Annotated in this window: 48 protein-coding genes (1 of these 48 only partly in view); 22 read left to right on the top strand and 26 right to left on the bottom strand. The window is 71.4% G+C overall.

The window, feature by feature from the left end; translation table 11 throughout:
• Positions 1 to 387: hypothetical protein (locus tag IT371_10170; GenBank protein ID MCC6748013.1), on the bottom strand; the 387-nt coding region annotated here is incomplete at its 3' end.
• A 411-nt stretch (positions 388 to 798) separates the two neighbouring features.
• Here IT371_10170 and IT371_10175 point away from each other — a divergent pair.
• The 3 genes from IT371_10175 to IT371_10185 all read left to right on the top strand — a co-directional run bounded on the left by IT371_10175 (position 799) and on the right by IT371_10185 (position 2647).
• Complete coding sequence (locus IT371_10175) at positions 799 to 1356, top strand: hypothetical protein (protein MCC6748014.1); 558 nt, start codon at positions 799 to 801, stop codon at positions 1354 to 1356.
• Between the two features lie 92 nt (positions 1357 to 1448).
• Complete coding sequence (locus IT371_10180; protein ID MCC6748015.1) at positions 1449 to 2354, top strand: hypothetical protein; 906 nt, start codon at positions 1449 to 1451, stop codon at positions 2352 to 2354.
• Positions 2355 to 2404: 50 nt separating this feature from the next.
• Positions 2405 to 2647 carry a hypothetical protein gene (locus IT371_10185; GenBank protein ID MCC6748016.1) on the top strand — a complete coding sequence of 81 codons (243 nt, stop codon included), beginning with the start codon at positions 2405 to 2407 and terminating at the stop codon, positions 2645 to 2647.
• A gap of 9 nt (positions 2648 to 2656) precedes the next feature.
• Here IT371_10185 and IT371_10190 read toward each other — a convergent pair whose 3' ends face one another.
• Positions 2657 to 3427: an alpha/beta fold hydrolase gene (locus tag IT371_10190; GenBank protein MCC6748017.1), complete on the bottom strand. Its 771-nt coding sequence runs from the start codon at positions 3425 to 3427 to the stop codon at positions 2657 to 2659.
• Positions 3428 to 3487: 60 nt separating this feature from the next.
• On the opposite strand from IT371_10190, the gene IT371_10195 reads away from it, so the two are divergent.
• Positions 3488 to 5167, top strand: coding sequence for an AarF/ABC1/UbiB kinase family protein (locus IT371_10195; protein MCC6748018.1), 1680 nt, complete (start codon positions 3488 to 3490; stop codon positions 5165 to 5167).
• A 12-nt stretch (positions 5168 to 5179) separates the two neighbouring features.
• On the opposite strand, the gene IT371_10200 is transcribed toward IT371_10195, so the two are convergent.
• Positions 5180 to 5416 (bottom strand): galactosyldiacylglycerol synthase, encoded by a 237-nt coding sequence (locus tag IT371_10200; GenBank protein MCC6748019.1) that lies wholly within the window; start codon positions 5414 to 5416, stop codon positions 5180 to 5182.
• 131 nt (positions 5417 to 5547) lie between these two features.
• Here IT371_10200 and IT371_10205 point away from each other — a divergent pair, with 131 nt between their 5' ends.
• A complete protein-coding gene (locus IT371_10205) occupies positions 5548 to 6849 on the top strand; it encodes a hypothetical protein (protein MCC6748020.1) in 1302 nt (433 codons plus the stop codon).
• On the top strand, positions 6846 to 8033 hold the full coding sequence (locus IT371_10210; protein MCC6748021.1) for a hypothetical protein: 1188 nt from the start codon (positions 6846 to 6848) through the stop codon (positions 8031 to 8033). Before IT371_10205 ends, IT371_10210 begins: the two co-directional genes overlap by 4 nt.
• 50 nt (positions 8034 to 8083) lie before the next feature.
• Here IT371_10210 and IT371_10215 read toward each other — a convergent pair whose 3' ends face one another.
• The gene (locus IT371_10215) at positions 8084 to 10126 is read right to left on the bottom strand and encodes a urocanate hydratase (GenBank protein ID MCC6748022.1); all 2043 of its coding nucleotides are present in this window, start codon (positions 10124 to 10126) and stop codon (positions 8084 to 8086) included.
• Positions 10126 to 12627: a glycogen/starch/alpha-glucan phosphorylase gene (locus IT371_10220; GenBank protein MCC6748023.1), complete on the bottom strand. Its 2502-nt coding sequence runs from the start codon at positions 12625 to 12627 to the stop codon at positions 10126 to 10128. The genes IT371_10215 and IT371_10220 overlap by 1 nt, the downstream gene beginning before the upstream one ends.
• A 128-nt stretch (positions 12628 to 12755) precedes the next feature.
• On the opposite strand from IT371_10220, the gene IT371_10225 reads away from it, so the two are divergent.
• A complete protein-coding gene (locus IT371_10225) occupies positions 12756 to 14363 on the top strand; it encodes a GAF domain-containing protein (GenBank protein ID MCC6748024.1) in 1608 nt (535 codons plus the stop codon).
• 141 nt (positions 14364 to 14504) lie between these two features.
• Positions 14505 to 15305 carry a hypothetical protein gene (locus IT371_10230; GenBank protein ID MCC6748025.1) on the top strand — a complete coding sequence of 267 codons (801 nt, stop codon included), beginning with the start codon at positions 14505 to 14507 and terminating at the stop codon, positions 15303 to 15305.
• 81 nt (positions 15306 to 15386) lie between these two features.
• Here IT371_10230 and IT371_10235 read toward each other — a convergent pair whose 3' ends face one another.
• Positions 15387 to 16022: a hypothetical protein gene (locus IT371_10235; protein ID MCC6748026.1), complete on the bottom strand. Its 636-nt coding sequence runs from the start codon at positions 16020 to 16022 to the stop codon at positions 15387 to 15389.
• Between the two features lie 22 nt (positions 16023 to 16044).
• Positions 16045 to 16674, bottom strand: coding sequence for an adenylate kinase (locus IT371_10240; GenBank protein ID MCC6748027.1), 630 nt, complete (start codon positions 16672 to 16674; stop codon positions 16045 to 16047).
• A gap of 199 nt (positions 16675 to 16873) precedes the next feature.
• On the opposite strand from IT371_10240, the gene IT371_10245 reads away from it, so the two are divergent.
• Complete coding sequence (locus IT371_10245) at positions 16874 to 18109, top strand: formylglycine-generating enzyme family protein (protein MCC6748028.1); 1236 nt, start codon at positions 16874 to 16876, stop codon at positions 18107 to 18109.
• A gap of 19 nt (positions 18110 to 18128) precedes the next feature.
• On the opposite strand, the gene IT371_10250 is transcribed toward IT371_10245, so the two are convergent.
• The 7 genes from IT371_10250 to IT371_10280 form a co-directional block, all read right to left on the bottom strand.
• The gene (locus IT371_10250) at positions 18129 to 19646 is read right to left on the bottom strand and encodes an insulinase family protein (GenBank protein MCC6748029.1); all 1518 of its coding nucleotides are present in this window, start codon (positions 19644 to 19646) and stop codon (positions 18129 to 18131) included.
• A complete protein-coding gene (locus IT371_10255) occupies positions 19643 to 20983 on the bottom strand; it encodes an insulinase family protein (protein MCC6748030.1) in 1341 nt (446 codons plus the stop codon). The genes IT371_10250 and IT371_10255 overlap by 4 nt, the downstream gene beginning before the upstream one ends.
• Positions 20984 to 21082: 99 nt before the next feature.
• Positions 21083 to 21289: a glutathione S-transferase N-terminal domain-containing protein gene (locus IT371_10260; GenBank protein MCC6748031.1), complete on the bottom strand. Its 207-nt coding sequence runs from the start codon at positions 21287 to 21289 to the stop codon at positions 21083 to 21085.
• Positions 21290 to 21334: 45 nt separating this feature from the next.
• Positions 21335 to 21982, bottom strand: coding sequence for a hypothetical protein (locus tag IT371_10265; GenBank protein ID MCC6748032.1), 648 nt, complete (start codon positions 21980 to 21982; stop codon positions 21335 to 21337).
• A 103-nt stretch (positions 21983 to 22085) separates the two neighbouring features.
• Positions 22086 to 24074: a hypothetical protein gene (locus tag IT371_10270; protein MCC6748033.1), complete on the bottom strand. Its 1989-nt coding sequence runs from the start codon at positions 24072 to 24074 to the stop codon at positions 22086 to 22088.
• Between the two features lie 101 nt (positions 24075 to 24175).
• The gene (locus IT371_10275) at positions 24176 to 24667 is read right to left on the bottom strand and encodes a hypothetical protein (protein MCC6748034.1); all 492 of its coding nucleotides are present in this window, start codon (positions 24665 to 24667) and stop codon (positions 24176 to 24178) included.
• A 263-nt stretch (positions 24668 to 24930) separates the two neighbouring features.
• Positions 24931 to 26181 carry a VWA domain-containing protein gene (locus IT371_10280; protein ID MCC6748035.1) on the bottom strand — a complete coding sequence of 417 codons (1251 nt, stop codon included), beginning with the start codon at positions 26179 to 26181 and terminating at the stop codon, positions 24931 to 24933.
• A gap of 139 nt (positions 26182 to 26320) precedes the next feature.
• Between IT371_10280 and IT371_10285 the strand changes: the two genes are divergently transcribed.
• The 10 genes from IT371_10285 (at position 26321) to pssA (ending at position 39597) form a co-directional block, all read left to right on the top strand.
• Positions 26321 to 28369, top strand: coding sequence for a hypothetical protein (locus IT371_10285; GenBank protein ID MCC6748036.1), 2049 nt, complete (start codon positions 26321 to 26323; stop codon positions 28367 to 28369).
• Entirely contained in the window at positions 28366 to 30279 is a 1914-nt protein-coding gene (locus IT371_10290) for a HAMP domain-containing histidine kinase (GenBank protein MCC6748037.1), read from the top strand. The genes IT371_10285 and IT371_10290 overlap by 4 nt, the downstream gene beginning before the upstream one ends.
• Before the next feature lie 83 nt (positions 30280 to 30362).
• A complete protein-coding gene (locus tag IT371_10295) occupies positions 30363 to 31289 on the top strand; it encodes a MoxR family ATPase (GenBank protein MCC6748038.1) in 927 nt (308 codons plus the stop codon).
• Positions 31290 to 31320: 31 nt separating this feature from the next.
• Positions 31321 to 32379, top strand: a complete 1059-nt coding sequence (locus IT371_10300; protein ID MCC6748039.1) for a DUF58 domain-containing protein — start codon at positions 31321 to 31323, stop codon at positions 32377 to 32379.
• A complete protein-coding gene (locus tag IT371_10305; protein ID MCC6748040.1) occupies positions 32379 to 34601 on the top strand; it encodes a DUF3488 domain-containing protein in 2223 nt (740 codons plus the stop codon). Before IT371_10300 ends, IT371_10305 begins: the two co-directional genes overlap by 1 nt.
• A complete protein-coding gene (locus tag IT371_10310) occupies positions 34598 to 35614 on the top strand; it encodes an aspartate-semialdehyde dehydrogenase (protein MCC6748041.1) in 1017 nt (338 codons plus the stop codon). Before IT371_10305 ends, IT371_10310 begins: the two co-directional genes overlap by 4 nt.
• A gap of 172 nt (positions 35615 to 35786) precedes the next feature.
• Complete coding sequence (locus IT371_10315; protein MCC6748042.1) at positions 35787 to 37079, top strand: hypothetical protein; 1293 nt, start codon at positions 35787 to 35789, stop codon at positions 37077 to 37079.
• Positions 37076 to 37828: a hypothetical protein gene (locus tag IT371_10320; protein ID MCC6748043.1), complete on the top strand. Its 753-nt coding sequence runs from the start codon at positions 37076 to 37078 to the stop codon at positions 37826 to 37828. Before IT371_10315 ends, IT371_10320 begins: the two co-directional genes overlap by 4 nt.
• Positions 37829 to 37874: 46 nt before the next feature.
• Complete coding sequence (truA, locus tag IT371_10325; protein ID MCC6748044.1) at positions 37875 to 38690, top strand: tRNA pseudouridine(38-40) synthase TruA; 816 nt, start codon at positions 37875 to 37877, stop codon at positions 38688 to 38690.
• 40 nt (positions 38691 to 38730) lie between these two features.
• Entirely contained in the window at positions 38731 to 39597 is an 867-nt protein-coding gene (gene pssA, locus IT371_10330) for a CDP-diacylglycerol--serine O-phosphatidyltransferase (protein ID MCC6748045.1), read from the top strand.
• 5 nt (positions 39598 to 39602) lie between these two features.
• On the opposite strand, the gene IT371_10335 is transcribed toward pssA, so the two are convergent.
• The 4 genes from IT371_10335 to IT371_10350 are packed head-to-tail and all read right to left on the bottom strand — an operon-like array spanning position 39603 to position 41897.
• Positions 39603 to 40145 (bottom strand): hypothetical protein, encoded by a 543-nt coding sequence (locus tag IT371_10335; protein MCC6748046.1) that lies wholly within the window; start codon positions 40143 to 40145, stop codon positions 39603 to 39605.
• On the bottom strand, positions 40142 to 40738 hold the full coding sequence (locus tag IT371_10340; protein MCC6748047.1) for a hypothetical protein: 597 nt from the start codon (positions 40736 to 40738) through the stop codon (positions 40142 to 40144). The genes IT371_10335 and IT371_10340 overlap by 4 nt, the downstream gene beginning before the upstream one ends.
• Positions 40735 to 41274, bottom strand: coding sequence for a hypothetical protein (locus IT371_10345; protein MCC6748048.1), 540 nt, complete (start codon positions 41272 to 41274; stop codon positions 40735 to 40737). The genes IT371_10340 and IT371_10345 overlap by 4 nt, the downstream gene beginning before the upstream one ends.
• Positions 41271 to 41897, bottom strand: coding sequence for an RNA polymerase sigma factor (locus IT371_10350; protein MCC6748049.1), 627 nt, complete (start codon positions 41895 to 41897; stop codon positions 41271 to 41273). Before IT371_10350 ends, IT371_10345 begins: the two co-directional genes overlap by 4 nt.
• Positions 41898 to 41994: 97 nt before the next feature.
• Here IT371_10350 and IT371_10355 point away from each other — a divergent pair, with 97 nt between their 5' ends.
• From IT371_10355 to IT371_10365, 3 genes are all read left to right on the top strand, one after another.
• Entirely contained in the window at positions 41995 to 42891 is an 897-nt protein-coding gene (locus IT371_10355) for a hypothetical protein (GenBank protein ID MCC6748050.1), read from the top strand.
• 6 nt (positions 42892 to 42897) lie between these two features.
• On the top strand, positions 42898 to 44802 hold the full coding sequence (locus tag IT371_10360) for an RNB domain-containing ribonuclease (protein ID MCC6748051.1): 1905 nt from the start codon (positions 42898 to 42900) through the stop codon (positions 44800 to 44802).
• An 84-nt stretch (positions 44803 to 44886) separates the two neighbouring features.
• On the top strand, positions 44887 to 45789 hold the full coding sequence (locus IT371_10365) for a hypothetical protein (GenBank protein ID MCC6748052.1): 903 nt from the start codon (positions 44887 to 44889) through the stop codon (positions 45787 to 45789).
• A gap of 119 nt (positions 45790 to 45908) precedes the next feature.
• Here IT371_10365 and IT371_10370 read toward each other — a convergent pair whose 3' ends face one another.
• The 8 genes from IT371_10370 to IT371_10405 form a co-directional block, all read right to left on the bottom strand.
• Positions 45909 to 47768 carry a hypothetical protein gene (locus IT371_10370; GenBank protein MCC6748053.1) on the bottom strand — a complete coding sequence of 620 codons (1860 nt, stop codon included), beginning with the start codon at positions 47766 to 47768 and terminating at the stop codon, positions 45909 to 45911.
• 93 nt (positions 47769 to 47861) lie between these two features.
• Complete coding sequence (locus tag IT371_10375; protein ID MCC6748054.1) at positions 47862 to 50510, bottom strand: protein kinase; 2649 nt, start codon at positions 50508 to 50510, stop codon at positions 47862 to 47864.
• A gap of 52 nt (positions 50511 to 50562) precedes the next feature.
• Entirely contained in the window at positions 50563 to 52428 is a 1866-nt protein-coding gene (locus tag IT371_10380) for a hypothetical protein (GenBank protein MCC6748055.1), read from the bottom strand.
• A gap of 32 nt (positions 52429 to 52460) precedes the next feature.
• Positions 52461 to 53744, bottom strand: coding sequence for a TldD/PmbA family protein (locus IT371_10385; protein ID MCC6748056.1), 1284 nt, complete (start codon positions 53742 to 53744; stop codon positions 52461 to 52463).
• Positions 53745 to 53793: 49 nt separating this feature from the next.
• A complete protein-coding gene (locus IT371_10390) occupies positions 53794 to 55212 on the bottom strand; it encodes a TldD/PmbA family protein (protein ID MCC6748057.1) in 1419 nt (472 codons plus the stop codon).
• Positions 55213 to 55291: 79 nt separating this feature from the next.
• Positions 55292 to 56353: a hypothetical protein gene (locus tag IT371_10395; protein ID MCC6748058.1), complete on the bottom strand. Its 1062-nt coding sequence runs from the start codon at positions 56351 to 56353 to the stop codon at positions 55292 to 55294.
• 13 nt (positions 56354 to 56366) lie between these two features.
• Positions 56367 to 56936: a hypothetical protein gene (locus IT371_10400; protein MCC6748059.1), complete on the bottom strand. Its 570-nt coding sequence runs from the start codon at positions 56934 to 56936 to the stop codon at positions 56367 to 56369.
• Positions 56937 to 56953: 17 nt separating this feature from the next.
• Positions 56954 to 57483 carry the end of a GMC family oxidoreductase N-terminal domain-containing protein gene (locus IT371_10405; protein ID MCC6748060.1) on the bottom strand. 1399 nt of this gene lie beyond the right edge of the window, so only the last 530 of its 1929 coding nucleotides appear in the window; its start codon lies off the right edge, out of view — the gene reads right to left on this strand; its stop codon occupies positions 56954 to 56956.

Here is a 57483-nt window from a genome sequence, read left to right on the forward strand (position 1 = left end):
GAGCAGCTGACCCTTACGATTCCGCCCAAATAGCGAGGAGGTGCAGTGTGAAGCGTTCTTCAGTACGTAGGCGAGGGCTGCGCGCACCTCACTCGGTGTGCGCAGGATGTGCTGATGGTAGCGGTCCTGAAAGACGCGCCCCTTGCGGCCCACGGTCTTATTCAGCGTGTGCGCGAGCCGGATCGCCAGCGCGCGCAGGCCTCGCATCAGCACCTCCCGGTCCTTTGCTTCGGTCACGAGGTGCAGGTGGTTCTTCTGGATCGAGTAGTGGGCGAGGTTCAGGCCAAACCGCCCCGCCGACTTGACGAACGCCGTCTCGATCGCGCGAAGCTGCTTTTTGCTCCGCAGGTTCGGTAGCCCCTCCACCACCTTCATCGTGACGTGCACGGGGAATCGGCTGGCCAGGAGTGGCCGTGCGCGATGCGGCAGTCCGCTTCCCGGCTGTTTCTTCCGCCCCGCGCCATTCCGCTTTCCACCCCACCCCGTCGCCTCGCGCATAGGCAGTGGAAGCTGCTTCGCAGAACCCGCCGGCGCACGGGTGCCCGAAGACCGGTCATCGCCCGAGGGGGATTTGCGTTTGCGTGCCAGCATGAATAAGGCTAATATTAGCAGAACGCTGGTTCTACGTCAAGAGAGGCTCTTGCACGAACAGAAGACCTCCCCGCCGCACCGGTCCCCCCCCGCCCTCCGTGTGCGCCCACCGCCGCCCGCGATCACACCCCACGACTGCCACCATCTGGTGGCTTGCGAGCGACCGTGCTATGGAGGGCTCCGCACGACGTATCAGCGGAGGAATCCATGCTCACTTTTCGAAGAGTCACACTTCTCGGCGGCGGGCTCGCCCTCGCGCTCGCAGCCTGCTCGAGCAACAGCAGCACGCCGGACACCGGCACCACGCGGGATGGCGCCGCGGCGGACAGCGCGGCTGCCGACGGCCCGGCGAAGGACGCCAGCGCGCAGCAGGACATCAAGCGCTCGGACCTGCACTTCAAGGACTCCACCTCCGTGGTGGACCTGGGCATCGTGATGCCCGACGGGCTCTCCTCGGGAAAGGACGGCGCGATGCAGGCGATCTGCGACTCGTTCGCCACGGCCTACGAGAAGCAGGTCGAGAACGCAAAGAAGTGCTCTCCCTCGGCTCCCGGCGTGCAGTGCACCGTACGCGTCGAGCTCGACAAGCTCCGCTGCGGCTGTCCGACGTATATCCACGGCGACGCCACGGCGGTGCTCGCCAAGATCAAGGCCCTCTGGGACGGCCACAAGTGCAAGGTGGCCGGCTGCCCCGCGGTGGTCTGCCCGCAGCCGAAGAGCGGGAGCTGCGAGGCCAGCTCCGGTCGCTGCAAGGACCAGACGTAGCGTCCAGCCTGCCCGCGTGCGGCGGATCACCGCCCCGCCCTCCCTTCTGTCGCTATCGTCCGCTTCCTAACTTGGCTTGATGGAGCAGACCCATGTCGCGACGTCGATACTCGCTGTCCACTCTCGCCTTCACCTCGCTGCTCGTGGGGTGCACGAGCTCCACCACCCCCGCGACGACGGACGCGGGTGGCAACGCGCCTGACGGAGCGCGCACCGACGGAGGCGGCGTCACCCCGGACGGCCGCGCGGGCGGCGACGGCGGCGCCTCGGAGGCTGGCGGGGGCGCGATGCTCCGGATCTACGTGAAGGGGGATCTGACGCCCATGCAGCTTAACGACGGGCTGTCGGGGCAGACGCCCAAAACCTACGAGATGGGCCTGACCCGGTTCGAGGTGCTGCGCTCGGCGACCGACCCGAGCCCGGTCCTGGTCTTCGATCACGGGGCGACGCCGCGACGCGTGGACCTGAAGGGCACCACCCTCGCGGGGGAGGCGCCGCTTAAGCAGCTCCCCGCGGGGAGCTACACCCACGGACGCATCGTGCTCGCCTGGGGCAAAGCCACCGTGGACGCCACCGTGCACGCCCAGGGGATGACCATCCCCGGGGAGCTCACCCTGCGAGGAGCGCTCAGCGACACCAGCCTCGACGGCAAGAGCTACAAGCAGGGCGAGGCCGAGTACACCTTCAAGGTGGCCACCGTGGAGCGGAGCCTGAAGGGCTCGCTGCCCGCCCTCCCCTCGACGGGCGGCGGCCAGGTCTCGCAGAGCGGCGGCAAGACCTACCTCACCTTCGCCTTCCCGAAGCCCCTCGTCCTCTCCCCGAGCGCCACCAAGGACCACCGCGCCACGATCGTCTACAAGATCTTCGAGTCCTTCCGGTGGCAGGAGGAGAGCAAGGCCGGCTACGCCACCAAGGTCTTCGACGTGGACGCGGACGGCCCGTCGAGCGAGCCGGTGAAGAACTTCGGCGCGCTTGACTACGCGGTGGAGACGGAGTGACGCCTCCATCTCTACTACCCCTCGGCGCGCAAATCACGTAGCGTCGCCCCATGACCGACGAGCCGGAGCGAACCGCCGCCCCGAAGCGCACGAAGCGCCCCCGCTGGAAACGCGTCGGGCGCCTCGTCGCGCGCAGCGGGAAGGCGGGCACGAAGACGAGCGCCATCGTGGCCGCGCTCGCGCCGCATCTCGCGGGGCTCCTCCTGCACGTGATCCCCCACGTACCGCACCTCTTCATCCCGCTCCTCGGACGGAAGAAGGCACCGGACGACGACGAGGGGAAGGGCCCTTAGCTCCGCGCCCTACGCCGAGAACGACGCCGCGGAAACGACCGCCGCGAGCGCCTCCGGCCGCTCCCAGTAGGCGAAGTGCCCGGTCCGCGCGAGGAGCTCGAGGCGCGCGCGCGGGATCGCCCTCGCGAGCCGCTCCTGCAGCTCGGGCGGCGTGATCCGGTCGTCGGCCCCTCCCACGACGAGCGTCGGGACCTTCACCTCCGGAAGCTGCGCCGTCAGGTCCGCCGCGTCGCAGGCGAGGAAGTCCGCCCGCAACAGCGCCGGCCCGCACTGGACGTGGCGCGCGGCCCAGAGCTCCACCTGCCTGGCGCTCGCCGTCGGGGAATAGCCTCGCGCCGCGAGCCACGCGGTCACCGCCTCGGGCCGCCCTAGCCGGGGGCCGAGCTCGGGATCCAGGCCGAGGCGCGCCGCGCTCGAGAGCAGCACCAGTCCCGCGAGCCGCTCCGGATGCCCGAGCGCCAGCTCCAGCGCCACCGCCCCCCCCATCGAGTGCCCGAGCACGACGTACCGCCCGAGACCGAGCCGCTCGGCCAGCGCGAGCGCCGCGTCCCGATACGCGCCGAGCAAGCTCTCGGGCCTCGGCAGGGGCGTGAGCGCGGGACTCCGCCCGTGTCCCGGTAGGTCGAGCGCCACCACGCGCCGCCCGCGACCGAGCCGGTTCGCCAGCTCGAGGAAGTGCAGCGAAGAGGCCCCCGCCCCGTGGAGCAAGAGCACCGCCGGTCGCCCTTCGCCCCGGACGCGGTAGCACAACCTTCGGCCGTTGATCTCGACGAGCGGCACGGCGCCACTCTACCTACCTTCGTTGACCGGCCACAAGCGGGTCAGTATTCTGCCGGCCGCATGTCCCTCCTCGGCACCGTTCGCGACCTGGACCGCCTGCGGCAGATCACCCAGGTGCTCGCGCGCCACGGCTTCGGCGAGCTCGCGACGCGCCTCGGCCTCGGCAAGGAGGGCAAGGCCGAGGACGGCACGCCGCTCCCCCGCCCGCTTCTCGGCGAGCGGCTGCGCCTCGTCTTTCAGGAGCTCGGACCGACCTTCATCAAGCTCGGCCAGCTCCTCTCCACGCGCTCGGACCTCCTCCCCGAGGACGTCGTCGCCGAGCTCTCGCGGCTGCAGGACGCCGTCCCGCCGATCCCCGAGGCTGCCGTGCGCGAACAGGTGCAAGAGGCCCTCGGCGCGCCGATCGAAGAGCTCTTCGTCACCTTCGACGCGACCCCGCTCGCCTGCGCCTCGGTGGCCCAGGTGCACCGCGCGACGCTGCGCCTCCCTGACGAGCCGGAGCCGCGACTCGTGGCCGTGAAGGTCCAGCGCCCCGGGATCGCCGTCACCGTGCAGCGCGACCTCGAGCTCCTGCACCTCCTCGCGCGCACCCTCGAGCGAACGCTCCCCGCCACACGCGTCTATTCGCCGGTGGGCCTGGCCGAGGAGTTCGACCGCACGATCACCGCCGAGCTCGACTTCACCATCGAAGCCCACAACGCCGAGCAGTTCGCGCGCAACTTCGAGGGCGACCCGGCGGTGCGCTTCCCGCGCATCTACCGGCAGGTCTCCTCGCGGCGCGTCTTGACGATGGAGTTCCTCGACGGGCTCAAGGTGGACAAGGCCGTCGAGGCCGGCGCGAGTGCGCAGTGGGTGGCCGAGACCGCCGTGCGGGTGCTGCTCAAGATGCTCTTCGAGGACGGGTTCTTTCACGCGGACCCGCACCCGGGCAACGTGCTCGTCCTGCCGCGCCCGGCGGACGGTGGCTACGCGCCCGCACAGCCGCTCGTCTTCGGCCTGCTCGACCTCGGCTCCGTCGGCTTTCTCCCCCCGCAGCTCCGCGACGGCACCGTGGACCTGATCATCGCCGCGGCCCGCAATGACGCCGAGGCGATCGCCGACGCGCTCCTCTCGCTCGCGCGCCCCGGACGCAAGGTGGAGCTCGAGCCCTTCCGCCAGCACGTGCGCAACGTGTCTCGCAAGCACCTCGGCCGTCCGCTGAAGGAGATGGAGGGCTCGGCGCTGCTCCGCGACCTGATCGTCGGCGCGATGAAGTTCGACCTCGAGATCCCGACCGAGCTCACCATGATGACCCGCGCCATCCTCACCGTGGAGGGGGTGGGGAAGCAGCTCTACCCCGAGCTCGACCTGTTCGGCGTCGCGAGACCGCACCTCGCGCGCATCGTCTGGCAGCGCTACCACCCGATGCGCCTCGTGGGCGAGCTCGGCCGCGGCGCCGGCCGCCTCGGCACCCTCGCCCGCGACCTGCCGATGCAGCTCCACGAACTGCTCGAGGACCTGCGCCACGGTCGGCTTCGCGTGCGCACCGTGGACCCGGCCGCCGCACGCGCCACCGAGCGTCTCGGCCGCCGCCTGCGCGCCGCGATCGTCAGCACGGCGCTGCTCGGCAGCGGAGTCGCGTTGCTCGTTGCGGGAAAGGAACCGGCGCTCGCGAGGGGCCTACTCTGGGCAGCCCTCGCGGCCTTCGCGCTGCACCTGATCGGGGACCTACGCGACGGAAAGAAGCGGGCGGGAGAATGACCGCGCGCGACGCTATTCCTCTTCCCAGCCCACCTCGAGCCCTTCCCCGTCCCCGAGGGCCTCGCGCAACAGCTTCAGCAGGGCGGGCGGGCACCCCTCCTCCTCGAACACGTCCAGGGTGTCGGCGGTGAGGTAGTACTCCCGATCCTCCTCGCTCTCCTCCTCGAGGTTGTCCTTCAGGAACTGGAGCTGCTCCTCGGAGATCTCGCCGATGGTGTCGCCACCATCCGCCGAATAGAGTCGAATCATCGCATCCTCCAGCAGGCTGCGAGCCCTCGATGGGCTCCCCGTCGACGCCTCGTCGACGCCCACCATCCTACCCATTCGCATCGCCGTCGCCAACCGTTGCCTTCACCGCGAAAAAACGATACCTGTCTGCCATGCATCGGCTCCCGGCGGCTCGACGGCCCCTCCGTCTCGCGCTCTTGCGCCCGGTCAAGTGCGCGCTTGCATTCGTCATCTTCCTCCACGCGGGACGCGCGCCCGCGAAGCTCGCCGACGTCGGCCCCTTGGGTCTCCCTCCCGAGGCCAAGCGCAAGCGATACGCCCCCGCCGTGCGCCCCTACCAGCCCCGAAAGCTGCCGGACCACGGCCTCTCCGACACGATGCCCGCCGCCGGGAAACGCGCGCGGGGCTTCTACCTCACCCCCACCTGGGTGAAGAAGTTCGGCGCGCGCACCACGGCCCGCATGTTGAAGCGCGCCCATCTGAACGCGGTGGTTCTCGACCTCAAGGACGACTTCGGCCACCTGCTCTACCCGAGCCGCCTGCCGCAGAGCGAGGGGGTGCGCTATCCGCTGATCAAGGACCCCGCCGCGCTGGTCAAGGCCTTCCACGACGAGGGGATCTACGTCATCGCGCGCATCGTCTGCTTCAAGGACAGCCGCCTGCCCGTCGTGCGCCCGGACCTCTCGGTGCGGATCGGGCAGGGGGCGCGGCGGCTCTTCTCCGCCGGAGCGGGCTGGATCGACGCCTACTCGGCCGAGGTGCGCGACTACGTCGTCGGCATCGCGCTCGAGGCCGAGAGCTTCGGCTTCGACGAGGTGCAGTTCGACTACGTCCGCTTCCCGAAGGGCAAGGCCGGCACCCTCGGCGTCTGGCTGCACCAGGACGGGCGCGACCGCGCGAGCCTCATCGCGAGCTTCCTCGAGCAGGCCGACCGGGCTCTGCGCATCCCGCTCTCGGTGGACATCTACGGGCTGACGACCCTAGTGGACGGGGACCCGCGCCGCCTCGGGCAGACCATCGAGCTCATGGCCAAGTACGCCGACGCCGTCTCGCCGATGATGTACGCCAACGGCATGAACAGCTACTTCAAGGAGAACCGCGTCACCGAGCGCGTCTACGACCTGATCCATTGCGGCCTCTGGCGCGCGCGGCAGAAGGCGAAGGGGATCGTGCTCAGGCCCTTTCTGCAGTCCTACCCGGCCAGCGTCTCCTTCTTCGGCCCCGAGTTCATCCTCAAGCAGATCGACGCCGCCCGCCGCGCCGGGAGCGAGGGCTTCCTCTTCTGGAACGCGAGCATGAAGAACGGCGTGGCCCTCGCCGCGATCCGCACTCTCGGCTCGAAGCGCCTCGACGAGCTCGGCTCCGCGCCGGACCTGCACCTGCAGCGCGGCAACGTCCCGACCGCGTGGTGCAAGAGGAGCGCGGAGATCTTCGACGGCAAGGAGAGCGAGTGATCCCCTGGCGCCTGGCCCCCCGGCTCCTCGGCGCGGCCGCGCTCCTCGCCGCCTGCAACAGCGCGCCGCCACTGCTCGACGGAGGCACGCGTGACGTCTACCTCTATCCCGACGGGGCGAGCTGGACCCGGGACGGCGGGGCGATCGACGGCGGGCGGCGCGAGGCCTCCACCGACGCCCGCCCCGGCGATGCAACGCGCACCGACGGGACAGGCTCCGACGGATCGATCGATTCCTGCAGCTTGCCCCCGTTGCGCCTCGGGCCAGGCTACTGCGTCGATACACGTGTGAAGCTGGCCGGTCCGGTCGAGGCTCTCGGCCTGCGCGCGCCCTACCTCTTCACCCTCACGAAGCTCCCCATGACCCTGGCGCTCGACCGCACGCGCCTGCTGGCTGGCGGCGCTCTCGGCGCGAAGGATCCCATCTGGGCCACGGCGCTTTCCCCTCAGTTCACCTACCGCGCCAGCCCGTTTCTCGACGTCTCTGGCCTCGAGACGGCCGCCTTAGCCTACGGCACGGTCCAGGATCCGGAGGGGGTCCAGCTCGACCTCGCGAGCAAGGCGACGGGCTCCACGCAGCTCTTCGGCCGCACGGCGCCCGACGCCTTCGACGCGGTCTGGATCGCCGACAAGACGCTGCTCGTGCTCGCGAAGGGGGTGGACACCGCCAAGCAGGGGGCGGCCGTCTACGCCGTGACCCACGACCCGGCCGCCTGGCTCACCTCGTACACCGCGCGACGACTCATCACCGGCCTGTCGCAGACGCATGGCTCCCTCGCGGTGGGCACCGACTGGGTCGCGGTGAGCGAGCTACAACCGACGACCAAGCAGCAGCGTTTCTGGGGCTTCACCCTCGCCGAGGTGAAGTCCGCGCTGAGTCAGGGCAAGGAGCTCGCGCTCACCGCCGACGGCGACGTGATCCTGAACGAGGCCACGAGCGACGCCGAGGGGATCGGCGCGCAGCTCGCGGTGACGCTGACGGGAAGCGCCTCCTCCTTCGCCGGGGTGCGCACGGTCGACCTGCGCGTGATCGGCGACCGCATCGGTGTCAGCGTCGCCATGACCTCGGTGGTGGAGCCCGGCGGCACGGCCACCGTGAAACAGCTCACGAGCGACGGCGGGAAGCTCGGCCTGTACGTCGTGAACGGCGCGACCCACGAGCTGGCGATCCTGCGCCGCAAGTAGCTCCGCGATCACCGACCCCGGAGCGGCCGTTTAGACCGCCCCCTGGCCCGCTATCCACGCTCTCCGTAGGCCGCGCGCACGGCGGCGTCCACCAGCGCCTCGTCGGCCGCCTCGGGGAGCGTCACGCGCAGCCGCGGCTCCTCGGTCATCGCGCGCCCGATCGAGGAGACCGCCCCCCGGTTCCCGCCCCACGCGCGACGCGCGATACCGTGGTTCACGTCGAAGTGGAGCATGCTCCGCACGCGCGCGTCCGCCTCCGCGCTCCCGTCGAGCACGAGGCCGAAGCCGCCGTTCATCACCTGCCCCCAACCCACCCCGCCGCCGTTGTGGAGCGAGACCCAGGTGGCCCCGCGGAAGGCGTCGCCGATCACGTTGTGCACGGCCATGTCGGCGCACCGGTTGCTGCCGTCGCGAAGGTCCGCCGTCTCCCGGTACGGAGAGTCCGTCCCCGAGACGTCGTGATGGTCGCGCCCGAGGACAATTGGTCGCGCGATCCGCCCCTCGCGAAGGGCGCGGTTGAAGGCCAGCCCGAGGCGCACGCGCCCCGCCGCGTCCGCGTAGAGGATGCGCGCCTGCGAGCCCACCACCAGCCGGTGCTCCTCGGCGTGCCGGATCCAGCGCAGGTTGTCGAGGAGCTGCTGCCGCGTCTCCGGCACCGCCTCGGCCGCGAGCGCCTCGAGCTCCGCCGCCGCGATCCGATCGGTCAGCCGCAGCTCCTCCGCCGAGCCGCTCGTGCAAACCCAGCGAAAGGGGCCAAAGCCGTAGTCGAAGCAAATCGGCCCCATGATGTCCTCGACGTAGGACGGGTAGCGAAAGCCCCCGTCGGCGCGAAGCACCTCGGCCCCCGCGCGCCCCGCCTCGAGGAGAAAGGCGTTGCCGTAGTCCCAGAAGGCCATCCCGCGCGACGCGAGCGCGTTCACCGCCTCGACCTGCCGGCGGAGCGAGGCCTGCACCCGCTCCTTGAACGCCGCCGGGTCCCGGACCATCAGCTCCTGCGCCGCCTCGAACGAGAGCCCGGCCGGGTAGTAGCCGCCGCCGTACGGGTTGTGGAGCGAGGTCTGATCCGAGCCGAGCTCCACCGCCACCCCTTCGCGCGCGAGCCGCTCCCAGAGGTCCACCACGTTGCCGAGGTAGGCCAGCGAAAGCGGCGCCCGCGCCCGACGCGCGCGCTCCACGCGCACGAGCACCCGGTCGAGGTCCGTCTCCACCTCCTCGACCCAGCCCTGCTCGTGCCGCTTCTTCGCGGCGTGCGGGTTCACCTCCGCGACGACCCCCACCGCCCCGGCGATGACCGCCGCCTTGCCCTGCGCGCCGCTCATCCCCCCGAGACCCGAGCTGACGAAGAGCCGCCCCCCGAGCCCCTCCGCGTCGCCGAGGCCGAGATACCTCCGCCCCGCGTTGAGCAGCGTGATCGTGGTGCCGTGCACGATCCCCTGCGGCCCGATGTACATGAAGCTCCCGGCCGTCATCTGCCCGTACTGCGTCACGCCGAGCGCGTTCAGCCGCTCGTACTCCTCGGGCGAGCCGAAGGCGGGGACCACCATCCCGTTCGTGACCACCACCCGTGGCGCCTCCGGCCCCGACGGAAAGACGCCGAGCGGATGCCCCGAATAGAGCACCAGCGTCTGGTCCCGCTCGAGGTGCGCCAGGTACTGCATCGTCAGCCGGTACTGGGCCCAGTTCTGGAAGACCGCGCCGTTGCCGCCGTAGGTGATGAGCTCCTCGGGATGCTGCGCCACGGCCGGGTCCAGGTTGTTCGCGATCATGTGCATGATCGCCGCCGCCTCGACGCAGCGGGCCGGGTAATCGTCGATGGGCCGCGCCCGCAGCGCGACGTGCGGCCGATAGCGCCGGAGGTAGATCCGGCCCTCCCGCGCCAGCTCCTCCGCCAGCTCGGGAGCGAGCGCCGCGTGGTGCGCCCGCGGCACGTAGCGCAGAGCGTTCCTCAGCGCCAAACGCCGCTCCGTCGCGGAGAGGACCTGCCGGCGGCTCGGCGCGTGGCTCACCCCCGCCCCCCCCGGCGGCGCCTCGGGCAACGTCTCGGGGATCCCCTCGAGGATCTCCCGCCGGAAGGCCTCCAGCTCGCCGGACATCACTTCAGCTCGATGGGGTACGCGTGCACCTTCCAGATGTCATGCGCGTACTCGCGGATCGTACGGTCGCTCGAGAACTGCCCCACCTGGGCCACGTTCCTTAGCGACATACGGTGCCACCGCGTCCAATCGGCGTAGGCCTCGTCGATCCTGAGCTGCGCCTGCCGATAGGTCTCGAAGTCCGCGAGGAGCAGGTAGTAGTCGGAGTGGAGCAGCGACTCGACGATCGGCTGGTAGAGTCCCGGGTGGTCCGGGTTGAAGTACTCCCCCGCGAGGAGGTCCAGCACCTCGGCGACGTGCGGATTCTCGTGGTAGAGGCGCCGCGGCTGGTAGCCCTCGCGCCGCAGCCGGTCCACCTCCTCGACGGTGTGGCCGAAGATGAAGATGCTCTCGGGCCCCACGGCCTCCGCGATCTCCACGTTCGCTCCATCCAGCGTGCCGAGCGTCACCGCCCCGTTCAGCGCGAACTTCATGTTCCCCGTCCCCGAGGCCTCGAACCCGGCCGTCGAGATCTGCTGCGAGACGTCGGCCGCCGGGAAGAGCGCCTCGGCGGCGCTCACGCTGTAGTTGGGGAAGAAGAAGACCTTGATCCACTGGCTGACGTGCGGGTCGGCGTTCACGCGCTGCGCGATGTCGTTGATGAGCTTGATGATCAGCTTGGCCATGGCGTATCCCGGCGCCGCCTTGCCCCCGAAGAGGAAGGTCCGCGGCGTGCGCAGATAGCCCGGGTTGCGCTTCACCTGCAGGTAGAGGTGAATGATGTGCAGCGCGTTCAGGAGCTGACGCTTGTACTCGTGCATGCGCTTGACGTGAATGTCGAAGATCGAGTCGGGGTCCAGCTTGAGCCCGAAGAGCCGCCCGATGTGGTTCGACAGCCGCACCTTCGCCTCGCGCTTCACGAGCGACAGGTCCTGCAGGAACCCCTCCTCATTGGTGGCCTCGTTCAGCCGGCTGAGCTCGTCGAGCTTGGTAGGCCAGGCGTCTCCGATGCGCCGCGTGATGAGCTCCGCGAGCGGCGCGTTGCACGAGAGGAGCCAGCGGCGCGGGGTCACGCCGTTGGTCTTGTTGTTGAACTTGCGCGGCCAGATCCGATGGAACTCGGGCATCACGCGGTGCTTGAGCAGCTCCGTGTGCAGCGCCGCCACGCCGTTGACCGAGAAGGACCCCACCACGGCCAGGTTCGCCATGCGCACCATCTTGTGCGTCCCCTCCTCGAAGAGGGAGACGTGCCGCACCAGCTCCGGGTCGTTCGGGAAGCGCTGCCGCACCTCCTCGAGGAAGCGATGGTTGACCTCTTCGAGGATCTGGCCGTGGCGGGGCAGGAGGCTCGCAATCATCTCCACCGGCCACTTCTCCAGCGCCTCGGGGAGGAGCGTGTGGTTCGTGTAGGCCATCGAGTGGGTCGTGATCTCCCACGCCTTCTCCCAGTCGTAGCCGTGCACGTCGAGGAGCAGGCGCATCAGCTCCACCACCGCGAGCGAGGGATGCGTGTCGTTGAGCTGGAAGACCACCTTGTCGGCCAGGTTGTCGAGGGTCCCGTGGTTCGAGAGGTGCCGGCGGATCGCGTCCTGCAGGGTGGCCGAGACGAGGAAGAACTGCTGCCGCAGCCGCAGCTCCTTGCCCGAATAGACGTTGTCGTTCGGGTAGAGCACCTTGGTAATGCTCTCGGCCATGACCTTGTGCTCGACGGCGCGGATGTAGTCGCCCGCGTTGAAGTCCTCGAAGTCGAAGTCCGCCGTGCCGCGCGCCTCCCAGAGGCGCAGGGTGTTCACCGTGTTGTTGCGAAAGCCGGGGATCGGCGTGTCGTAGGCCGTGGCCAGGATGTCGTGCGTGTCGACCCAGCGGTGCCTGAGCCTTCCCCGCTCGTCAGCGTAGACCTGGACCCGCCCGCCGAAGCTGATGCGCACGTTGTACTCGGGGCGGGCGATCTCCCACGGGTTCGGCAGCCTGAGCCAGTCGTCGGGCTCCTCGACCTGTCGACCGTCGCGGAGCTCCTGCCGGAAGATGCCGTAGCCGTAGCGCAGCCCGTAACCGTAGCCGGGGATCTGCAGCGTGGCGAGCGAGTCGAGGAAGCAGGCCGCGAGGCGCCCGAGGCCGCCGTTGCCGAGGCCCGCCTCGGCCTCGAGGTCCTCGAGCTCGTCGAGCGAGTAGCCGAGCTCGTCCATGGCCTGGCGGAAGGGCTCGAGCAGCCCGAGGTTGACGAGCGCGTTGTGCAGCGCCCGCCCCATCAGGTACTCCATCGAGATGTAGTACACGCGGCGCGCGTCGGCCTGGTAGTAGGTCTGCTGGGTGTTGATCCAGCGCGTGATGAGCGCCTCGCGTACCGACAGGCACAGGGCGTGGAACCGGTCGCGCGGGGTGGCGGCGATCTCGTCGCGGCCGAGATAGGCCTGGACGTTGCGTACGAACGAACGCTTGATCGATTCCACGTCGGAGGCCACCTCGGCCGAGCGCCAGAGCGTCGGCCGCGGGCGGCGGGGGCTTTCATTGGTCTTCAGCATTCGTCCTCCCTCGGACTGGGCGGCCATTGTAGCGGATTCTCCCGCTCCATAATCCCCTTTACGCTGCCCCGGCCGTCGCCGTAACATGGCGCGGGCATTGTGAAGCAGCAGACGGTTTCAGGGGCGGCATGGCAAAACTGATCCTCGTATCGGGTGACGAGCCCCAGGAGTTCGAGCTGGGGCCGATGAACAGCATCGGGCGCCACCCGGACAACACGATCCAGATCCTCGATCGCATCGTCTCGAAAGAGCACTGCCACATCATCCAGACGCCCGACCGGCGCTTCCTGCTGAAGGACCTGGGAAGCCTGAACGGGACCTACATCGGCCAGGATCGCGTCACCCAGCGGGTGCTGCGCGAGGGCGACGAGATCGTGCTCGGCTCCACGCGCCTCCTCTATCGCGACGACGCGCACGCGCCGGTGGTCGAACGGGTCACCATCGCGCCGGGGACGATGCAGAGCCACATCCGGCAGCGCATCGCGGCCGGGCCCGACGCGGACTTCCGCCCCGAGCGGGAGCTCTTCGACGAGCAGGCGCTAAGGCGCGACTACGAGCGGCTGCGCATCGCGCACGAGCTGGCCCGCGCGGTGGGCAACGAGCTCGACCTGGACCGGCTCTTGGAGAAGATCCTCGACAAGGCCTTCGAGCTGCTCTCCGCCGACCGCGGCGTGATCCTGCTCATGAACGACGCGGGGCAGGCCGTGCCGCGCGTGGCCAAGCAGAAGCACGGCGGCTCGGGCGAGCAGATCGTCCTGTCGAACAGCATCATCAACGAGGTGATCCGCGAGAAGCAGGCCGTGCTCTCGTCGGACGCGACGGTGGACAGCCGCTTCTCGGGGGCCCACAGCATCATCATGCAGGGGATCCGCTCGACCATGTGCGTGCCGCTTCTGCACGGGCAGGAGCTCCTCGGCATCATGCACCTCGACTCGCAGATCGCCACCAACGCCTTCAGCGACAAGGACCTGCAGGTCTTCACCAGCATCGGCAACCAGGCCGCCGTAGCGATCCAGAACGCGCGGCTGGCGCACAAGATCGAGTGGGAGGCCAGCACGCGGGCCCAGTTCCAGCGCTTCTTCTCGCCCGGAATGGTCCAGCAGATGATCGAGGGGCGGCTGAAGCTGGACAGCATCGGCGAGATGCGCGACGTGACGATCCTCTTCGCCGACATCCGCGGCTTCACGGCCATGACCGAGAACTCGAACGCTCACGACATCGTGAGCATGCTGAACGACTACTTCGAGGTGATGGTGGAGGTGCTCTTCCGCTACCAGGGGACCCTCGACAAGTACGTGGGCGACGAGATCATGGCCCTCTTCGGCGTCCCGATCGCGAACCCCGACGCGCCGTCGCTGGCGGTGGATTGCGCCATCGAGATGCAGGAAGCGCTGAACGAGTTCAACCGCACTCGGCGCTCGGAGAGCCAGCCGCCGATCCACGTCGGGATCGGCATCTGCACCGGCCCCTGCGTCTACGGCGCCATCGGCTCGAGCAAGACCCTGCAGTACACGGCCATCGGGGACCCGGTGAACACGGCCTCGCGCTTCTGCTCGATGGCCAAGGCGGGCGAGATCATCGTCAGCGAAAACACCTTCGCCCACGTCCAGCACCGCATCGAGGGGATCGCCCTCCCGAAGCTGCGCGTGAAGGGCAAGGTGGAGGAGCTGAACGTCTACAAGATCATCGGCTCGCGCAACGGCGGCTGGAGCAAGGACTCCACGCGGCCGACGTAGCGGGGGCCCGTACGGCCGCCACGGCCAGGCCAGCATCCACCCCGCGCCCGAGTAATCCGTCTCATTACAAACGGTTATGGCCGCTGAATCCTGGCAGGCCGCTTGCACTTGGCCTGGGCTCAACGAAGGAGATCAGGACCCATGCGCTCCACGCTGTGGTGCCTCGGTTTGCTCTGCGCCCTCCAGGGGTCGGTCCGGGCGGAGGGCTTCAGCTTCACCGTCGGGAAGAACCTCGAGGCCGACCGCTACGTCGCCGCCCCGAAGGGCCGGGCCGTCTATGGCCGGGTGGTGGGAGGCCTGAACCTCCCGCTTCTCTGGAAGCTCGGGGCCGGTACCCAGGTCAAGAGCTTCCTGCGCTTCGACCCGCAGCTCTTCTACTGGGACAAGGAAGCCTATCAGGAGGGGCGCTACCTGCTGCGCACGAAGCACTTCGACCGGGACGGGGGGGAGTTCGCGGCGATCTCCAGTCACGCGGTCCGGCGCATCACCGACGTCCTCGAACCGGGCAACTGGACGAAGCCTGCGACGGCCCGTTGGACTGAGCTGCGCACGAAGGTCTTCGCGCTCCTGCGGCAGGGGGCGCCCGATCGGGTCCTCGCCACCGCCTGGATCCCTCGCGAGCGCGACAAGCTGCACTTCGGGGAATACGGCCTGCTGAACTTCAAGACCATCTACTGCGAGGGAGTGGACACGCGGCTCTCGCTGCGAAAGGGCGAGGTGGTCTTCGAGGCCCGACCGCTCCTCATCGACACCTACTTCTCGGGCGGGACCGTGCGGGCGCGGGACTGGGGCGACTGGGTCAAGATCGCGAGCTACAAGCCGGGGCGACGGGCAAAGGAGCTCTTCCTCCCCGCGGGTCTCGAAAAACTCCTCTACCTCGACGACGCGGTGATGGAGAATCTCGGCCGTCCCGCCCCCGTGACGACAGCCTCGGCGAAGTAGGCTCGAGAGCACACCGGCGGGCCGACGGCTCGCTCGCGCCTCGACCACCACAACCCGCTCAGCTCATTCCGCCGCGGACCCTCAGTCCTCGAGGAAACGAACGTAGCCTTCCGGCAGCGGGTAGGCGGCGGCCTTCTGGCGCGCCGCTTCGGGCGTGCTGGGATTGGCGGCCAGGTAGTACATGACCCACTCGTCGGCCCCTTCGGCGAGCTGCGCGAGCACCTCGGGCGGCGTTCGCGGATTCGAGGCCACCCCCCTGCGCACGCCCCAATCGGGATGAGCCGCCAGGGACGTGAGCGTCTCGGGCGGCGTGCTCGGATTCGCGCCAACCATCTCCTGCGTGTAGTAGAACGCGTCCTCCGCGAGACGGGCGAGCACCTCGGGGGGAGCGGCGGGGTTCTTCGCCACGCAGGAACGCACCTCGCGCACGGGGTCCGCGGCCAGTCGGACGAAGGCCTCCGCCGGGGTTCGCCCGTTCTCGGCCAGGCGCGCGCGCACGGTCGGCTCGGCGTCCTGCGCGAGGCCGAGCAGCGCCTCGGGCGGGGCGCTCGGATTGAACGCCACCGCTGCGCGAACTCCTCCATCCACGTCGCGGGCCAGTCGCGCGAGCAGGAGAGCGGGCGCCTCGCGATCCTCGGCCACCCGCACCCGAACCCAGCGATCGGGATCCGAGGCCCGTTCGGCAGCCGTTTTCGCCTGCTTCCTGCGTCGGGCCATCGCGCGCGCGGGGGCTGGCCGCCTACCGCCCGAGCGCGGCGAACAGACGACCCGTGACCTGGGCCATGGGCGCGTTACCGTCGATGTGGCGCAGCAGGCCCGCCCGCTCGTAGTAGGGGACGAGCGGAGCGGTCTTCTCGTGGTACTCGCGGAGCCGGGAGGTGAGCACGACCTCGGTGTCGTCGTCGCGCTGGATCAGGCGCGCGGCCACCTCCGGGGGGGGAGGGTCGAAGCGCAGGTGATAGACCCTGCCCGTGTCGGGGTCCGAGCGGCGGCCGGTCACGCGCTCGACGAGCACCGCGTCCGGAACCTCGAGCAAGAGCACGTGGGCCAGGCGCTTGCCGCGCTCGGCGAGCAGGGCGTCGAGCGCCTTGGCCTGCTCCACGGTCCGCGGAAACCCGTCGAGCAGAAACCCCGCCGCGCAATCGGGCTCCGCCAGCCGCTCCCTGACCATCTCGATCACCAGCTCGTCGGGGACGAGCTGGCCGAGGTCCGTGAAGGCCCGGCAGCGCGCGCCGAGAGGGGTGCCGCCGCGGATCTGCGCGCGAATGAGGTCTCCCGTCGAGATCTGGGGGATCTGGAACGCGTCGATGATCGCCGCGGACTGCGTACCCTTCCCCGCGGCCGGAGGACCGAGGAAGACGAGGTTCATGGCTGACTCCTGCGCCGAGCGGGCCTTTCTACGACAGGCGGCCCTCCCTGGCAACGGGCTGGTTCCGGCGCCGGCTCGGGGAAGTGTAACGGCACCTCTCATCGCAGCGCCGCCGAACGGGCCGGAGCGTTGACGCGTTGGGCCGCGCTCCGTCACACTGAGGTGCGGGCCTACCGTTGGCTCTGCTGGGTGAGCGCCCGTGAGAGGTCCGTACATCCCGTTTCTCGGGTCTACCCGCCTGGTGGCCACCCTGGTGGTGCTGGCCGGGCCGTTCTCGACGGGCTGCGTGCGCGGCGGCTTCGCCCTCCTCGCCCCGGCAGACGTGGACGCTCCCGCCGGTCCTGGCGACGGCGGGCCACCCTACCTGCACGACGGGACGACCGGCGGCTGGGATGGCGCCTTCCCGGCGTTCCCCGGCGACGGCCTCACCCCGGACGACGCGCGCGGTAACGCCGACGGTGCCGCTCGCGACGCCCCAGGGCCGGGCCGCGATCTCACGCGGAGCCTCGACGGACGGCCGGCGTTCCCCGCCGACGCGCGCGTCCCGGACACCACCCGTCGCGATGCGGCCTTGGCAGATGCCCCTCCCCCGGTGGGAGGACCGTGCGTGCACCCGACCGTGGTGGAACGCTGCACCGCGGGCTGGTGCACGATCCCCGCCGGGTGCTTCCGCATGGGCTCGCCGGTCACGGAGCCCTGTCGCGACGCCACCGACGAGACGCAGCACGAGGTCCGCTTGACGCGCGCCTTCGAGGTCGCGGCGGCCGAGGTGACCCAGGGGGAGTTCAACACGCGCCTCGGCTACCTGCCGACCGGGTTGAAGACGGGGTGCGGGACGAGCTGCGCGATCGAGCTCGTCGGGTCCCACGAGGCGATGGCGTACTGCAACGCGCTCTCCGCCAGCGCCGGCCTCGCCCGCTGCTACAGCTGCAGCGGCACACGAGGGAGCACCGCCTGCACCGCCGCCCCGGGCTACGCGGGGAGCGACCTCTATCGCTGTCCGGGGTATCGCCTCCCAACGGACGCCGAGTGGGAGTACGCGGCCCGCGCCGGCAGCTCGTCGGCCTTCTACAACGGCTCCATCACCAACTGCGGTCCGCGCGCCGACCCGGGCGCGGAGCTCATCGGCTGGTACGCGCGCAACTCCTCCAACTCCGTGCACCCCGTGCAGCAGAAGGCCAAGAACGCGTGGGGGCTCTACGACATGTCCGGCAACCTCGCCGAGTGGGTGCAGGATCTCTACGCGGCGGACCTCGGCGGGGCGGCGCGCATCGACCCCGTCAGCGCCGTGGCCGTCGGCGACCGCGTGGTGCGCGGCGGCTCCTACTTCTCTCCCGCCGAGGAACTGCGCTCCGCAAGCCGCTTTCACCTGCCCGCGCAGACCACGCCCGCCTATGCCACGGTCGGCTTTCGTTGCGCGCGCACGCTTCCCTGACCGACCCGAGGGCCCGCCCTCAGCGCGCGGCGATGGCCTCCCCATCCACGGTCAGCCACTCCGCAGGACCGAAACGCGCCACGAGGGCAGCCGCGAGGCGATCCGTATCCCCGACGACCACGATCGTGGCGTCGGCAGGCCGGAGAAGACTCGCTGCGGCCCGACGCAGTCCCCGTGCGTCCAGGCGGGCCACCTGCTCGGGAAGCCGGCCGAGCGCGTCCGCGGGACGGCCGTGCGTAGCCAGCTCCACCGCGGCGTTGAGCAACCCCGCCACCGTCTCGGCGCGCGCGGGCAGCTTCTCGACGACCAGCCGACGCCCCTTCCGGAGCTCGGCGGGAGGGACGTCGGTCGACCTCAAACGCTCGAGCTCGTAGAGCAGCTGGTCGAGCGCCGCGAGCGTGTCCTTCGTCGCCACCTGCGCCTCGGCGTAGAACTGGCCCGGCCCCCGCGGCTGGTCGAAGACCGCGTGCGCCCCGTAGGTGAAGCCGTGCCGCTCGCGCAGGTTCTCGTTCAGTCGGCTCGTGAAGCAGCCGCCGAGGATCGTCCCGATCAGCCGCACCGCCGCCTCGGAGGTCGCCGCGCGGGGCGGCAGGAGGTGTCCGACGCGGATTACCGACTGGCTGGCGCCTCGTCGGCGGACCAGCACCAGCCGCGGGGAGCGCCGCGGCCCGACGCGCGCCGCATCGAGCTCGCGGGCCTCCGGCTCGCCCGAGGCCCGCTCCTCCGGCTTCTCCTCGCTCCCCTTCCAGTCGCCGAAGCGCGCGCGCAGGTTCCGCAGCAGGCGCTCGGGGACCACGTCGCCGACGGCCACGAGGACCACGTTCTCGGGGCGCACGTGCTGCCGGTAGAAGCGGCGCACGTCCTCCACGGTCAGGCGATCCACCTCGGTCGGCGTCGGGAGGAGCGGCCTCGCGTAGGGGTGCTCGCCGTAGAGGCTGCGACGGAGCGCGAGCGCCGCGACGCGGTCGGCGCGGGTCCGGCGCTGCTCTCCCCGCGCTCGGAGCTGCGTGCCGAGGCGCACGAACTCCTCCGCCTCGAGTCGCGGACGACGCACCACGTCCGCGAGCAGCGCCAGCACCTGCTCTTCGTGGCGGCTGAGCGCCTGGATCGACACGAGCATCGAATCCCAGTCGGCCGAGCTGTAGATGCTCGCGCCCATCTGCTCCAGCTCCGCGGCGAAGGAGAGCGCGTCGCGCGCTCCGGCCCCGCTCTCGAGCAGCTCGGCGGTGGCGTAGGCCAGGCCCACCCGCTGCGGCGGGTCGCTCGACGCCCCGCGCAGCACGAGCGCCCCCAGGCGCAGGATCGGCAGATCCCGCTTGGGGAGCATCCACACCTGCAGCCCGTTCTCGAGCCGCGTCACCGTCGCCACGGGGAACGGAAGCGCGCGCGCGGGACCGAGCGGCGGCCGCCGCTTCATGAAGACCGGCACGGCGACCGCCCCCCCGGCGGCGCCCGAGCGCGGCGCGCCGCAGGCGCAGGTAGCGAGCTGCGCGCCGAGGAGCGCCACGAGCACGAGGAGCCTGAGCAACGCCGTCACTCCGCGGCTCCGTGGGCCGGCACGACCCAGAGCTGCACGCGACGCCTCAGATCGATCACGCGTCGACTGGCCGCGTGCACAGCCTCGGGCGTGGCCCGGCGAAAACGCGCCAGATCGCGGCCCAGGTAATCGGGTTGCCCGGTGAGCGCAAGGTAGCGGTTCAAGAGTTCGGCCCGCCGCTGCACCCGTTGCAGCCCGGCCACGAAGGCGGTCTCCACCTGGTTCTTCACCCGCTCGAGCTCGAGCGCCGTCGGCGGAGCGGCCAGAAAGCGCGCGAGCTCGCGCTCCACGACCCGGAGGAGCCTCGTCCGCGAGACCCCGGGCCGGGCCGTGACCTCCACCACGAAGGTGGAGGCGAGCTGACCGGAGTCCTGCCGCGCCTCCACGTCCAGCGCCACCTGCCGCTCGTAGACCAGCGCCTGGTGCAACCGCGAGCGCCGGCCCTCGGCGAGGAGCATCGCCGCGAGGTCCAGCTCCGCGTCCCCCGGAGTGAGCGCCGGAGGCGAGAGCCACGCCAGGTAGAGTCGCGGCGTCTTCACCCGGTCGGCGACGGTGCGCTGCACCGGGCGCCGGAGGCTCACCGGCGCGCGGTGGGGCGCGTCCACGGGGGGCGGGGCCGGGATCCAGGCGAAGTAGCGCTCCACGAGCCTCCGGGCGTGGGCGGGCTCGAAGTCCCCCGCCACCACGAGCGAGGCGTTGCGCGGCGTATAGAAGCGCCGAAAGAGCTCCTGCACGTCGCGGAGGGTCACGGCCCGCAGATCCGACGGCGAGCCGATCACGGGCCAGCTATAGGGGTGTCCCTTGGGGTAGAGCAGGGTCGGTAACAGGAGCTGGGCCACGCCGTAGGGGGCGTTCTCGTAGTTCTGGCGGCGTTCGTTCAGCACCACCTCGCGCTGCAGGTCCAGCTTGCGCTGCGTGAGCGCGAGCGGGAGGGTGGCCATGCGGTCGGCCTCGATCCACAGGAGCCGCTCGAGCAGCCGCGACGGTCCGACGTCGTAGTAGACCGTCATGTCCTCGCTCGTGTAGGCGTTGTTCCACCCCCCGGCACGCTCCATCAGCTGATCGATCTGCTTCTCGGGCACGTTCTGCGAGCCCGAGAACATGAGGTGCTCGAAGAGGTGGGCCGCCCCCGACCGTCCTGCGGGCTCGTTGCGCGAGCCCACGCGGTAGAGCACGTGGACCACCACGCGAGGCAGTCGGCGGTCGGCGTGGAGGATCACATCGAGGCCGTTCTTCAGGCGGAAGCGCTCGTGGGGAATCCCGAGCGGCGACGCGGTGGCGTCTCGTCCCGCGAGGAGGAGCAGCGCCACACAGCAGGCAACCGTCCGTCGGGGCATCACGTATAAGCGTGACCCGACGGAGGAGGCGCGGCAAGGGCGGGGGCGCCGCCGCGCGCGCGAATCGAGCGAGCCGACCGGCCCGCGGGGTCAGAGTCCTCAGGTGCCGCCGAACCCGATGGTCACCTTGTCGGCCTCCACGATCACCGGCACGACGCGCCGCCCCTTGCTCGCGACGAGCATCGCGTCGAGCGCGTCCGGGTCGCGGCTCACATCGTGATAGGTGACGTCCTTGCCAGCGTAGGCCTCACGGGCCTTGGTGGTGTACGGTCAACCCGGCTTGCCGTAAATGATGATCTGACTCACGCGCTCCTCCTTGCCGCGCACCGCGGCCGATCGTCGCACTTCGTCCTACAACGCGCCGACGAGGGCCTCGAGCCGACGCGGCAGAGTCTCCGGTTGCCGCCAGACCAGGTGGCGCAGGGCGTCGAGGAGCTGCTCGTGGACCCCCGGCTGGCTGCACTGAGCCAGGCGCAAGCGGCGTTCGAGCTGCCCCACCCCGTCGTCGATCCAGGCGTCGATCCGCTCGCGCGGCGCATCCAGCGCGGCGGCGACGGCATCGCGCGCCAGCCCGTGGCCGTAGCGGAGCGCGAGCGCCACGCGGAGCGGCACAGGCAGCTCCTCGATCGCGACCCGCAGGAGGTCCGGCGTGAGGCCCGGTGGATAGGTCGCCCCGCGGGGCGTGCCGACCGGCTCGTCCCCCGTCGCGGCGTAGAGGCGCGCCCGCACCTCGGGGAGCGCAAGACCGCGCGCCACCCCGAGGAGCCAGTCCCGGAGCGAGCCCTCCAGCCGGAGGTGCAGGAGCTCGGTCACCGCTTCCGTGAAGGTCCGGTACGCCAGCTCCTCCGCCGCCTCCGCGCCGTCGGTGAGGTAGCGGCACGCCGCGTACACGGCCTGGCTGTGGTTGCGGATCAGCAGACTCGCCGCCTGCCGCAGTTGCCCGCCCCGAAGGGCGCTCAGCACGGCCTGGTCGGCGGGGGAATCGAGTCGGACCTCCATGGGCCTCCGAAGGCGCGGGGAATGCCCCACCCCGCTGACTCTGCCACCGGTGGGTTCGCCGAACAAGACGCGGAGCGCGCGCACCGCATGGGCGGTCGGGGCCCTACTTACAGAGGTAGGTGAAGCGATCCGTGTCGGACCGCCCGGCGTAGTAGCCCCAGTGACGCGCGAGCAGCCGGCCATCCGGCGCGCGCTCGTACGAGAGCCTCATGGCGTGCGTGGCGTCGGCGGGGGCCCCGGAGTAGTACGAGGCGAGCTCCCCGGTCGCGTCGTACGAGAACGCGTGGAGCGACCCCGGAGGATAGAGCCGGGACAGGATACGGCCCGCCGCGTCGCGCGTGCGCTCCTCGAGCAGGTTGCCGTTGCGGTAGATGGCGATGCGCCGGCCACCGGCGGAGAAGCGGCGCTCGTGCAGCACGGGGGGCGGCAGGGTCGCGGGCAGCTGGCCGAGCCCCTCGGGGATCGCCCCCACCCCGTCGGTCGGCCGCGACGCGATGGCGTGGCGCGCGATCGTGTGCCGCGAGACCTCGGCCCCCTCGTAGGCCCAGCCGTGCTGCGCCACGAGCACGCCATTCATGCGGTACGCGCGCGTCACGAGCCTCCCGTCGCGGTCGTAGACGAAGGTCAGCGCCGTGACGAGCCGCTGGCCGTCCCGGTGGAGCAGGCGCACGTCGCTGGCTACGCGCTCGCCGTCCAGCGCGCGGGTGCGTTCGTACGTCACCGAGCCGTCGCTCCCCGACAGCCTCTCGGCGACCATGCGGCCGAGCACGTCATAGGCGAGCTCCGCCCGCAGGACGGGCGCATCCCACACCGGGTGCCAGGCCATCCCTTCCACGCGGTCGTGCCCAAACCATCTATCGATCCCCGTGTCGTAGGCCGGGCCGAACCCGTAGTCGCCATCGAGGCCCGCCGGTCGATCCCCGACGGGCCAGCCCAGGGCGTAGACGCCGTCCGCCTCCGGGTAGCCGTAGCTCATGGCGTGAGGCAGCGTGGCGCAGCCGCCCGCGGCCGGCCGCTCGGGCCGCGCGGCCGTCCATTCGCGCTGGTGGAAGGCGGCGACCAGCGGCTCGAGGTCGTCGGAGCCGCGGAGCGCCCCCCCCTCCTGGTAGAGCTTCGGCGCGAGCTCGGTACGGCTCTGCTGCAGCCGACCGTCGGCCGCGTAGACCCACTCCTGTCGCGCCCACCGGGCTCCGTCCACCGCGCGCTCCACGGCGGTCAGTCGGCCCGCCGCATCGTAGGTGAAGTCGGCGCTCCCCACGCGCCCCGAATCGCGGTGCGTCACGGTGGAGCGGACGAGGCGATCCCCCCGGTAGCTCCACCGGCGCTCCGTGACGCCGGTCCGGTTGATACCATCCACGAAGCGCGAGGCCACGAGGCGCGCTCCGTCCCAGGTGTTGGTCCACGTGAACCACAGGGCGCCGCCGAAGTGGTAGCGGTCCTCGAGCAGGTGCCCGGCCCGGTCGAAGCGCCGTTCCAGGCGTCGCGCGGCGGTCGAGCCGTACTCCATCGCGAGCACCGTCACGTGGAGCTCGCCGGTGGTCGCGTGGCGCTTCGCGCGGATCGTGCCAGCCCAGCGTTCGCCTTCGAGGTCACCCGGTCTCGAGAAGGCCATCGGCGGTGGACGGTGGGTCCAGGCGCGGGCCACCGCGGGCAGCTCGACGAAGCAATCCCCGCCATCGCACGAGGTGCTCCCCGGCGCGGCGAAGAGCTCCAGCGGGGTCGGGAAGCCGTCCGTCACCCCGCCGCTCGTACGGCGCTCGAGGCGGCAGGAGCTCCCCTCGGCGGCACGCACCCAGGCGAGCAGCTCGGGGGCCAGCTCGGACCCCGGGTGCGCCGGTTGCGGAGCGCAGTAGCCGGTCGCCGCAGAGGGGGTGCCCGGCGGCGCCACTCCGGGAGGCGTCGGGCCCACCCCGGGTGTGGGAGCCGGGGGAAGGTGTTGCTCAGGGACCTCTGCCCGCGGGTCGCCCGTCTCAGGCAACCCGGGGCGCGAGCACCCCGCACACCAGAGCGACACCCCGAGCAGGGCGGCGCCGACCCCCGTGCTCCGCCCCACCGACCTACCGCTGTTTCGCGCTTCGCGTGTGTTCGTCATGCACTCGAGGATGACCTCGGTGCATAACATTGGGAAACGCTCTTTTCGCTACTCAATAATATTGCACGGCCGAACAATGCCGCGGCGGGCGCTACGGCGGACTACTTCAGGCTGTACGGACCGATCGGCATCTTGCTCGAATCGGTGACCTTGACCTTCACGTCGAGGAGGTTGCCCAGCATCCAGAGCACCGGGGACGGCATCCAGGTCGCCGCCTTGGCCAGGGTGTTCACCCCGCGGCCGGTCACTTCGACGCCGAAGCCGATGGTCCCCGGGAGCCGCACGTACATGGCGCGCCCCTTCCCCTGCTCGGGCTTCGACTCGAGGCCGTAGACGCCTCCGGTGATCAGCTTGCCGTTCAAGTGATCCGACTGAAACGCGGCCACCTCCACGCGATAGGCGCGGTAGCCGGCGTGCTCGGCCGCGGCGTTGGCCCGGACGGCCGCCTTCATCCGCGGCATGAGCGCCTTGGACAGCACCGTGGCCTGGCGCGGGTTCAGGGTCAGAAACAGCCCCCCCTTTGCCTGCGCCGCTCCTGCGAACAGCATCGCCGCCGCGATCACTCCGAGTCCGATTCGGCTCGAGGTTTTCATCACACGCCTCCTGACTCCCCGCCTGGCGCGCGTGGCGCCGCGGGCTCGTGGTGGTGATCCGCTCGCCTGCCGCCAGACCTTGGGCGGCATGCGAGCAGAAGACCCGTCGCTGGTTGATGTCGGAGCCTTGAGCAAGCGGCGTGCCGGCTGCCTTCGTCGGCGAAGCGCTGGAGATCGTTGCAGGCCGTCGGTAGGGGGGCGGAGAGGAGGCTCTCCGACTTTGGGTGGGTGGCTAGCGCGCGCTGGCTAGCAGGCGATCCCGGCTAGTAGGCGATCCCGGCCTTCGGGCCTTGCGCCTTCAGCGCCTCGCCCACCTTGTCGTCAAAGGCGTCGCTGCGGACGCTCTTCCGCCGGGTCTTCAGGTATCCGTCGCGGGCCTTGGCCAGCTTCGCGATCTCCTCCTGGACCTCCTTCCGCTCGCGCGCCACGCGGTCCACGTAGGCCTGCCGCGCCGGCGCGGGCAGCGCGGCCACCTGCGGCGGGAGCTCTCGCGCCGCCATCCCCCCGAGGGCACGGCCACGCCCGAGCTTGCTCAAGAGGTCGGCGCCGTCGATCGCCCCGCGGCGGGCGCGATAGGTCGCGCTCTCGGCCTGCGCCACCTCGTCCATCGACAGATTCGACCGGGCCCGCTCGCGGGCCGCGTCCTTCTCCGCCCCGCTCCCCGACGGAAGGAGCGTGGCCGAGAGCTTGCGGTTCAGCTCCGCCAGCCGTCGGTCGTGCGGCGTGGCCATCGCCACCATGCCGCCGTCCTGCTGGATGCTCGCGTACATGCCGCCCGCCACCCGGGCGATACCGCGCCACGCGGTGGCCGTCTCTTCCATCTCGCCACACCGCACGGCGTTGATCACGATCCCCTTCTGGCTCGCCTCGCGCGCCAGCTCCTTCGAGTAGAGGCCTCCGCGCCCCTCGTGCGGCGGCGCGTCCCCGACGAGGAAGATGAGCCGCAGGACGTCCTTGCCGTCGCGCCACTGCATGTTGCGGATCGCCTCGGCCAGCGCGCGGTTCACGTGCTCGGGGGTGTCCCCGCCCCCGGCAGCCTCGAAGCCCTGGAGGTTCTTGTACACGTCGTCCACCTCCTCCGAGAGCGCGTAGCGGCGCGTCACGTACGCGTCCCCCACGTCCCGATAGCCGATGAGGCCGATGCGCACGTGCGGCTTCGGCTGCCCCGAGAGCACCTGATTGGCGATGGACCAGATCTTCCGCTTCGCCCCGGCGAGGAGCCCCGACATGCTGCCCGTCGTGTCCACCGCGAAGACCAGGTCGACCTGCGGGGACTTCTCCTCGGCCACGGGCCTCGGCGGCTCGGGCGCCACCGTCGGGCGCGTGGGCACCACCGGCGGCTTCACCGTGGCCACGCGCGGCGGATGCACGGGGTGAGGGTCGACAAGACGCGGGTCCAGCCGGGCCACGAGGGCGCGGTCGCTCCGGCCGGCCAGCGCCAGAGCCACGACGGCGATGACCCCCGCGAGCGCCATCAACCCGACCGTCACGTTACGTCTACGCTGGGTGGACATGGGACTCTCCTTCGGTTCGTACGAGCGGATGTCCCTAGAAACGCGGCTCCCGTCCGATCGATCTACGGCACGTGCACGGGGCCCGCGAGCCCGGCCTTCGGCCTATTAAGCCCTCAGGTTCACGCTATAATCGCCGGCCATGTCCCGGCGGTGCCTCACCCTCTCGCTCCTCGGCCTCCTTTCGGCCAGCGCCGCCACGGCCCTGCTCTTCACCCTCTGCCTGCCGCTCCTGGTCTCGCTCCCCGCGGCGAGCTGGACCGGCGTCCCCCTCTGGGGCGTCCTCTCCCCCATGGCCGCCGGACTGGCCGGCGCCGCGGTGCTCCTCGCCGGCCACCGGGGCCTCCGCCGCGGCGTGCGCGCCGAGCACCTCGGGAACCTGCCGGGCCAGGTCGTGCTCGCTTTCGGAGTCGCCGCCACCACGACCCTCTTCCTCGGCGCGCTCATCGAGCGCGATGCGCTCCTCCGACACCGCCCGCTCGGGATCTTCCTCTCCGGACCCGCGCTCGTGCTGAGCGTGACCACCCTGCTGCGCCCGATCCTCCGCGTGCCGCTCGTGGCGGAGATGAACCGCCTGCTGGCGACGAGCCGCCGACCGCGGCGAGCCGAGGCCGACGGCAGCCCGTCCAGCGCCGCACCGGAGCCCGCCCCGTCCACCTCGCGCGGGCTCTTCCGCAGGTCGAGCCTCGCCGTGCTGGCCATCACGCCGGCCCTCACCGTCTCGGCGCTCGCCCTGGCCGGCGTCTCGTGGACCTTGATCGGAGTCCACAGCTACTACCACGTGCTCTCGAACGAGGAGCAGATGGCGCGCGGGCACCTCTCCACCCTGCTGCACACGGTGCAGGTCCAGCTCCAGCGGCTCCCGCACGCCAAGCATCGCGGCTTCGTCGAGACGCTCCCCGCCGCGCGCCAGGGGCAGGTGGTCCTGCTCGACGAGGACGGCCGCGTGCTGTCGCGCCGTTCGGGCCTCGACCCGCGGATCCCCCTCGAGCAGCGCGGCGAGCGCTGCCGCCAGGCCGAGCAGCAGTGGCGGTGCGCCGTCGAACCAGCCCCGGGCAATCGCCGGATCGCCGCCCTGCAGGCCCCGTCGCTTCCCGACGCCGAGGTCGCCGCCACCGACATCGGTCCGGCGCTCGTCCTCCTCGCGCTCGGATTCCTCCTCTTCGCCGGGATGCTCGGCCGCGCCGTCGGACAGGACGCCTCGCGCGACTTCCGCACCGTCACGCAGCAGCTCTACGCCATGGCCCGCGAGGACCAGCCCGACCTGGGACGCCCGCTCGCGGTGACCTCGCTGGACGAGGTCGGCGAGCTCGTGGCCGCCGTCGGCAAGCTGCGGACCCGCCTCGGCGCGGAGCTCGAGGCCTACCGCGACTCGGTCCGCAAGACGGCCGAGGCCGAGCGCATGAAGAACCAGTTCCTTTCCGACGTGAGCCACGAGCTCCGCACCCCGCTCAACTCGCTCTGCGGTCACGCGCAGCTTCTTCTCGAGGGGATCGAAGGTCCTCTGTCGACCGCCCAGCGTGAGGACATCCGCTCGATCTCGAAGGGGGGACAGCAGCTCCTCGCGCTGATGACCGACGTCCTGGACCTGTCGGTGATCGAGTCCGGAAAGCTCACCCTCAAGACCGAGAAGGTGGACCTGGCCCGCCTCTGCCGCGACATCGCGGAGGGCCAGCGATCGGTGCTGCGCGCCGCCGCGAAGGAGGGCCCCCCGAAGGTGCAGCTCGAGCTCGACCTCGCCGAGGAGCTGCCCGAGGTGGTGGCCGATCCGCGCCGCATCCAGCAGGTCCTGCTCAATCTGGTGAGCAACGCCATCAAGTTCACCACCGAGGGGTCGGTCACACTGCGCGCCCGGCGCGAGGGCCCGGACCTCGTGCGCCTCGAGGTGGAAGACACGGGCACGGGGATCGGAGCCACCGACCTGCCGCGCGTCTTCGAGGAGTACCGTCAGGCGGGCACGCTGCGGTCGAAGCGCAAGGGGACCGGCCTCGGGCTCGCGATCTGCCGCCGCCTCGTGGAGCTCCATGGTGGGCAGATTTCCGCCGAGAGCGAGATAGACCGGGGCTCGCGCTTCACGGTGCTCCTGCGCGTCGCCGGCCCCCCGCTGGCGGCGTCGTCCCGACCAGGCGGCGGAAGCGACCCGCGAGGGAGCCGCCCCGAAGGGAGCACCCCGGGAGGCAGCGCGCCGTGACCCGCGTCTACTTCGCGATGGGGTCGCTCCGCCTGCGGCTCATCCTGGGCGTGACCATCGGGACCGCCGTGCTCGGCGTCACCGAACTCGCGGGGGGCCAGCGCCTGCTCGGCCTCTCCCCGCTGCAGCTCCAGCAGCAGACGCTCACCTGGGGGGTCTACGCCACCTTCTTCGTGCTGGTCCTGTCGGCCTACGTCATGACCTACCTAAGGGGTGTCGCGCGCTTTCTCTCCCGCGTGCGCGACGAGGAAGGGCTCGAGATCCCCGCCGCAGAGAGCGCCGCGGTCCGCCGCACGGTGCTGCGCTTCCCCGTGGACTTCGTCCTCGTCGGCATGGGGCTCGCCACCTTCCTCACGGCGAGCAAGATCCCCCTCGACGTGCTGGTCTTCGACCTTCCGGCCGGAGCCGCAGTGGGGCTCGCCACCGGCACCGCCACGCTGACCCTCGCGGCGGGAGTGCTCTTCTACCTCGTGACGCGCGGCTGGATGCGCCCGCTGCTGGCCCACTTCCGGCACGAGGAGGTCCCCGAGGCCTCGCGCATCCCCGTGACCGGCAAGGTGGCCTTCGCGCTCGTGACCCTCGGCCTGGCCTCGACGGTCCCGACGGCGGTGATCGGGGCCGGCCGGATCCTGAGCCTCGAGCAGCAGAGCGCCGAGCGCTACGGGCAGCACCTGGCCGACACGCTGGCCCACGGCTCCTCCTGGCTCGCCGAGGACTCCTGGAAGGAAGCCCTGGCGGCCGCGCGACTCCCGGGCCGTCAGGTGCGTCTCGGGGACCGCCCCACCGCCGCGAGCGCCCCGCTCGTCCCCGGCCACGGGGCCTCCTTTCTGCAGCTCACGACGCTCGAGCCCTCCCATGCGCCCGCCGGCGAGCTTTCGGTGCTCGTGGTGCTGGCCACGCTGCTCCTCGGCGTGGCGGTCTTCGTCGGACGCAACCTCGGGCTAAGCCTGAGTCAGGACATCCGGTCGGTGACCCAGCGCATCTCGCTCCTGGCGCAGGGACCGCAGGCCGACGCCGAGCCGACGCCGAAGGGGCTCTCGCCGCTCGTCGCCGGGGCGCCGCAGTTCAGCGACCTGCGCGAGCTGACCAGCGCGGTGAACGCCCTCCTCTCGCGCATCACCTCGATCCACGTGGCGCACTTCGTCGCGGTGGAGCGCACACTCGAGGCGGACCAGCTTCGCACGCAGTTTCTCGCCAACATGAGTCACGATCTGCGCAGTCCCCTGAACTCGATCCTCGGCTTCGCGGAGCTCCTGCTGCAGGGGATGGAGGGGGAGCTCCCCCCCGCGCAGCACCAGGCGATCGAGACCATCCACCGCAACGGCACCGAGCTACTGCACCTGGTGAACGAGGTGCTGGAGTCGGCGAAGCTCGAGGCGGGGCGGCTGGCGCTGCACCGCGAGGACATGCCGCCGGCGGAGCTCCTCTCGGCCGCGCTCAAGGAGGCGCATTCCCGCGGCGTGCCCGCCGGAGTCGAGCTCTCCTCGGAGCTCCAGGCCGGGCTGCCGGTGCTCTTCGTCGACGGCCCGCGCCTGGCCGAGGCGCTGGCCTACCTCGTGACCTACGCCGCCCAGGCGCTGCAAAACGGACGGATCCAGGTGCGCGTGCGCGCCACACCGCCGGCGGGCGAGACGCGCATCACCGAACAGCGCCTCACGCTCCAGCTCGTCGTGGCCGACGACGGGCCGGGCCTCTCCGAGGAGGAGAAGGAGCACCTCTTCTCGGGCTTCCGCCGCCGCCCCGGGCAGCGCGGCCTGAACCTCGGGCTCCCGCTCGCGCGCGCGCTCATCGAGCTCCACGGCGGAACGCTCGCCGTCTACAGCGCCGCGGGGCAAGGGACCACCTTCATGGCCAGCGTACCGGTTCAGGCCCGCCGCATGTCGGGCCGCTTTCGGCCCGTAAGGGTCTGAGCGCGGGCCGCGTGGTATACTGCCCCGACGAGACGCCATCCGTGATTCCCCAGGCGAAGCAGAGCGCGGCGGTCTCTCCCGCCGTGGTGCAGCGGATCGAGCAGGCGGTGGAGCGCGCGGTGCGCGGCAAGCGCGAGGTGGTGCGCCTGCTCCTCGCCGCGCTCTTCGCCCGCGGCCACGTGCTCATCGAGGACGTCCCCGGGGTGGGCAAGACCACGCTGGCGCGGGCGCTGGCCGCCTGCCTCGGCGGGACCTTCCGACGCATCCAGTTCACCTCGGACCTCCTCCCGTCGGACATCCTCGGGGTGAACGTCTATCGCGCCGAATCGGGGGCGTTCGAGTTCAAGCCGGGGCCGATCTTCGCCCACGTCGTGCTGGCCGACGAGATCAACCGCACCACGCCGCGCACGCAGAGCTCGTTGATGGAGGCCCTGAACGAGGGGCAGGTCACAGTGGATAATCACACCTACCCGCTCGAGTCGCCGTTCCTCGTCATCGCCACGCAGAACCCGGTCGAGCACTTCGGCACCTATCCGCTCCCCGAGTCGCAGATGGATCGGTTCCTCCTGCGCGTCACCATGGGCTACCCGGCCCACGACGACGAGCGGCGGCTGATCGCGGAGGGGGGTGGCCTCGACGCGGTGGCGAGCCTCGAGCCGGTGGTCACGCTCGACCAGGTGCGCGCCATGCAGGAGGTCGTGGATCAGGTGCGCGTGGATCCGGCGCTCCTCGACTACGTGATGACGGTGGTGGCGGAGACGCGGCGCTCTCCGCACCTGGCGCTGGGGGTGAGCACCCGCGGGGCCATCGCCTGGTATCGCGCGGCGCAGGCCTTCGCGCTCGTGCAGGGACGCGACTACTGCGTCCCCGACGACGTGAAGCAGCTCGCGCCGAGCGTCCTCGCGCACCGGGTGATCCTCTCCGGGCAGCAGGAGGCGCTGGCGCAAGGGCGCGACGAGGCCGAGCAGGTGATCGCCGAGCTCCTGGCTCGCCTCCCCGTCCCTCTGTGATCGCCCCGCCCACCGAGCCCACGGAAAGGCCGTGAAGCCCCGCTACCGCGCCCCCCGGCTGCGCTTCACCCGCGAGGGGAAGTACTTCGTCCTGCTGACCCTCGGCATCGGCTTCGCAGCGATCAACACCGGCAACAACCTCCTCTACCTCGTCCTCGGCATGCTGCTCTCGCTGATCGTGGGGAGCGGCGTCCTCTCCGAGCTCGGCCTCCTCGGGCTCTCCGCCCGGCGCAGGTTCCCGAGGCGCGTCTACGCGGGACGGCCGGTCCTCGCCACGGTGACGCTCGAGAACACGAAGCGTCGCCTCCCCTCCTTCTCCGTCGAGGTCCAGGACCTGCTCGAGGGCCGGCCCCTCGACAAGAAGTGCTACTTCCTCAAGGTCCCGGCCCGCCGTTCGCAGGAGACCTCGTACCGCCACACCTTCCCGCGTCGAGGGGCCTACACGCTCACCGAGCTCGTACTCGGCACGCGCTTCCCCTTCGCGCTCTTCTTCAAGAGCTATAGGCACCACGCGCCGCTCGAGCTGGTCGTCTACCCCGCCGTGGAGCCGCTCTCGCCCGAGGAGCGCGGCGCCCGCGAGGGAGACGACAGGCTCGGCGTGCGGCTGGCCCGCCGGGGCGAGTTCCACGCCCTGCGCGAGTACCGCACCGGCGACGACCCGCGAGAGATTCACTGGCGCAAGAGCGCCCGCCTCGGTCGCCCCTTCGTGCGCCAGCACGAGGAACCGACCGGACAGCGGCTGATGATCCTGCTCGACAACGGCGTCGATCGAGCTGCGCTCGGCGCCGAGGAGCTCGAGGCGCAAGAGCGCGCCGTGGTGCGCGCCGCCTCGCTCGCCACGCACTACCTCGAGCGAGGCTACGCCGTGGGGCTCGCCACCCGCACGGGGAGCGTGCCCCTCGGCTCCGGGCCTGGGCAGCTCGACCACCTCCTGCGCGCGCTCGCGCTCCTCGCCTTCGTCCCGGCCGAGGCCCCCCTCACGCCTCCGTCGCGCTTCTCCGGCGAGACGATCCTCGTGCGCCCCGGCCCCCCCTCGACCGCGCGCCCCTCTGCCGCGCCCCCCTCCGCGGCGGCCGGAGGGTCCCGCTGATGCGCTTCTCCTCGCTCCACAAGCTCTGCGCCTACCTCACGGTCGGCAGCGCCCTGGCGGCGGTGCTCCTCAGCCCGGAGCTCTCCCCCGCCGCGCGCCTCCTCCCCCCGCTCGCCCTCCTCCTGAGCTGGTTCGCCGAGCCCCCGCGCTGGCCCACGGCACGCCTCGCCGCGGCCTGGAACGTGGCCACGCTCGTCTTTCTGCTCGTGCAAGGGGCGCAGGTCCTCTCGGGCGCTCCGCTGATCGAGGCCGGGGTGCACTTTCTGCTCGCAGTGCTGGTGAACAAGCTCTTCAACCGACGCACGAGCAAGGACTACCAGCAGCTCTACGTGGTGAGCCTCCTGCTCCTCGTGGCAGGCACGGTGCTCAACACGAGCCTCTCGTACGCCGTCTGCTTCGTGCTCTACGTCGTCTTCGCCACCTGGGCGCTGATCCTCTTCCACCTGCGGCGCGAGATGGAGGAGAACTACCTCCTCAAGCACGGCGAGGACGAACGCAGCGAGCGCGTGGACGTGGAGCGCATCTTCGCCTCGCGACGAATCGTCGGCCCGGGGTTTCTCGCCGGCACCTCCCTCATCTCGCTCGTGATCCTCCTCGGCTCGGTGCTCCTCTTCACCTTCTTCCCGCGCGTGGGCTTCGGCCTCTTCTTCGGCCAGAAGCGCGGCGGCGTGATGATGGCCGGCTTTCGCGAGCAGGTGGCCCTCGGGCAGCACGGCACGGTGCGCGACAACCCGAAGGTCGTCATGCGGATCGTCTTCCCGGAGGGGAAGCGGCCGCCGCTCCTCTATTTCCGCGGGTCGGTCTACGACGCCTACCGCGACGGGACCTGGAGCCACGGCGCGGGGCTCGCCGGCACGACCGTGCCGATCGCGCCGACGGAAGGGCTCTACCTCGTGAACCCGGCTCCAGGCCTCCCCGCCGAGCCGCCCCCGCGCCTGGTTCGCGAGCGGCTCCTCCGGCAGGAGGTGTACCTCGAGCCGCTCGACTCGACGGTGCTCTTCGGCGCCGACCGCCCCGTGGCGGTCGAGGTGCCGCGTCCCCCCGGCGGGCTGCGTCCCCCTTTCCTGCCGCGCCGCGGCCCGCATGGCGAGCTCCGCGCCGACCGCGTGCGCACCGCCGGCGTGCACTACGTCGTCTTCTCGCAGCCGAAGCGCCCCGCGGCGCCGCTCCTCCGCTCGGCAGAAGCGCTCGAGGGCCCCCGCCTCGCGCGGTTTCTGCGCCTGCCCCCGGAGCTTCCCGAGCGGGTTCGCGCCCTCGGTCGCCGCCTCGTGGCAAGCGATCGCACGGTCTACGACAAGGTGCTCGCCGTCCAGCGCTACCTGACGACGAACTACCGCTACACCCTGGCGCTCCAGCACCAGCCCGGACGCGAGCCGGTGGACGAGTTTCTCTTCGAGACCCGCCAGGGACACTGCGAGTACTTCGCCTCGGCCTTTGCCGTGCTCCTGCGTGCGGGCGGGGTCCACGCGCGCAACGTGAACGGCTTCGCCGGCGGGGAGTGGAACGGCTACGGCAAGTACCTCGCCGTGCGCGAGGGGGACGCGCACGCCTGGACCGAGGTGCTCTTTCCGAACGTGGGGTGGGTGGCCTTCGACGCCACGCCGACGGGGGCCGTGGCGCGCCCCGCCCCAGCCGGCTTCCTGAACAGCGTGACCCAGCTCCTCGATACGCTGCGCCTGCGCTGGTTCCGTTACGTGGTCGAGTACGACCTCGGCAAGCAGGTGGCCCTCTTCCGCCGCGCCGAGCGCCTCGTCAGCGGCCGCGGAGCGAAGCGCGAGGGGAGCTCGTGGTTTGCGCGCCACCGCAGGCTCCTCCTTGGTGCCGGAGGCGCGGCACTGGCCTGCCTCCTTGTCGTCGTGGCGTGGCGGCGGCGCAGGCGGCGCGGCTCCGACCCCGTGCGCGGCGAGGCCCGCGGCAGACCCCACCCCGCGGCGCAGCTCTATCGCCGGGCCACGGCGCTCCTCACGCGGGCGGGCCGCACGCGCCCGGAGAGCGTCACCCCGCGAGAGTTCGCACGCGCGCTCGCCGAACAGCGCTTCCCGGCGGCGCCGCTGGTGGGGGACGTGACGGACTGCTACTATCGGGCCCGCTTCTCGCCGGTGCAGGGTGCGCGCGCCGAGCTCGAGACGCTGAGCCGGCTCGTCGGACAGCTCGAGCTCGCCCTGCGCGAGGCTGCGAGCGCCCCCGCGGCGGGTCCACGGAGCGCAAGGAGGGATCGATGAGCTATCGCGTCGCCGTCGTCGGAGCCACGGGAGCCGTGGGCCACGAGATGCTGGAGGTGCTCTGGCAGCGCCGCTTCCCGGTGCGAGAGATCGTCGCGCTGGCCTCCGCCCGCTCGGCCGGCAAGAGCGTCCGCTTCGGGGACCGCGAGCTCCCCGTCGAAGTGCTCGGCCGGGACAGCTTCCGCGGCGTGCAGGTCGCCCTCTTCTCACCGGGCGCGTCGGTGAGCCGTGAGTTCGCTCCCCTCGCCGCCCAGGCCGGCGCGAAGGTGGTGGACAACACGAGCGCCTTCCGCATGGACCCTGACGTGCCGCTCGTGGTCCCCGAGGTGAACGGCGACGAGGCCCTCGCCTGCCCGCGGGGGATCATCGCCAACCCCAATTGCTCCACCATCCAGATGGTCGTGGCGCTCGACCCCCTCCGCAAGGCGGCCGGGCTCCGGCGCATCGTCGTCTCTACCTATCAGGCGGTGGCCGGCGCGGGCCAGAAGGCGATGGAAGAGCTCCAGCAGCAGATGACCGCGTGGGCCAGCGGCGCGACGCAACCTGCGCCGAAGGTCTTCCCCCACCCGATCCTGATGGAATGCATTCCGCAGATCGGCGACTTCCTCCCCGACGGAGACAGCGTCGAGGAGCAGAAGATGGTCAAGGAGACGCAGAAGATCTTCGGCCTGCCGAACCTGCGCGTGAGCGCGACCACCGTGCGCGTGCCGGTGCTCATCGGGCACAGCGAGTCGGTCAACGTCGAACTCGAGCGACCGCTCTCGGCGGCCGAGGCCCGGGCGCTCCTCGCCGAGGCCCCGGGGGTCACGCTGATCGACGACCCTGCGGCCCGAAAGTATCCCCTGGCGCGGCTCGCCGCCGGCACCGACCCGGTGTACGTGGGGCGCGTCCGGCGTGACCCGTCGGTCGAGCACGGGCTGAACCTCTGGGTCGTCTCCGACAACCTGCGCAAGGGCGCCGCGCTCAACGCGGTCCAGATCGCCGAGCACCTCGCCGCAGCAGGGGCGCTGTAGATCGTCGCACGGCACGGGCCCACCTGCCGTTCTGGCGGCCCGCTCGCGGCAATTCTTGACAGATTGGCACGGCTTGGCCAGGCTAGGTTCCGCTCGGTGCGGCCAAGGCCCCGCCACAACTCAACTCCACGCCCCCTCGAGGGTGGCACATCGCTTGCTGAACAACTCCCCGATGCCGCGTACGTTCCGCTCTCCTCGTCGTGTGGGGTTTCTCCTCGCGTGGGCCGCCCTCCTGCTTGCGCCGTCGGCCGCCCATGGGGCCTTCGCGGTCCGCGCCATCGAGCTCGACGACGCGGACGGCCGCATCGCCACCTCGAAGCTCCTCGAATACTTCAACCTGGCCCGCTGCCGCTGCGACCACCCGGTCAAGGTGATCGTGCGCATCACCCCCGACCTGGCGGCCAAGGGGCGCCTGCGCATCGTGAGCGGTCAGAGCTGCCTGACCACCACCGACAACAAGATCAAGCCCGAGTGCCGCGTGCTCTTCGCCGGCAAACTCAACGAGCAGCGCACCGATCTCTTCATCGACACCTCGGCCGCGCAGCTCATGACGAAGAGCGGCGGCTCGTGCGAGGCCAGCGAGGAGCTGGACTACACCATCTCGGTCTTCACCGACGTCGACGACGAGAAGTGGACCGAGAACGCGAGCAAGCTGACCTACTCCGTGGACACCAAGCGCCCCGTGGCCCCTTCGGCCGCGAAGAACAGCGACGGGACGACCCGAGCGCCCGAGGCGGGGGAGAGTCTGGTCAAGGTGAGCTTCGAGCAGCCGACCACCTCCGCCGAGAAGAACGTGAAGTACCAGCTCCTCTGCGAGCGCGTGAAGGACGGCCAGCCGGTGCTCGCGAGCCCTCCGGGGGCGGAGTACAAGACCCGGGCGTTGCTCAAGCAGTGCCGAGGGAGCGCCACGACGAGCGACGGCGGCAGCCCGAGGGCCGACAGCCGCGCAGCCGACGCGGCGCCCCGCGATGGCGGCGTCGCGGAGGCCGGCACGAAGGAGGCGGGAGCCACCGAGGCCGGCCCCCGAGACGCGGGGACCCCCGACCAGGCAGCGCTCTCGCCGGACGCGAGCAGCTCGCTCCCCACCGGGATCGCCGAGCTGGACCCCCGCTATATCTGCTCCGCGGGCTTCCAGTCGGCCGGCAGCTACGACATCGCCGGCCTCGAGAACGGCCTGGCCTACCGCTTCTACGTGGTGTCGATCGACCAGCGGGGCAACCCGAGCCTCCCGGCCGAGCTCGGTGAAGCCACGCCGCACCTCGAGGAGGACCTCTGGGAGCGCTACAAACGAAAGGGCGGTCAGGCCGAGGGGTGCGCGGTGAGCGAAGGACGCGGCGGGGCCCGACAGACCGTCGTCTCGGTGGCTTCGCTGCTCCTCGCGAGCCTCGTCCTCGGCGGCGTCTGGCTGGCACGACGCACCACCCGGCGACGCCGCGCCGGCGCCGCGAAGAAGGACGCGCCATGATCTCGAGGATCGCGCTTTGCGCCCTCGCCGTGGGGCTGGTCGGGTCTCGGACCGCTCCGGTCCACGCCGCCGAGAAGAACGGCGAACCGAGCTACGCCAGCCCGCAGCACTTCGCCGTGGAGTTCAAGCTCGGCCCCTACGCCCCGAACATCGACAGCGAGTTCGGCGGCAGCGCCACCCCCTTCAAGGACATCTTCGGGGACGGCACGGGGCTCATGATCCGCGGCGAGCTCGACTACCAGTTCTGGGGCGGCTTCGGGAGCATCGGCGCGGGGCTCCAGCTCGGCTACTACGGCAAGTCGGCGCAGGCGCTGCAGGACACGGGCTCGGGCGGCGGCACGGCGGCCTCGGCCGGCGAGACGGGCATCACCCTCTTTCCGATCTCGCTCCTCGCGGTCTACCGCTTCGACGTGCTGGCCAAGCGCTTCAAGGTCCCGCTCGTCCCCTTCGCCAAGTTCGGCCTGAACTACACGCGCTGGTGGATCTTCAAGGGAGACGGCGGCGTGGCCAGCTTCGAGGGACACAAGGCCGCCGGCGGCACCTTCGGCTGGCAGGTGAACCTCGGCGGCGCCTTGCTCCTCGACATCTTCGAGCCCAGCGCCGCCAAGAACCTGGACAACGAGCTCGGCATCAACCACACGTACCTCTTCTTCGAGTTTCAGCACATCGCCTCGGACGGCCTCGGCGCGAAGCACGCGCTGCGCGTGGGGGCCACGACCTGGCAGGCAGGCCTGGCGTTCGAATTCTAGGCGCCGTAGTCTTCGACGGTCGCGCCCTCGCGCGCCCCGCGCCACGATGATCCCCGAGCCCCAAGAGCCTCTCGCTCCCCCGGACCCTCCCGAACGCAACCTGCTCCTCGTTGTGGCCTACGACGGGACCGACTACGCCGGCTGGCAGTACCAGCCGAATCGGCCGACGGTGCAGGGCGCTATCGAGGCGCGCCTGGCCGAGCTCACGCGCAGCTTCGCGCGGCTCCGCGTGGCGGGTCGCACTGACGCGGGGGTTCACGCGGAGGGCCAGCTGGCGTGCGTGCGCACCCGCTCCCGCATCTCGTGCGAGGGCCTGCGCCGCGGCCTGAACGCGCTATTGCCGAAGGACATCTCGATCCGCGACGTACGCGAGGTGGGCCTCGACTTCAACCCGCGCCACCACAACCAGGGCAAGCACTACCGCTACACGATCTGGCGCGCGCGCGAGCTCTCGATGCTGCACCACCGGCGGTCGCACCACCTCTTTCGTCCGCTCGACCTCGTGGCGATGGCCCAGGCCGGCCGGCTCCTGGTCGGCACGCACGACTTCGCCGCCTTTCGCGCGGCCGACTGCGACCGCCCGACCACCGTGCGGACGCTCTTCCGCTGCACGGTGAACGACGAAGGGCCGCTGCTCCACCTCGACGTGGAGGGGACGGCCTTTCTCAAGAACATGGTGCGCATCGTGGCCGGCACGCTGGTCGACATCGGCGCGGGGCGCATGCCCGTCGCGCGCATCGAGGAGCTCTTCGCGAGCGGGGACCGGACCCGCGCCGGCGCCACGCTCCCGCCGCACGGGCTGTCCATGGTCCGGGTCTTGCTCGACGCGCACGCCTCGACTCGCGACGAGGCACGGCTATAAGGTATAGTCCCGACGGGTTCCGCGCGCGGGGATTGGCAGGATGAACTTCCGAAAGACCCTCTTCATCCTGCCGAACCTCTTCACCTTCGCCAACGTCTTCTGCGGATTTCTGGCGATCGCGCTCTGCTCGGGCGGTCCGGACGAGCAACACCTCTACGAGGCGGCGCTGGCCATCTGCTTCGGCTTCTTCTTCGATCTCTTCGACGGCCGCGTGGCCCGGCTGACCAAGACGCAGTCCGTGCTGGGGGTCGAGCTCGACTCGCTGGCCGACGTGATCACCTTCGGCGCCGCGCCGGCGCTCCTGGTCTACAAGTGGGGGCTGACGAGCTTCGGCCTCTGGGGGCTCTCCGTGGCCTTCCTCTTCGTCGCCGGGGCCGCCTTCCGCCTGGCACGCTTCAACGTCCTGACCCTGCGCAAGACGGAGAAGGCGAGCGGACAGGTCGCGGGCCCCGACGAGTTCTTCATCGGCCTCTCGGTCCCCACGGCCACCGCGGTCATCGTCTCGCTGGTGGTCGTGCACCACCGCGTGGGGGGCAAGTACGTGCTCTACAGCCAGGGGGCCATCGCCACCCTGGTGGTCATCCTCTCCTATCTGATGGTCAGCCGCGTGCGCTTCCGCACCTTCAAGCACCTGCGCCTGACGAAGAAGACGCTCGGGGTGATCTTCTTTCTCATCACCGGATCGATCGTCATCACGACCAAACTCCGCGCCTCGTTCGTCTTCGTCTTTCTGATCTCGGCCTACCTCGCCCTAGGACTGACCGAAGAGATCTATCGCTACGCGGCCGACCGCCGGCGCAAGCGGCGCGAGGCCAAGCTCGCGGCGGGGCAGCCGCTCAGCTCCGAGGACCAGGACCAGCCCGACGAGAACGACGAAGAGGTGCTCAAGGAGCTCGGCGCGGACTAGGACGGCTACCGGACCGCGCACCGCGTGTGACGTTGCGCCTCGGTGCAATCCTCTTGCGCGCGACGGCAGCGCCCACGCGCGTCCGCCTCGCCGAGGTAGTCCGCGAGGCCGCAGATGCGGCGCGCGGCGTGGCAGATCGCCCGCGTGTGGCGGCAGGGCTCCGGAGCTTTCTGGCCGGCCGCGCCCTCCCCGCTCTCGGCTGCCTCGACGGACGCGGAGGGCCCTGGCTCCCGCGCGGGGGGCTCCGCCTTCAGGCTGGTGGCTCCATCTTGGGCGCCCTCCCGGCCCCCCACGACCTCTCGGCGCGGGCGCGGCGGCAGACCGAGCGCGTGACGCGCCCGCGCGATCTCCCCCTCGAGGGCGGCGAGCTCGGAGCCGGGGTCGGCGACGCTCTTCGCCGCTCCGGGCATGCTTCGGCTTCCCATCGCGCAGCCGGCCGCCGCGAGCGCCAGCGCGACTCCCACCCCGGCCAGCCGCGACCCGGCCGTCCGGACGCCGCCCCGCGCCGTTCGCTCCGCTGCCACGCACCCCCGCAACCCGCTGGTCATGGTGCCTTCCGCTCGCGAAGCTGCGCCTGGAGCTCCTTGTTCAGGGCGATCGAGCGCTCGAAGGCCTGGATCGCCTCCCGTGCCGCCTCTCGCGCCGCCTCCTTCGCGCCCCGCGCCTCGCGCCGCTTCACCTCGAGCTCCAGGAGCTCGCCGCGCACGGCGTGCAGGTTGGCGAGGTAGAACGACGGTCGGTGCGCCTCGGCGAGCTCCTTCTCCACTACCTGCAACGCCTCGGGGACCTTGTCCGCGCCGGCCAGGAGCTTCCCGAGCCGGGCCACGGCGTCGAGACGCACCTCCTCGGCCTCGAGCCAGCCCTTCTCGGCCGGGAGCTTGAGGATCTCGCGCACGGCGGCGAGCGCACGCTCGGACTCGCCTTGTTGCAGGTGCAGGTCCGCTTGGTGGTGGTACGCGCGCGCCGTGGCGAGCCAGCTCACGAGAGCCCGGTCGGCCGCACGCGCCTTCGCGCTACCGGACGCGCCCGCGGAAGCCTCGCACGGACAGCAGTTCCCGGCCGCGCGCTCCGCCTGCTGCGAGCACGCGAGCAGCGCGGCGCCTCCGAGGAGCAGGCCCAGGACAGCCGTGAAGCGTCTCATTCCCTCTCCTCCCCCGCGAGCAACCGGGCCCGCAGGTGACTCAGCCGATCCGCGAACACGAGGTCGATGCGTCGCGCCGCGCCGGCCCGATCCCGGATCGGCTGCCCGAGGAGCGCATCCGACGGACGCGACAGCGAGCTCGGCGCGCGTACCGGGGCCTCGCGCAGCGGCGCGGTGGCCGCCGGCATCGGCGCCTCGGCACGCTTGGACATCATCAGGCCCACGTTCAGCGCCACGAGCAGGGTCGCGGCGAGGGCGATCCCTCCCCCGAGCTTCAGCCCGAAACGCCGCCGCGCCGGGGTCGCCGCGCGCCGCTCGGCCACGGCCTGCTCCACGAGCGCCACCTTGCGCTCCTTCGGGAGCCGCTCCTCTCGCACCGAGGCCCGCAGCATCTCCGCCGCGGCCCGCAGGTCGCGCTGCTCGGGGCGCGGCGCCTCGCTCCCGTCGAGGCTCTGCCCGAAGGCCCGGGCTTGCTCGAGTTCTTCCTCGGTGGGCGGCGCCTCGTCCTCCGGCCACGATCCGTCCCGACCACTCATGGCTCACCAAATCCCTTGCGGAAGGCCTGCACGGCGCGAAAGAGCACCACGTCGAAGGTCCCGAGCGTGACCTCCAGCAGCTTGGCACACTCCTCTCGAGGCCTCTCCTCGAGCAGGCGCAGCTCGATCGCCCGCCGGTAGCGCGGATTCAACCCCGCCAGCGCCTCCGCGACGCGCGTCGCGTTCAGGCGGCGCTCCTCCTCCACCAGCAGCGCGTCCTCCGGCCCCGACGGCCCCGCGCTCATCGTCGCGGGCTCCGGCTCGGCCGCCACGCGATCCGCGAGCCGCCGCCGCCGCTGCGTGGCCCGGTGATGGTCCACGACTTTGTGCACCGCGATCTGCCGCATCCAGAAATAGATGCTCCGCCCTTGCCAGACGAACGTAGACAGCTTCTCGATGGCTGTGACCATGGTCGCCTTCAGCAGGTCCTCCGCGGTCGCCCGATCGCCCACCCGCGGCAGAATCACGCGCGCGAAGAGCGCCTCGGCCTGCTGCCCGAGCAGCGTGCGCAAGGCCTCGGGGTCCCCGCGCTGCGCCCGCCGCACGAGCGCCTCCTCGAGCGACGCGACCTCCGTCCCCGCGCCGGGCGCCCCGCTGGCCTCTGCACCCTCGGATCGAGTCACCCGTCACCTAGACAACGCGCACCATCCCGGCACCTTACACCACCAACGCGGACGGGGCGAAGCCGGGAGCCTTGTGGTATACGGACCCATGGCGTGGATGGCCACGAACGTCTACGTGAAGGCCTTCGAGACCGCTCCCCTCGTGGACGCCGTGGACCGCATCCTCTCGGGGAGCGAGCGCCGCGCCGACCCCGAAGGGATCCTGGGCGAACCCCCCCCCGTGACGCTCTCCCCGAGCACGGGCGGCTGGATCGCGATCTGCGGCCTGCGCGCCTGGGTGAGCGACCTTCCGTGGGTCGCGGAAGAGCTGGCCCGCGACCTCGGAACCACCGCCGTCAGCTCCGAGCTGCTCGGCAACAGCTACCGGCTGCGCCTGGCCGTCTGCGACGCGTCGGGCCCCCGCGAGAGCGCGCAGCACCCCGACCTGCCGTGGGGGTCCGCCCCCGAGCACGAAGGAGAGATGCCCCGCTACGACGACGTGGAGGCGCTCGCCTTCCGCCGGCTCTCGGAGCTCGGGCTCCCCCCCCCGCTCGTGACCCTGGGAGTGCAGCCTTTCGCGCTCCCCGCACCGGCGCGCCTTCCGCTCGGCCGGGGAGTGCGGCTCTCGCGCGACGAAGGGAGCGGTTCCTTCAGCCGGAGTGAGGTGGAGCTGCACTCCTTCGCGGGGCGCCCGGACGAGCCCCCCGTCGTGCCCCAGGAGCTCGGGCAGGGGTTCGGCATCGTGATCTTCGAGCACCGCTACGTGGAAGGCCGACCCACGACGGCAGCCATGAGCCGGCTGCTCGAGCTCGAGGACGGGTTCGCGGCGCGGGCCAGCCGCGCCAGCGGCGGTGCGCGCGTGAATCTCACGGTGACCTACCACGGCGGGCGCTTTCAGGAGGAACTCGACGAGGAGCTGCGGGCCCGCGGCCGCTTCGTGCCTCCGTCCGCCCGGCGACCTCAGACTCCGTGGTGGCAGTTCTGGTCCCATTTCGGCTTCAGCCGGCGCAGGTAGGCCCGGGTGGGAATCCTCGTCGAATACCTCGAAGAAGAGGGCCTCGCACTCGGCCTCGTGACCGCGAGCGAGCCCAAGCGGCTCAGTCTCACCGACGAACGCGGGCGGCAGACACGCCTCGCCCCCGACAAGGTCCTCTTTCGCCACGCCGGGGACTCCATCACCAAGCTCGTCGCTCAGCTCGAGGCGCTCGCCGCCGAGGTCGACGTGCGGCTCCTGTGGGACGCGGTGCAGGAGGAGCGCGCGGGAGAAGCCCACGAGCCGGAGGCGCTGGCGCGGCTCTACTTCGACGTGGACGACCCGGCGCACAGCTCGGCTGTCTATCGCGCGCTCGCGGCGGAGCGACTTCACTTCCGCCGCAAGGGACGCGGGTTCGAGGCTCGCAGCGCGGCCGAGGTGGAGAGCCTCGAGGCCCAGCGCGAGCTCGAACGGCGCACGGCGCAAGAGCTCGCCGAGCTGACGCGGGCGCTTCGCGGGAAACGCGTGGACGCGGCCCTCTGCGAGCGGCTCGAGGCCTTTCTCCGGGGCGCGACCGACCGACCGCTCCAGCAGGCCCTGAGCCAGCTGTCGGGGGAACCCAGCGCCTACGCCTTCGAGCTCCTGCTCGCGAGCGGCCACCTCGGGCAGGCGGCCGACCTCGAGGTCCTGCAGGCGAACCTGCGCCCCGAGCCCGCGCCGAGCGCCCTGGCCTACGTCGAGGCGCTCGTCCCGCTACCGCTCGTCGAGCCCGTCGTGCGCGCGGCCTTCTCGATCGACGACCCCGACACGCGGGAGGTGGACGACGCCCTCTCGGCCACCGCCGAAGGGGACCTGGTGCGGGTGACGATCGACATCGCCGACGCCGCGCGGCTGGTGGCGCCGGGAGATCCCACCGACGTGGAGGCCCGCCGGCGCGCCACCTCGGTCTACCTCCCCACGGGGACCTTCTACATGCTTCCGCCGCGCCTCGGCTGCAACCTCGGCAGCCTCGAGGTGGATACGCCCCGCGGGGCCCTGCGCACCACCGCGTGGATCGACCCCACGGGAGAGGTCCAGCGTGTCGAGCTGAGCCGCGTCGCGATCCGAGTGGGCGCGCGCCTCGACTACGACGCGGCCGACGCCCTCCTCGCAGGCCCTCAGACCGACGCCACTGGCGCGGAGCTCGCACTGCTCCACCGCGCGGCCCTGCTCCTGCAAGCGCGCCGGCGGGCAGCGGGCGCCCTGCTCCTGCGCCGCAACGAATGGAAGCTCAAGGTCTCGCCCGACGGCTCGGCCATCGACGTCCGCCCCATCGAGCCGGACTCGCCGAGCCGCGCCCTGGTGGCCGAGTACATGATCCTCGCCAATCACCTCGCGGCGAAGCGCGCGCAGGAGGCCGGTGTGCCGCTCATCCACCGCGTCCAGCCCCCGCCGCTCGAGGGCGCCCCCGCGGTGGACCCGCAAGATCCCGCCGCGCTCGCCCGCCTGAAAGGGTTTCTCCGACCGGCCAGCCTCTCGCTGAACCCGGCTCCGCACTGGGGCCTCGGGGTCGCAGCCTACAGCCAGGTCTCGTCGCCGCTCCGGCGCTACGGGGACCTCGTGCAGCAGCGACAGCTCTGCGCGCTCGTCGCCGGCGAGGCGCCCCCCTACGACGCGAAGGCGCTGCTCGAGGTCCTCGCCACCGTGGAGGCCACCGAGCTCGAGATGAAGCGCGTCGAATCGGCGGTGACCCAGCGATGGGCGCTCGAGGTCGTGGCGCGCGCCCGGCGGGACGAGCCGCAGCCCGCACGCGTGGTGGGCGAGGCCGGCGGAGGGGCGCGCGTGGAGCTTCTCTCGTGCGGGGCGCAGGGGCTGCTGACCGGCCCGGGCGCCTTGCCCGTCGGAACCGAGCTGCGCGTGCTCGTCGAGAAGGTGAACCCCCGCCGCGGCACCCTGCGGGTCCGACCCGCCTGACCCTTCGAGCCGGGTGGACGAGAGCCCGGGACGAGACGCGAACCCCCCCGTGCGACCCCGTCGCCCTGTGCTAGACTTCGAGTCGTGAAGCCCACTGGCCGGACGCCCCCGCGCTGGTCCCTCGTCGCACCCGTCCTCCTCGCGTGCGGGTGCACGGCCCCGAACCCGAGCTTTCAGCCCGGCTCCACCGCGACGGACGGCAGCGCCGAGCCGGCCGACGCCTCGACCGCCCGCCAGGACGGCCCCGGCCGCCAGCCGGATGCGCGACCCGGCCTCGTCGACGGACGACCCTCCTCGCGCGACCGTGGGCGCCCCGCGGACGCAAGGATCAGCTGGGATGCCCCGCGCTGCACCCCGAACGCGTTTCTGGGCTGCCAGGGCGTGAAGACCACGCTCTTCTGCAACGGCACGGGAGATGGCACCCGGACGGTCTCGTGCGGCAACTACCTCTGCAACGCCCCGGCGAAGCGCTGCAACCAGTGTGACCCCGCGGCGCCCGCTTACTGCAAGGACAGCGAGCTCATGTCGTGCAACGACGGCCTCCCGGTGGGGAAGCTCTGTCCCGACGGGTGCGTGAACGGCGCGTGTCAGGGCTGCGTCCCCACCAGCTACTTCTTCGACGCGGATCAGGACGGCTTCGGCGACCCGAAGACCCAGTACGACACCTGCTCGCAGCCGGGACCGTACTACGTCACGAACAACACCGATTGCGACGACCAGGACGCCAGCGCCTTCCCCACCCAGGCGCACTTCTTTCAGGCACCGACGAAGGGAACCAATGACTTCGACTACAACTGCGACAGCGTCGAAACGATGCAGTATCCGAGCCTCGCCCTCTGCAAGCGCAGCGGAAGCGTGTGCCTCGGTGACGGGTGGGTCGGCCTGGTGCCGGGCTGCGGCGGGCTTGCCGTCTTTGCGGAGTGCAAGCCGTCCGGCCAGAACGCGTGCGTGCAGAAGACCACCGGCCGCGCCCAGGGGTGTCGCTGACCGGGCCCACCCGGGGAGCTGCGAGGAACACGCCCCTCCCGAGGAGAAGCCCTCGACCGCGGTGACTCACTGATCTCACTGACCCCGCCGCCCTGACCCACCAACCTCGACGAGCTGCCCTATTCCTTGCCGCAGGGGCTCGCGCCGCACGCCGCCTCCACCACCCCGCCGGGGCGGAGAAACCGTTCGAGCTGCCGGTGACAGCTATCGAGCTGCCGGAGGACCCGGTGTCCCGACTGGCTATCCTCCGGGCGCGGCGCCGGAAGATTCTCCTCGGGCGGCACGGTTGGCGGCCGGGTATTCCACTGCACGTAAGCGGCGTCGAGCGGCCCCGGCTTGCTCGTCACGCCGAAGACCGGCTCTACGCTGGGCTCGAGCAGCGGCAACCCGAGGGCCCGCACCAGCGCGCGCGTGGCCAGATTCGGCACCTGATCGTCGTCCTTGGCCTCCTGCAGCAGGATGCGCTTCGCCTTTCGCCCGGAGAGCGGCGCGGAGATCACCCGACGCGCGTAGTTGATCGGGTCGGTCCCGTCCCAGAGCGACTGCCCGAGGTGCAGGAGCACCAGCCGATCGAGGGGGTCCGGGTAGACCAGCTTCATCAAGACCGTGAAGGCCTCGAAATCCGAGCTGCGCTGGAGCATGAGCGACCACCACCCGGCCGACGCGTTGAAGACGAAGCGCTCCACCTCGGTGCTCAGCGCGGCAACCACGACCCCTTGGATCCCCCCGTTCGACACGCCGAAGTAGTACCGCTCCGCACCGTCCGTCGTGGGCGAGCCCTGGAGCGCCAGCGCCGCGTCCTTCAGGAACTCTCCCTGCACGAGCCGCCCCAGCACGTGCAGGTTGAGCTGCGCTTGGTAGAGGCGGTCGGTGACCTGCGGCAGCCGCGAGTAGTCCGTCACCACCCGCTGGGCGATCCGCCCGAGGTCAGGCTCCGAGAGCCCCACCCACGGCGTGCTGATCGCGACCATGCAGAGGCGGTCGATGAGCTTCTTGTGGTAGGGCGCCGACATCTCGAGGTCCGGCGAGGTGAAGAGCCCGTGGCCAAAGAGCAGCACCGGCAGAGGTCGCGTCGCGCGCTCCGCACAGCGGGGGAGGTGAAGGCGAAAGCCGAAGCGCTGCGCTCCGCGGTAGCTCGGCCACCCCTTCGCATCCAGCTTCAGCCAGGCTTCGGGGTCGTCGCTCGCCAGGTACGACGGGACCTCGAACTCCCCGTGCACCTCCCGCAGGAGGTGCGGCTCCGCGCTCGCCTCGTGCTCCACCGTGCGCGTCACCGTGTAGTGCGGCCCCCCGGTGGGAACACGCGCCAGTCCGTCGGCAACCATCTGCTTCAGCGGCCCGGTCACCGCCTCCTCGCTCGCGGTGTGAAAGTCCCACGCCAGCACCAGCCGCTCTCGCGCCACGCCCTGCCGCTCGAGAAAGGCGAAGACCTCCGCGAGCCGTTCCCCTTCCGCGCGCAGGGTGGGGTTGCGGGTCCCCTCGCCGTCGCGCAGGCGACGGAAGGGCTCGGGCGCCCGGAGCGCCTCTCCCGCCGCATCGCGGAGCCCCTCCTTCAGGGCGACCACGTAGCGCGCGCCGTGGCGCAGGACCTCGAGCGGCCGGACGATTAGCGCCGGCACGTAGGGTCGCTCCGCGTTCGCGTCCGTCTCGGCGAAGAGCGGCACCCGGCGCCCGGTGTCGTACTCGAGGAGCCAGATCGGGCTCTCGGCGGTCGTGGAACGCGCCGCGTCCTGCTGCCGCGGCAGACCGGTCCGACTCACCCCCGACCGGAAGTAGACGGTGACCTGCGACCCCACGCTGAAGCCGTCGAAGAGGGCGTAGCGGCTGGTATCGACGGAGGCGCCACCCTTGCTCCGCGGCAGGAGCTCCGGCGCGTAGCTCAGGCGGTATCCGGTCCGCGTGGCCGAATCCCGTCGCAGGTGAAAACTCGAGGGCCAGGGGAGGAAACAGTGGTCGAGCGTGAGCGGGTTGCAGTGCACGGGAGCGACCTGCTCCTCCACAGGCTCTGCGCCACACGCCGCCAGCCCCGCCACCAAAACGATCCATCGTTTTAGAATCATAGTCCTAGAATATCAGCTCGGCCTGCTGCCCGCCGCGTCCTCCCGGGCCCTCAGGCGCTGGCGCTGGCGCTCGCACCGCTCCTGCTCGGCGCGCCACCCCACGCGCGCCGCGCGCTGCGCCGCGGCCCGGAGCAGCCCCACGGCGGACTGCAGGTCTCCGCCATCGGCCAGCGCGGTGGCGACGCCCAGGGTCGCCGAGAGCCACGGCTCGCGGCTGCCGCGGAAGGTCTCCGGCGGCGAGGGAAGCACGCGCAGCACCCGCTGGAAGTGCTGCGCGGCCATCGCGTCGTCCAGCGCCTCCACCGCCTGCCACCCCGCCTCGAGCAGGTAGGGGATCGCCGCCTGTCCGTCGCCGGCCTCGTAGAGGTGGTAGCCCACGAAGGCGGCAGCCGCCCCTTCGTCGAGCGCGAGTTCGGCCGCCTGGCGGTGAAGCTCCTCGCGCACCGCGGCCGGCAACGAGGCGTAGGCCATCTCCCGGTGCAGCCGGTGAGAGGGCCGCCAGCCGGACCGCTCGAGCGTGAGAAAGCCCTGCTCGGCGAGGAAGGCCAGGGCCCCTTGCTCGGCCTGCACCTCGCTCACCAGCGTGGAGATGGTCTTGGGGGTCGAGGGGCGTCCCAGCACTGCCATGGCGTGGAGCTGCATGCGCGCGATAGCCGGAAGCCGCCCGATGCGCTGGTTGATCACCTCGGTGAGACTGCGTGGGAAGCGCACCGCCGCGTCGATGGCCAAGAGCCGCACGAGCTCGATGACCGTCATGGGGCTGCCACCCGAGGCCGCCGCCACGCGCCCCGCATCCCCCGCGATGCGCGCCCGGTCGAGGAGCAGCGTGGCGAGCTCGGTCGCTTCCTTCGAGCTCAGAGGCGGCACGGTCAGCGTCCGCGTCGTGTCGGGCCAGAGGAGGAGCAGCTGCGGCTCCTGCGTCACCACCACGTGCAGCGGGTGGTTGCCGGGCGTCAACGTGGCCAGCGCGGCCACCAGCTCTTGCGACGGGGCGTCGAAGCGGTCCAGGTCCCGGAAGACGAGGAGCATCGGCCGCCGCTGCGTCCCCGAGCGCTGCAGCGCCCTCCAGGCCTCCGCGCGGCGGGCGCGGCGCACGTCCGCCGGGTCCTTCGGGCGCGGCCCGAGGCCGAAGAACTCCACCAGCCCCCGGCGGTGCGCGGCCTCGAACCCGCTCGCGGTCGCTGCAGCCTCGAGCTCCCCCTCGTTCGCCGGCGGGTCCGACAGCCCGAGCAGCTGCGCCGCCGCGCGCTGAAGGGGCCCGAGCGGAGCGAACCCGGGGAGCATGTCGGGCTCGCACCAGACCACGCCAAACCCCGCCCGCTCGGCCATCCGCGCCGCCTCACGCGCCAGCCTCCCCTTGCCCATTCCGCTGGCCCCGATGATGCGCAGGTACTGGCCCGCCGCGGGCCCGACGAAGAGCTCCCGCAGGCGGTCGAGCTCCGCCCCCAAGCCCACCATCGGCACGTCCCACCCGAGGGCGGGGCGGGGCGTGATGCTCGAGGTCGGCGCGAGGCGGATCTCCCCGGACGCGTCGTCCGAGGCCTGGAGCGCGGTGATCATCTCCGGCGGGAGGATCTCTTCGATGCTGTGCGCTCCCGACCGCAGCTCCTGACCGCACCCGCTGCACTGCCGTTCCGTGAGGCGCATCGGCCGACCGCACTCGGGGCAGGTGACCAGCGCGCGACCCTCGTCCTCTCCCGGCTCGGGTCGCTGGCGGGCCAGCACGAGTCCCTCGAGCACCTGCCGGAACTCCGTCGCGCTCGCGAACCGATCGGTCGGCGACTTGCGCAGAGCGCGCATCACCAGGGCGTCCAGGTACGGCGGGATCAGCGCGTCGCTCCGGACCGTGGACGGGCGCGCGGGGGTGAGGGTGACCTGGCTCAGGAGCGTGTCGGGAGCCGTCGCCCCGAGGAAGGGATTGGAGCCCGTCAGCGTCTCGTAGAGGATGACGCCCACCGAGTACAGGTCCGAGTGCAGCGTCAGCTCGTGCCCCTGGGCCTGTTCGGGGGACATGTACGCGGGCGTGCCGCACACGTGCCCGTGAGCGGTGATCCGCGCCTCGTCGGGATTCTGCCCCGCCGTGGCCATGCCGAAGTCGAGCACCTTCACGAAGTCGAGCTGGTCCGCCTGCGCGATGAGGTAGATGTTCTCGGGCTTCAGATCCCGGTGCAGCACCCCCAGGCGGTGGGAGGCCTCGAGCGCGGCGAGGAGCTGCCGCGCGATGTGAATGGCGCGACGCACGCCGAGGTAACCGACGGAGGCCAGCACCTCGGCGAGCGACTCGCCGCTCAGGTACTCCATCACGAGGTAGGTCAGCCCCGGCGTCGAGCGGAAGTCCAGAATGGAGACGATGTTCGGGTGGTCGATCTGGCTGGCCAGCCGCGCCTCGTTCTCTAGGCGGCGGCGCGCCGTGGTGTCGGCGGCCAGGCTGGGGTGCAGGATCTTCACGGCCACCGCGTGCCCGAGCCCCTCCACCTCGGCCCGATAGACGGCGCCCATCGCGCCGGTCCCAACGAGATACCGCAGCCGGTAGCGCCCGTCGAGAACCTGCCCCACCGCGGCCAGGGTATCGAAGAACGCCACCTCTCCGAGCACCGTCCCGCACTGGCTGCAGAAGCGCTGGTCGTCGGTCGTGGGCTTGCCGCAGCGGGGGCAGGTCATCGAAGCCGTCCCCTACCGTGCGGCACGCGACCGACCGTTCGCCGCGGACCCATCAGCACGCGATGCGGGGCAGGTGGTCTATCGGACTCCCCGTGCGCCCCTCGACGTCGGGGAGGAGCAGGAGCCCACCCCAGCAGTACATGGGGCAGCTTCGCGCGTAGGTCCCCGGCTGCGGCTCCCCTTGCCCCGTGAGGGCCGAGTAGTTCTCGTGGATGTGACCGTGTCGCTCCCATTCGCCGTCGAAGAGGGCGCGGCACTGCTCGGCGAGCTGCGACGCGAGCGCCGGGCTGCTCTGCCGCAGGCCGGCCCAGACCAGAAAGCTCATCGGTGGCCAGATGCGACCCCGCCAGTAGTCTCCGTCGCCGTCGTAGTCCGGGGCGTTGCGCGCGAGGGACGGGAGTACCGGCGGACGCCAGAAGGTCTCGTGCTGCGCGAGCACACGCGTCACGGTCTCCTGGGCGCGGTCCGCCGGAGCCAGCCCCGCGGCGAGCGGATAGAAGGCCGTCGGAGTGAGCGCCCCGCCGCGCCCCCAGTCGAGGCGCAGGTTGTGATACCGGCCGTCCTCTCCCCAGAGGTGCTGGTTCACCGCGGCGTGAATGCGCCGGTAGTCGGCGCGGTAGGGTTCGGGGTCCTCGCCGATGAGCTCCGCGAGTCCCGCGAGGCAGCGCGCCGAGAGCGCGCCGAGGCTCGTGAGATCCAGACAGGCCTGGCCGAGTCGCCGCCCCACCGGGTCGAACCCCAGCTCCTCCCACATCGGCGAGTCGTCGAGCCCCGACTCGTACGCGGCACCGACCCAGCCCGAGATGTGCAGCGGGTTGCCGTCGGTGACGAGGCCGTCCGCGCCGCCGTCGCTCCACGCGAGCAGCCCCTCGCCCCCGCCTCGCCGGTGCTCCATCAGCCAGCGATGTCCGCGTGCGAGCGCGGGGAAGACCTCGGCCGCGAAGTCGGCGTGGCCGTCGTAGCAGAGGTACCAGGCCGCGAGCGGCAGGAGCGGCGGCCCCGTTCGCGTCGAGCGATGCGGTCCCAACCTGAGCCCCGGCACGCGCCCGCTCTCCTCCGTGTCGGCGAGCACCGCCCGCAAAAGCCCGCGCCCGAGGGCCGGGGTCGCGCGCGCCACGAGGAGCACCGACAGCGCCACGTCCCAGGTGAACGAGAGCGGGCCGCTGGCCTGCTCCGCGCAGCCGGTGACGCGGGCCAGCATCTCGACCCAGGCCCGGTTCACGGGCAGGTAGACGTCGCGGCGCTGCTCGTCGAAACAGACGTTCCAGCGCACGGCGTGGCCCATGCGCGCCGGACCGCTCAGCTGGTCCTTGCCGTAGTAGGTCACGTACGAGGTCGCCTGGCGCAGCCGCTTCAGCGCCTTTGCCACCTGGATCGTCTCGGGCATGCGCCCCACGGCGACGAAATTCTCGCCCGGGGCGAGCCGCACCCGCCCGCCGGTGACCACCGGACCGTCGGCGAGCGCGATCGTCCTGAGCGGCGCCCCCGGCTCCCCCCCCGTGGCCTCGAGCTCGCACTCGATCCCCTCGGCGAGGCGCAAGCAGCGCGCGAGCACCAGCAGCACCCCCTGGCGCATCACCGGGTCGTCGCTTGGGCCACAGGCCAGGCTCCGCGAATCCGCCACGAGGAGCTGTAGATGCGCCTCGGGCCGGTCGAGCTCGAGCTCGTGGCAGCCGTCCTGTGTCCAGCAGCCGAGACGCAGCCCTCCCGCGAGCTCGGGCAGGTCGTGGTGTCCCAGGTGGCGGGGGGGCGCCGCGAGCGGCTGTCCGACGTTCGGGCCGAAGCGCTCCAGCGTCCGTCCGTTCCGCCGGTCGACGAGGCGCAGGACGACGCGATCTCCGGTCCGCGTATCCAGCGCCTCCGTGGTGCTACGCGGCGACCACAGCCTCCAGCCCCATTTCCAGTCGTTCTGTTCCATCGCTCTCGTCGGCCCGAGGGACCCCGTGCGCGTCAGCTACCGCTGAACTGTACTCCGTCGAAGCGCAGGCTGGGAATGGCCCACGCGCTGTAAGGATAGGGGTCGTTGCCGACGGCCTCGAGCCGATGCCAGAGGGAGGTGTGCGAGTCGGTGACGTTCATCTCGTTCACCGGCCGCACGCGCTTGCCCTTCTCGACGAGGAAGCCGCTCACGCCGAAGGAGAAGTCCCCGCTCGCCGCGTTCGCGTTGCCCCCGAGGAAGCCGGTCACGAGCACGCCGCGGTCGACCCCGGCCGTGAGCGCGTCGAGGTCCAGGGTTCCCACCGGCAGGACGAGGTTGCTCGTGCTCCCCGAGGTGGGCGCCATCCCCAGCTTGCGACCGTAGTACACGTCCACGAGGTAGGCCCGCAGCCGCCCCTGCTCGACCAGCGGAAAGCGCCGCGCGCGCAGCCCGTCCCCGTCGAAGGTGCGCGAGCCGATCCCCCGCGGCACGAGCGGATCGTCCACCAGCGTCAGCCGTTCGCCACCTATCGCCTCGCCGAGCTTCCCCTCGAAGCAGGACCGTCGCTGCTGCAGCGCCCCGCCGGCGAGCGGCTCCAGCAGCGAGCTCACGAGCCTCGCCGCGGCCCGGTTCTCCACGAGGAGCGTCATGCGCTGGCTCTCGACCTTCGTCGAGCCGATCCGCTCGAGCGCCCGTCGCGCCGCCTCCTCGCCGATCCCGCGCGGGTCGGGGAGCGCCGCCAGGTGCCGCGCGCCCGCCCAGGCGTAGTCCTCGGGGCGACGGTCTCCCTCCTCGCGGACGGTGACCTGCGCGCTCACCGCGAACCAGGTCGTGCGGTGCGTCCCGCGAAACCCGTTCGAGTGGAGCTGCAGGGCCTCGCTCGCCTGCGAGCTCACCTCTGCCACCGCCGAGACCACGCGCTCCCCCGCCGCGCGCGCCGCGTCCTCGGCGAGCACCGCCATGGCGAGGCGCTCGTCCACGCTCAGCCGGTCGTACCCCGGGTCGAAGAGGTCGAGCTCCACTCCCGGCGTCGGCCCGTAGAGCTCGGGGTCAGCCAGCCTCCGGTGCGGATCGGGGGCCAGCGTGCGCGTCATGGCGAGGCACTCGTCGCAAAATCGGTCGAGCGCGTCGCGCTCGAGGAAGCTCGTGCTGTTCGCCGAGTAGCGCCCGTCGAGGTAGAGCGACAAGGTCAACCCGCGGCTCGTCGAGGCCTGGAGGCTCTCGACCTTCGCCTGTCGTCGCCGCAGCTTGACGAAGCGCGCGCGCGACAGCGAGACGGCCGCTTGCGTCGCCCCCCGCTTCAGGGCGCGCTCCATCAGCTCTTCGGCCAGCTTGCTCGAGGTGGCATCGATCATCGTCCGCTCCTCATCCGACGCCACCGACGGTGATGGCCGAAACCTTCACCGTGGGCATGCCGAGCGACACGGGCACGCTCTGGCCGTCCTTGCCGCAGGTCCATCCTCCCTGGTCGAGCTCCAGGTCCGTACCCACCATCACCACGTCGCGCAGCACCTGCGGTCCGTTCCCGATCAGGTTCACGTCCTTGATCGGCCGCGTGAGCTCTCCCCCTTCGATGAGGTAGCCCGATTTGATGTAGAAGGTGAAGTCGCCGGCGCCGATCTTCACCTGGCCGTTGGTGAAGCTCTCGGCGTAGATCCCGCGCTCCACCGACCGGATGATCTCCTCGGGCGCGTGCGGCCCCGGGAGCATGTAGGTGTTCCGCATGCGCGGGAGCGGGGCGTGGCGAAAGGACTGGCGACGCCCGTTTCCCGTCGGGGCCACCCCGTAGTGCCGCGCGCTGATCCGGTCGTGCAGGAAGGTCCTGAGGACGCCCCCCTCGACCAGCACCGTGCGCTCGGTGTCGTTCCCCTCGTCGTCCACGTTGATCGACCCACGCGCCGACGGGATCGTCCCGTCGTCCACGATCGAGACGAACGGCTCGGCGATGCGCTGGTTCACCTTGTCGCTGTAGATCGAGATCCCCTTGCGGTTGAAGTCGGCCTCCATCCCGTGGCCGATCGCCTCGTGCAGGAGGATCCCGGAGCTCCCCGCCGCGAGCACCAGGGGCATCTCGCCAGCGCGGGGCTGCACCGCCTCGAAGAGCAACAGCGTGCGCCGCACCGCCTCGGTGGCCAGCTTCTCGATCAGGTCGTCGCCGTAGAACTCGAGCCCCGCGCGGGCGCCGACGGCGTAGTGGTTCTCCTCCTTGCGCTCCCCGCGCTGCGCCACGCAGAAGACGTAGACCGTGGTCATCGGCTGCTCGTCGTACGAACGCCGCCCCTCCGAGTCCACCACCAGCAGGCGCGTCTCGCCGTCCATCGCGCGGATGCGCACCTTCTGCACCGCGGGGTCCTCGGCGAAGGCCCGCGCGTCGATACGCTCGAGCAGTGGCAGCCGCTGCTCCGTCGCCACGCTGCCCCACGGAATCTTCGCCGGGTAGAGGTCGGGGTGCGCTCGCGCGGCGATCGCCTGCGGCGCGACGACCTGGCCGCCGTGCGCGATGGCCGAGGCCACCTTCGCCGCCTCGTGCAGGCTCGCCTCCTCGAACTCCTCGCAGAAGGCGTAGCCGGTCGCGTCCCCCGAGAGGACGCGAATGCCCACGCCGAGGTCCTCCGTGCGAAAGGCGCGGTCCACCTTCTGGTCCTCGAGCCCAATGGTCGTGGTGGTGCGCTGCTGAAAGAAGAGGTCGCAGTAGTCGCCCCCGCGCTCGAGGGCCGTGCGCATCACGCGGTGATAGAGCCCGTCCTCGAGGCCGAAGTGGCGGGCGAAGAAGTCCTGAGACATCGTTCCTCCGAACTGGAGCGGCAGCTCGCCCGTAGCCTACCATCGAACGGGAGGCGCGCCGACCGTCATGGCACGACCCTCACGGCACCAACACGCGCCGCGAGACGAATGCGTCCCCCTCTGCCGCCAGGAGCTCGACCCTCGGCGAATACCCGGCGGCCACGACCCAGAGCCGCCCTCCCGGCTCCCAGCCGAGCTGGCGCAGCGGCGCGGCCGTGACGGGGCGCTTGATCCACCGTCGAGGGGTCAGCGCCGGGAGCGCCCATTCGCCGACGCCGACGACCCCCATGGCGTGCAGCGTGGCCAGCGACCTGCCATCGCGCGAGAAGACGAGCTGGTGCGCGCCGGGGAAGGGGAGCGGCAGGCGCCTCAGCGCCGCCGGAAAGAGCCCCTTCAGCGCCTCCACGGGCGCCTCGGCGACGAGCTTTCGCCGCTGCACGTCCCAGAGGAGGAGCCGGCGTCCCGCCCCCAGCGCCAGCCGATCTCCTCGCGGCGAAAAGGCCGCGCTGAAGGTCGTCTCGTCGGCACGGCTCTCCCAGCGGAAGTGGAGCGCCGCCCGCCGGCCGCGCAGCGCGTAGACCTCGAGGAGCGCCCCGCCGCCCCGGGGAAGGTCGCCGAAGAGCGCGAGGAACGCACCGTCCTCCGAGAGCGCGACCCCCTGGCCTCGCCCCCGACGCAGCGTGACCGTGGCGAGCACCGCCCCCGTGCCTCCGTCCCAGACCCGCGCCGTGCGCGCATCCTCCACGCTCCCGCCCGCGGTGTAGAGGGCCGCCACGCGCTCTCCGTCGCCCGAGAGCGCGGTCCGCACCACGTTGAGCACACCGGGGAGCGCGAGCAGCCGCCGCGCCTCGAAGCGGGCCCCGCGGTGGAGCAGCACCCCGCCCTCGCCCACCGCCGCCAGGGCGCCCTTGGCCATGCTGCCACGGAAGAAGGTCTCGCTCGGCAGCTCGGCCAGCTTGCGACCGCTCTCGCGGTCCCAGACGTGGATCGGCCCCCCCTCCTGCGCGGCCACGCGCGAGGCGTCGGGGGCCACGATGGCCGTCGTGGGAACGCGACCGTTGCCGTGCGCAACCGCGCCGCCGAGGAGGAGCGCCGCTACCAGCGCGCCGGCGGCGAGGCCGCGTCTCGTTACGACGTCCAAGCCGATCGGCGTCCTACACGTTCGGGTTGTGCCGCTCGAGGATGAAGGTGCCGACGTGCAGCCGCACCGAGCCGATCGCGCCGTAGCCCTTGCCCACGAGCAGGTCGTCCCCCTCGCCCGCGCAGACGAGGTAGTCACGGAGCAGCCGCGAAGGATCCCAGAGCGGGTTGCGCCCGCAGTCGTAGTTCAGGAAGACCGCGTTCGGGTACTCGTGGTCGGGGTCCGAGAGCCTGACCGGATAGACGTCGAAGAGCCCGTGCTTGATCGATTCGCCCCCCCGGAGCTTCTCGATCCATGGGTTCTCGAGGCCATTCTGCTCCACCTTCACGTTGTAACCTTGCAGGCGCGTCGGATCTCCGGGGGTCGGGCGAAAGCCCTTCTTGAACTTCCGCATCGCGCCGACATCGACGATGAGCCCAGTCTGGAAGGTGGGGAGCCCGGGGATGCCGTTGGCCCACCCCGTGTTGTAGCCGCGGAACTCCCAGCCCGCGAGCGACTCCAGCGCGGGGGCCCTCCCCTGCCGCATCACTTCCTCGATCTCCTCGGCGCTCGCCTTGCACAGCTCTTCGTAGGTCCTGCCCATGGGTTCCTCGCCTCTGCTCAGTTCGCGGCCTGGCCCTCGGCCCGGGTGGACGTCAGCGCCCGGTGGATCGTCTCCACCGCACGGCGCGCGAAGGCCATGATCGTGATTTGGGAGTTCACTGCAATCGGGCCGGGCACCACGCTCCCGTCGACGAGGTAGAGCCCGTCCAGCCCGCGGAGCCGGTAGTCCGGTCCCACCACCGCGCTTCGGGGGTCGCGCCCCATGCGACAGGTGCCGAGCGGGTGGAAGGCGCTCAGCACCAGGTCCGAGGCCGAGAGCCGCGCCGCCCGGAAGCGATCCAGCTCGGCGCGGCTGCGCAGCACGGGCCAGGTGCGCACCGCCGGAAAGACCGCCTGCGCCCCGGCCTCGAAGTAGAGGTCCGCGATGAGCGACAGCCCCTCGTGCAGCCGCGTCACGTCCCCGTCGTTCAGGAAGTAGCTCGTGAGCACCTGCCCCCTGGGACCGCGCCGCAGCCTTCCCCGGCTGGTCTCGGCGATCATCGCGCCGTAGGTGGCGAAGCGGTCGTAGGCCTCGAGCTCCGCCACGA

It is taken from the genome of Deltaproteobacteria bacterium, from assembly GCA_020848905.1.
Lineage (GTDB): Bacteria > Myxococcota_A > Polyangia.

Excerpts from the sequence above, each read along its gene's own strand:
- IT371_10175 (MCC6748014.1), top strand. The coding sequence starts at position 799 with ATGCTCACTTTTCGAAGAGTCACACTTCTCGGCGGCGGGCTCGCCCTC.
- IT371_10180 (MCC6748015.1), top strand. The coding sequence starts at position 1,449 with ATGTCGCGACGTCGATACTCGCTGTCCACTCTCGCCTTCACCTCGCTG.
- IT371_10185 (MCC6748016.1), top strand. The coding sequence starts at position 2,405 with ATGACCGACGAGCCGGAGCGAACCGCCGCCCCGAAGCGCACGAAGCGC.
- IT371_10195 (MCC6748018.1), top strand. The coding sequence starts at position 3,488 with ATGTCCCTCCTCGGCACCGTTCGCGACCTGGACCGCCTGCGGCAGATC.
- IT371_10200 (MCC6748019.1), bottom strand. The coding sequence starts at position 5,416 with ATGATTCGACTCTATTCGGCGGATGGTGGCGACACCATCGGCGAGATC.
- IT371_10205 (MCC6748020.1), top strand. The coding sequence starts at position 5,548 with ATGCATCGGCTCCCGGCGGCTCGACGGCCCCTCCGTCTCGCGCTCTTG.
- IT371_10215 (MCC6748022.1), bottom strand. The coding sequence starts at position 10,126 with ATGTCCGGCGAGCTGGAGGCCTTCCGGCGGGAGATCCTCGAGGGGATC.
- IT371_10220 (MCC6748023.1), bottom strand. The coding sequence starts at position 12,627 with ATGCTGAAGACCAATGAAAGCCCCCGCCGCCCGCGGCCGACGCTCTGG.
- IT371_10225 (MCC6748024.1), top strand. The coding sequence starts at position 12,756 with ATGGCAAAACTGATCCTCGTATCGGGTGACGAGCCCCAGGAGTTCGAG.
- IT371_10230 (MCC6748025.1), top strand. The coding sequence starts at position 14,505 with ATGCGCTCCACGCTGTGGTGCCTCGGTTTGCTCTGCGCCCTCCAGGGG.
- IT371_10235 (MCC6748026.1), bottom strand. The coding sequence starts at position 16,022 with ATGGCCCGACGCAGGAAGCAGGCGAAAACGGCTGCCGAACGGGCCTCG.
- IT371_10240 (MCC6748027.1), bottom strand. The coding sequence starts at position 16,674 with ATGAACCTCGTCTTCCTCGGTCCTCCGGCCGCGGGGAAGGGTACGCAG.
- IT371_10255 (MCC6748030.1), bottom strand. The coding sequence starts at position 20,983 with ATGCCCCGACGGACGGTTGCCTGCTGTGTGGCGCTGCTCCTCCTCGCG.
- IT371_10265 (MCC6748032.1), bottom strand. The coding sequence starts at position 21,982 with ATGGAGGTCCGACTCGATTCCCCCGCCGACCAGGCCGTGCTGAGCGCC.
- IT371_10270 (MCC6748033.1), bottom strand. The coding sequence starts at position 24,074 with ATGACGAACACACGCGAAGCGCGAAACAGCGGTAGGTCGGTGGGGCGG.
- IT371_10275 (MCC6748034.1), bottom strand. The coding sequence starts at position 24,667 with ATGAAAACCTCGAGCCGAATCGGACTCGGAGTGATCGCGGCGGCGATG.
- IT371_10280 (MCC6748035.1), bottom strand. The coding sequence starts at position 26,181 with ATGTCCACCCAGCGTAGACGTAACGTGACGGTCGGGTTGATGGCGCTC.
- IT371_10285 (MCC6748036.1), top strand. The coding sequence starts at position 26,321 with ATGTCCCGGCGGTGCCTCACCCTCTCGCTCCTCGGCCTCCTTTCGGCC.
- IT371_10305 (MCC6748040.1), top strand. The coding sequence starts at position 32,379 with ATGCGCTTCTCCTCGCTCCACAAGCTCTGCGCCTACCTCACGGTCGGC.
- IT371_10310 (MCC6748041.1), top strand. The coding sequence starts at position 34,598 with ATGAGCTATCGCGTCGCCGTCGTCGGAGCCACGGGAGCCGTGGGCCAC.
- IT371_10315 (MCC6748042.1), top strand. The coding sequence starts at position 35,787 with ATGCCGCGTACGTTCCGCTCTCCTCGTCGTGTGGGGTTTCTCCTCGCG.
- IT371_10320 (MCC6748043.1), top strand. The coding sequence starts at position 37,076 with ATGATCTCGAGGATCGCGCTTTGCGCCCTCGCCGTGGGGCTGGTCGGG.
- truA (MCC6748044.1), top strand. The coding sequence starts at position 37,875 with ATGATCCCCGAGCCCCAAGAGCCTCTCGCTCCCCCGGACCCTCCCGAA.
- pssA (MCC6748045.1), top strand. The coding sequence starts at position 38,731 with ATGAACTTCCGAAAGACCCTCTTCATCCTGCCGAACCTCTTCACCTTC.
- IT371_10335 (MCC6748046.1), bottom strand. The coding sequence starts at position 40,145 with ATGACCAGCGGGTTGCGGGGGTGCGTGGCAGCGGAGCGAACGGCGCGG.
- IT371_10340 (MCC6748047.1), bottom strand. The coding sequence starts at position 40,738 with ATGAGACGCTTCACGGCTGTCCTGGGCCTGCTCCTCGGAGGCGCCGCG.
- IT371_10345 (MCC6748048.1), bottom strand. The coding sequence starts at position 41,274 with ATGAGTGGTCGGGACGGATCGTGGCCGGAGGACGAGGCGCCGCCCACC.
- IT371_10355 (MCC6748050.1), top strand. The coding sequence starts at position 41,995 with ATGGCCACGAACGTCTACGTGAAGGCCTTCGAGACCGCTCCCCTCGTG.
- IT371_10375 (MCC6748054.1), bottom strand. The coding sequence starts at position 50,510 with ATGACCTGCCCCCGCTGCGGCAAGCCCACGACCGACGACCAGCGCTTC.
- IT371_10380 (MCC6748055.1), bottom strand. The coding sequence starts at position 52,428 with ATGGAACAGAACGACTGGAAATGGGGCTGGAGGCTGTGGTCGCCGCGT.
- IT371_10385 (MCC6748056.1), bottom strand. The coding sequence starts at position 53,744 with ATGGAGCGCGCCCTGAAGCGGGGGGCGACGCAAGCGGCCGTCTCGCTG.
- IT371_10390 (MCC6748057.1), bottom strand. The coding sequence starts at position 55,212 with ATGTCTCAGGACTTCTTCGCCCGCCACTTCGGCCTCGAGGACGGGCTC.
- IT371_10400 (MCC6748059.1), bottom strand. The coding sequence starts at position 56,936 with ATGGGCAGGACCTACGAAGAGCTGTGCAAGGCGAGCGCCGAGGAGATC.